The sequence below is a fragment of the Streptomyces sp. Inha503 genome, from assembly GCF_047215865.1.
In the GTDB taxonomy this organism is placed as follows: Bacteria; Actinomycetota; Actinomycetes; order Streptomycetales; family Streptomycetaceae; genus Streptomyces; species Streptomyces lycopersici.
Genome location: NZ_CP178360.1, coordinates 5148925 through 5206222 on the forward strand (window position 1 = coordinate 5148925; position 57298 = coordinate 5206222).

Below are 57298 nucleotides of genomic sequence, written 5' to 3' on the forward strand. Positions count from 1 at the left end.
CCCTGCGCCTTGGCCCACTCCGAGGCCCAGTAGGCGGCCTGGACGACCCGGGCGTCGGCGTCGGGGGCGTTGGTGAACTTCCACTGCTTGGCGTACGCGGCGTCGCCGGTGAACAGGTCCAGGTAGCCGTTCTTGCCGCCGTACTTGAAGCCGTCGCAGGTGGGCTGGGTCACGGTCTCCCAGACCGACTCCTGCGGGCCGCGCTGGAAGGTGTTGACGTAGGACGGGCCGGTGTCGGACGGCCCCGCCTCGCACTTGCCGGGCGCGTTGCCGTAGCCGTAGACGTTGTCGACGTCCTGGATCCAGTGCATGCCGTAGATGTCATCGGTGCCGTACGCGCTCTTCAGCTCGGCGGCGATGGGGTCGTTGCCGACCGGGACGTTGCCGTTGAGCTGCGAGGGGTACTGGGAGGGCTGGTCCCACTCGGGCGCGTAGGTGGCGGGCTTGGAGGCGTTGTAGAAGCTGTTGGTGGGCTGGTCGGCGTGGGTGGGGATCATGTACTTCTCCATGAGGTCCCACGCGTTGTTGAACTTGGACCAGTCGCCGGTGACCTTGCCGTACATCGCCTGGAGCCAGATCAAGTAGCTGTACGCCTCGGAGGTCGTCTCATGGCCGTGGTCGGGGGCCTCGACGATCAGGGTCTCCACCGAGTGGTACGGAACGCCTTCGGGCGAGAAATAGCCCGCCGAGGGTGCGGTGATCTTGCCGTAGAGGTCCAGGAAGCGGGCGTCGTAGACCTTCGCGGCGGCCAGCTGGGTGACGGTGACCTCGGCCTTGGTGTGGCCTGCGGCGGTCGCGGTGAAGGTCGCGGCGCCGGTGCCGGAGTTCGCGGCGGCGACGGTCACCTGCTGGGCGGTGTCCCAGTTGGCGGGGGTGAAGGTGAGGGCGGCGCCCGAGGAGACCGTCAGCCCGGTGTTGCCCGAGGTGCGGGCGACGGAGACGGTGACGTCTCCGGACGGCTTGGTGGACAGCTTCACGCCGAACGTCCCGGTCTTGCCCTGCTGCACCCCGAGCTGCCCGGGACTGGCCACCAGCGCGGGCCCGGCCGCCACATGGATGCCTACGGGGGTGGACTCGGCGGCGGCGCCCTGGCTGTCGTACGCCTTGGCGTAGAGCGAGTAGTCGCCGGCCGGGACGTCCGTGTAGTCGAAGGAGTACGGGGAGGTGGTGTCGGTGCCGAGGAGCTTGGTGTCGCTGTAGAACTCCACCTTGCTGATCGTCGCCCCGTCGGCCGCCGCGGCCGTGGCCGTCATCGGGACGGTGCCGCCGGAGGTGAAGACGGCGCCGGGTGACGGGCTGCTCAGCACCGCGATGGGCGGCTGATGGGCGCCCCGGCAGGCCACGCCGTTGACGGCGAAGGAGGTGGGGGCGGCGTTGGTGCCGCTGTAGGTGAACTGGGCGCCGGTGGTGACATTGCCCCCGGCCGCGATCTTCGCGTTGTGCCCGGCGTTGGTGACGGTGACGGTCTTGCCGGACTGCGACCAGCTGCCGTTCCAGCCGTTGGCGAGCTTCTGGTTGCCGGCGTAGTCGTACGTCAGGGTCCAGCCGTCGATGGCGTCGGTGCCGGGGTTGGTGATGGTGAGATCGGCGGTGAAGCCGGAGCCCCAGTCATTGGTCTTGTAGTCGACCCCGCACTGGACCGCCGCGGCGTGCGCGGGTGCCGCGCCGCCCGCCGCGGTCATGGCCACGGGGAGCGAGAGGGCGGCGGCGAAGGTGGTCACCAGCCGTCTCATTCGTCGTCGTGCCCCGGATAAGGGCGAGCCACGCTGTACGCGCATCGGGGGACCTCCTCGCGGTTCGTGCGGTGGTGGGGGAAGTGCGAACCAGTGGGAGCGCTCCCAAGGTTCGTGTCAGCCTGAAGGAGTGTCAAGTCTTTGAACAACAGCGGGTCGTCGAACAGCTTCGACCGATAATTCGTGAACGAGGTCTGTTGACATGCGCCCGTCGAGCGCTACCTTCACTTCAACCAGTGGGAGCGGTTCCAGCAGTCTGCGCCGTATCGAACGGCGCTTGGACCTCGAGGAGTCGCTCCATGCGAGCACCCCCGCGCCTTTATGCCTTGGTGGCCGCCGCGGTGTTATCCGTGGCGGGCACCGCCTTGGTGCCCGCGGCCACGGCCACCGCCGCCACCACCGCCACCGCCTCGGCGGCGGGCGGCCCGGCCGTGGCCGCTCCGGCCGCGAGCGCCCCAGCGGTGACCGCGCCCACCGCGGCACCGCCGAGGCTTCGCGCCTCAGGCAACAAGCTCGTCGACGAGAACGGCGCCACCCGGCGGCTGCTGGGCGTCAACCGCTCCGGCGGTGAGTTCATGTGCGTCCAGGGGCGTGGCATCTTCGACGGCCCCGTGGACGACGCGGCCGTCAAGGCCATCGCCGACTGGAAGGTCAACGCGGTCCGGATCCCGCTCAACGAGGAGTGCTGGCTCGGCCTTTCCCATATCAACGCGGCCTACGGAGGGGCCAACTACATCGCGGCCGTCAAGGCACTCGTCGCCCGGCTGGAGGCCCGTGGCATCACGCCCATAGTCGAACTCCACTGGAGCCACGGCAGATACACCGGCGGGGACAGCCACTGCGCCGACACCGAGTACGCCACCTGCCAGAAGCCGATGCCGGACGCGCAGTACACCCCGGCCTTCTGGACCTCGGTCGCCCAAACCTTCAAGGGCGACCAGGCCGTGGTCTTCGACCTGTTCAACGAGCCGTTCCCGGACCGCGCCACCTCCGACCTCACGGCGGCGTGGAAGTGCTGGCGCGACGGCGGCAGCTGCCCCGGGATCGACTTCCAGGTCGCCGGGATGCAGACGCTGCTGAACGCCGTACGGGCCACCGGCGCCAGGAACCTGGTGCTGATCCCCGGGGTCGCCTACTCCAACGATCTGCGCCAGTGGCTGACGCACAAGCCGAACGACCCGGCGGGCAACCTCGCCGCCGCCTGGCACACCTACAACTTCAACACCTGCGCCGGCGAGAGCTGTTTCAACGAACAGGTGGCCCCGGTCATCGCCCAAGTCCCGTTCGTGGCGGGCGAGATCGGCGAGAACACCTGCTCCCACGGCTATGTCGACCGGGTCATGGCCTGGCTGGACGCCAAGGGCGCCTCGTATCTGGGGTGGACCTGGAACACCTGGGACTGTTCCTCGGGCCCGTCCCTGATCAGCGATTACAACGGCACGCCGACCAACTACGGCGTGGGACTCCGCGATCATCTGAAGGGAATGCAATGAGCCGCAGAATCCGAATGGCGGGCACCCTGCTCGCCGCCTCCGCGCTGACCATGGGGGCGCTGACCGGTGTGGCGTCCGCCCAGGTGGACAGCGGCAGGGCGGCCGCCGCGAAGGTCGACAACCCGTACTCGGGCGCCAAGGTGTACGTGAACCCCGACTGGTCGGCGAAGGCCGCCGCCGAGCCCGGTGGCAGCAAGGTCTCCAACCAGCCGACCGGTATCTGGCTGGACCGGATCGCCGCGATCAACGGCACGGGCGGCGCGATGGGGCTGCGCGCCCACCTCGACGAGGCGCTGAAGCAGTCCGGCGGCAGCCCGACCGTCGTCCAGTTAGTGGTCTACGACCTCCCCGGCCGTGACTGCTCCGCGCTGGCGTCCAACGGCGAGCTCGGCCCGACCGAGATCGACAAGTACAAGACGCAGTTCATCGACCCGATCGCGGCGATCCTCTCCGAGTCCAAGTACGCCAACTCGAGTCTGCGGATCGTCAACACGATCGAGGTCGACTCGCTGCCCAACCTGGTCACCAACACCGGCGGCAAGCCCACCGCGACGCCCGAGTGCGACACGATGAAGGCGAACGGCAACTATGTGAAGGGCGTCGGCTACGCCCTGAACAAGCTGGGCTCGATCGGCAACGTCTACAACTACATCGACGCCGGGCACCACGGCTGGATCGGCTGGGACGACAACTTCAACCCCACCGCACAGGTGATCAAGCAGGCGGCGACGGCCGAGGGCAGCACGGTCGACAAGGTGGCCGGCATCATCGTCAACACGGCCAACTACAGCGCGCTCAAGGAGAACAACTTCACCATCAACGACTCGGTCAACGGCACCACCGTGCGCCAGTCGAAGTGGGTGGACTGGAACCGGTACGTGGACGAGCTCTCCTACGCCCAGGCGTTCCGCCAGGAGCTGGTCAGCGTCGGCTTCCCGAGCAACATCGGCGCGCTGATCGACACCTCCCGCAACGGCTGGGGCGGCTCGGCCCGGCCCAGCGGCCCCGGCGCGAAGACGGACGTGGACACGTACGTCAACGGCGGGCGCTACGACCGCCGGATCCACGTCGGCAACTGGTGCAACCAGTCCGGCGCCGGGCTCGGGGAGCGGCCCAAGGCGGCACCCGCTTCCGGGATCGACGCGTATGTGTGGATGAAGCCCCCGGGCGAGTCGGACGGCTCGAGCTCCTCGATCCCGAACGACGAGGGCAAGGGCTTCGACCGGATGTGCGACCCGACGTACACCGGCAACCCGCGCAACGGCAACAACATGTCGGGGGCGCTGCCGAACGCTCCGCTGTCGGGCCACTGGTTCTCGGCCCAGTTCCAGGAGCTGCTGAAGAACGCCTACCCGGCGCTGTAACCGCACGACCCGTCCCCTGAGAAGCGGGGCCGGTGGACGCGCACGCGCGCTCCACCGGCCCCGTCGGCGTATCAAGCCCGGGTCCGGAGGGGGAGCGCGGCCGATGCGCCACTTGGTGTAGACATGCCGATGTCGTTTGCCGGTAAGCCAAATCGCCCTCGGGGAACGGGAAATCGTGATCATGTTTTACATCGTCACCGCGGTCATAGCGGTAGTCACCGGCGCAGTGGTGTATCCACTTGTTCGGCGCGACCTCAGCCCGAGGGCGGCGCTGTTGGCCACCGGGTGTCTTGCCGTGGCCGTCTGCGCCGGGTGGGTGTTGGTGCTTTTCCATGTGCTGGTCGGTTGCGCGGTCGGGCTGGTGGTCTATCTGGTCATGCGCCGCCGCCTGACGGGCATCCAGGCGGTGGTGGTCGGTGGCGCCGGTTACGTCGTCGGCACGCTGCTGTCAGTCGTCGCTCTGGTGATCGCCCTCAGCGGTATGTAGATGGCCGCAGGCCACGCGAGCGCACCCGCACCCGCACCCGACGGGGCCGGTGGACAGCGTCCCCCGGCCCCGCACCCATTGCCGGCTCAGGAGGACTCCCTGCGCACCAGTTGCGTCGGCAGCACCATCTGCGGCCGCTTGGCCGTGCGGTCCGAGCGCCCCGCGATCTCCTCGAGCAGCACCCGCACCATCGCCCGGCCCATCTCCTCCGTGGCCTGCCGGACACTCGTGAGCGGAGGGTCCATATGGCGGGCGACGGCCGAGTCCTCGAAGCCGACCAGCGCCACATCGTCCGGGACGCGGCGGCCGTTCTCGCGCAGCACCTGACGGGCGCCCGCGGCCATCACGTCCGAGGCGGCGAAGACCCCGTCCAGGTCCGGGCGCTGGCTGAGCAGTTGCCGCATCGCCCGGCGGCCGCCCTCCTCGGTGAAGTCCGCGGAGGCCACCAGCTCCGCCTCCACCTCCCGGCCCGCCGCCCGGACCGCGGCGCGGTAGCCCTCCAGGCGGCACTGCGCGACATACATGTCCAGCGGGCCGGTGATGGTGGCGACCGTCTCGCGGCCGCGGCCGATGAGGTGCTCCACGGCGGACTGGGCGCCGCCGGTGTTGTCCGAGTCGACGTACGGGACCGATTCATGCGCCGAGCGGCGGCCGCTGAGCACCGCGGGCATCTCGATCCGCTCCAGCAGGTCCGGAAGCGGATCGTCCGCGTGGACGGAGACCAGCAGCACCCCGTCGACCCGGTGCGCGGAGAGGTAGTCCGCGAGCCGCTGCCGCTCCTTGGGCGTGCGGATGAGGGTGAGCAGCAGCTGGAGATCGGTGTCGGCGAGCTCGGCGCCGACACCGCGGATGATGTCGGAGAAGTACGGTTCGGCGAAGAGCCGGGTCTCGGGCTCGGGGATGACCAGGGCTACGGCGTCGGCGCGGTTGGCGGCGAGGGCGCGGGCCACCCGGTTCGGCACATAGCCGAGTTCGGCGACGGCCTGCTCCACGGCCGTACGGGTGCGGTCGCTGACCCGGGGTGAACCGTTGATCACCCGGGACACGGTGCCGCGGCCGACCCCGGCGCGGGCCGCCACCTCCTCGAGGGTCGGCCGTCCCCGTCCCGCGCCATGCCGCCGCGTTCCTGCCATATCGCGCCTCCAGCCGTCCATGCCCAGCAGCTCCAACCCCCCAAATGGGCGGCTGCGGGGACATTCAACAGCAGTGTGGTTTCGGGAAGTTGTTTCGCGCACTCCCTTGACACCCCAGCGGGGAGCCGCGACCCTTCAACACATCACAGCTGGGAGCGCTCCCACCGTACCCGAGCCATACACAACCCGCACGATGCCCACCCGACTCGATGCATCTCAAAGAGCCATGTATCACTACTTTTTGGCCGGAAGCCGTTGGGCCGGGCGCTAGGAGGACGGAATGCGCAGGAACACTGGTAGTCACCGCAGCACAGCCGTGGTCCTCGCGGCCGTCGCCGCTTTAGGAGCCGGGCTGCTCAGCGGCTGCGCCGATGACGGCGACGACGGATCGACCGGCTCGTCCGGCGGCGGCGACAGCAAGGGCAAGACGGTCGTGACCGTCGGCACATACGGCGTCATGGGTTTCAAACAGGCCGGGCTCTATGACGAGTACACAAAGCTGCACCCCGATATCAAGATCGAAGAGAATGTGATCGACCCGGCCTCGAACTACTACCCGCAGCTGCTCACCCACCTCGGCTCGGGCAGCGGGCTCGCCGACATCCAGGCGGTCGAGGTGGGCAACATCAATGAGGTCACCACCACCCAGGCCGACAAGTTCGTTGATCTTTCGAAGGCAGACGGCGTCAAAAAGGAAAACTTCCTCGACTGGAAGTGGGCGCAGGCCACCGCCAAGGGAAAGACGATCGGCCTCGGCACGGACGTGGGCCCGATGGCGATCTGCTACCGCAAGGACCTCTTCGAGCAGGCCGGGCTCCCGTCCGACCGTGACGCGGTCTCCAAGCTCTGGGCGGGCGACTGGCAGAAGTACCTCGACGCCGGCAAGGACTACGCGAAGAAGGCGCCGAGCGGAGCCGCGTTCCTGGACTCGGCCGGCGGACTGTTCAACGCGGCGGTCTCCGGCGGCTCGGAGGTCTACTACGACAAGAGCGGGAAGCCCATCTACAAGGACGGCCCGGCCGTCAAGAAGGCGTGGAAGCTGGCGACCGACGCGTCCGCGTCCAAGCTCTCCGCCAAGCTCCAGGAGTTCACCAAGCCCTGGCAGCAGGCGCTCGCCAACGGCAAGTTCGCCACCGTCTCCTGCCCGGCCTGGATGCTCGGCCAGATCAAGGAGTACGCCGGGGACAAGTACAAGGGCAAGTGGGACGTCGCGGCCGCCCCCCAGCCCGCCAACTGGGGCGGCTCCTTCCTCTCCGTGCCGCAGGCGGCGAAGAACAAGGACGAGGCGGTCAAGCTCGCCGCCTGGCTGACCGCGCCCGAGCAGCAGGCCAAGCTCTTCGAGAAGCAGGCGAGCTTCCCCAGCGCCCAGGCCGCGTACAGCCTTCCCCAGGTGGCCGACGCCAAGCTCCCCTACTTCAACAACGCGCCCATCGGCAAGATCTTCTCCCAGGCCGCGAAGGACAGTCCGACGCAGATCCTGGGCCCGAAGGACGCCGTCATCAAGCAGAACTTCACCGATGTCGGCCTGCTCCAGGTCGAGCAGCAGGGCAAGTCCGCCGACGAAGGCTGGAAGGCCGCGATCAAGACGAACGACAACGCGCTGGATCAGTGACCCGGACATGACCGCACCTTCCGGTTTTACCCCTGATACGGCCGCGCCCCCCGCAGGGCAGGGGGGCGCGGCCCCGCGCGCCGCGACCGCGCCGGCGCCCGACCCGGCCGAGCAGCGGCGCCGCGACCGGCGCAGCCGCCGCTACCGCTGGGATGTGCGATGGAGCCCGTACGCCTTCGTCGCCCCCTTCTTCATCTTCTTCGCCGCCTTCGGCCTCTTCCCGCTGCTCTACACGGGGTGGGCCTCGCTGCACCAAGTGGAGCTCACCAACCCCACCCATATGGAGTGGGCGGGGTGGCACAACTTCTCCCGGCTGTGGGAAGACGAGTTCTTCTGGAAAGCGCTGCGGAACACCTTCACCATCGGAGTGATCTCCACCGTTCCCCAGCTGCTGATGGCCCTCGGGATCGCGCATCTGCTCAACTACCGGCTGCGCGCCTCGATGTTCTTCCGGGTGGCGATCCTCACCCCGTACGCCACCTCCGTCGCCGCCGCCACGCTGGTGTTCGCGCTGCTCTTCGGGCGTGACTACGGCATGGTCAACTGGTCCCTGGGGCTGGTCGGGCTGGACGGCATCGACTGGCAGAACGGCACCTGGACCTCGCAGATCGCGGTCTCCACGATCGTCATCTGGCGGTGGACCGGTTACAACGCGCTGATCTACCTGGCCGCCATGCAGGCCGTGCCGAACGATCTGTACGAGTCAGCGGCGCTGGACGGGGCCTCGCGCTGGAAGCAGTTCCTGCATGTCACCATCCCGTCGCTGCGGCCCACCATCCTCTTCACGGTCGTCGTCTCCACGATCGGGGCCACCCAGCTCTTCGGTGAGCCACTGCTGTTCAACACCGCGGGGACGGCCACCGGCGGTGCCGACCACCAGTACCAGACGCTCGGCCTGTACATGTACGAGCAGGGCTGGGTGAACCTGCACCTCGGCCGGGCCTCCGCCATCGCCTGGACGATGTTCCTGATCCTGCTGCTGATCGCCGCGGCCAACGCGCTGTTCGCGCGACGGCTGCGAAAGAGCCAGTGAGGGAGACGAGGAGAACCATGAGCGTCACTGTCTCTTCCCGGCGGACTCTCGATCCGGCGGCTCCCGCGCACACCGCTCCGCGGGGCGGAAAGGGCCGCGGCCGAGCGGGCAGGCAGCTGCACGGGGGCAAGATCACCTACGCCGTGCTGATCCTGTTCACCATCGGCTCGCTCTTCCCGCTGGTGTGGACCGCCATCGCCGCCTCCCGCACCAACACCCGGCTGGCCCAGACACCCCCTCCCCTGTGGTTCGGCGGCAACCTCTTCAACAACCTGGACAAGGCGTGGAACGGCGCCAACATGGGCACCGCGCTGCTCAACACGACGGTGGTGGCGGGCACGGTCGCGGCGTCGACCGTGCTGTTCTCGACCGTCGCGGGCTTCGCCTTCGCCAAGCTGCGCTTCCGCTTCAAGAACATCCTGCTGATGCTCACCATCGGGACGATGATGGTGCCGCCCCAGCTCAGCGTCGTGCCGCTGTACATGATGGTGGCCAAGCTGGAGTGGACCGACCAGCTCCAGGCGGTCATCGTGCCGACGCTCGTCAGCGCCTTCGGGGTCTTCTTCATGCGGCAGTACCTCTCCCAGGCGCTGCCGACCGAGCTGATCGAGGCGGCGCGGATGGACGGCGCCAGCAGCCTGCGGATCATCTGGCATGTCGTCTTCCCGGCGGCGCGTCCGGCGATGGCGGTGCTGGGAATGCTCACCTTCGTCCAATCGTGGAACGACTTCTTCTGGCCGTTCATCGCGCTCACGCAGAACGGCAACCCGACCATGCAGGTGGCACTGACCGGTCTGAGCCGGGGATACACCCCGGATCAGTCACTGATCATGGCGGGGGCGCTGCTGGGCACCCTGCCGCTGCTGATCGCCTTCGTCCTCTTCGGCAAGCAGATTGTGGGGGGCATCATGCAGGGCGCGGTCAAGGGCTGAGCGCCCCGCGACCACCGCTCCGTCCTCCCTCCCCATTTCCTCCCCTCCCCACGACCTCGAATGGGAGCGCTTCCATGACTCTTACCTTCCCGCCCGGATTCCTGTGGGGCGCGGCCTCGGCCGCCTATCAGGTCGAGGGCGCCGCCCAGGAGGACGGCCGCACCCCCTCCATCTGGGACACCTTCAGCCACACCCCGGGCAAGGTGCTCGCCGGTGACACCGGTGATGTGGCGGTCGACCACTACCACCGCTTCCGCGAGGACGTCCGGCTGATGGCGGAGCTGAACCTGGGGGCGTACCGCTTCTCGGTGTCCTGGTCACGGGTGCAGCCGACCGGCCGGGGGCCGGCCGTGCAGCGCGGGCTCGACTTCTACCGCTCGCTGGTGGACGAGCTGCTGGGCGCGGGCATCCAGCCGGTGGTCACCCTCTACCACTGGGACCTGCCCCAGGAGCTGGAGAACGCGGGCGGGTGGCCGGAGCGCGAGACCGCCGAGCGGTTCGCCGAGTACGCGGGCATCGTGGCGGAGGCGCTGGGCGACCGCGTCGAGTTCTGGACCACCCTCAACGAGCCGTGGTGCAGCGCCTTCCTGGGCTATGGCTCGGGGGTGCACGCCCCGGGCCGCACCGAGCGGCTGGCCCCGCTGCGCGCCGCCCACCATCTGAACCTCGCCCATGGCCTCGGCGCCCAGGCGCTGCGCGCCGCGCTCCCCGCCCGCGCTCAGCTCGCCATCAGCCTCAACCCGGCCGTGGTCCGGCCGCTCACCGACAAACCCGAGGACCTGGACGCGGCGCGGCGTATCGACGCGCTGGCCAATCGCGTCTTCGCCGGGCCGCTGCTGCGCGGTGCGTACCCCAGCGACCTGATCAAGGACACCGCCTCGATCACCGACTGGTCGTTCGTCCGCGACGGCGATCTGGCCGTCATCAAGCACCCCCTGGACGCGCTGGGCATCAACTACTACACACCGTCATTGGTATCAGCCGCCACCGACAACGACGGCTCGCCCGCCCGTCACGACGGCCACGGCGCCAGTGACCACTCCCCGTGGCCGGGCTCGGAGGGGGTGGCGTTCCACCAGACCCCGGGCGAGCACACCGAGATGGGCTGGACGATCGACCCGACCGGGCTGCACGACCTGCTGATGCGCTACAGCCGTGAGGCGCCGGGCGTACCGCTGTACATCACCGAGAACGGGGCCGCGTTCGACGACAAGCCGGACGCGGAGGGCGCGGTCCACGACCCGCGGCGGATCGACTACCTCCAGGCCCATCTGGCCGTGGCCCACCAGGCCATCGCGGACGGCGCCGATCTGCGCGGCTATTTCCTGTGGTCGCTGATGGACAACTTCGAATGGGCGTACGGCTACAGCAAGCGCTTCGGCGCGGTCTATGTCGACTATCCGACGCAAGCGCGGGTGCCGAAGTCCAGCGCCCGCTGGTACGCCCGGGTGGCCCGCACCGGAGAGCTTCCGGCGGCCTGACCGGGGCCTCAAAGTCCACGGCGCCGCCCGCTGGGGGGCGGGCGGCGCCGCGGATCGCGGGAGAGGTGCGCATACGGGCGCAAGCGGGCCGGAGCGTTCTTCCTTCAATGGGGTTACGCCCTGATCCACCCGGCGGAAGGGCGCCGTCATCCGTGGAGTATGCCTGGTAAACCCATTGAGACATGAGAGCATTTCCGGAGCGCCGGCAGAGGTTCCGCGATGAGCCATCCGGTCGGCGCGCGCCCGCCGGAAAAGGCGAGGCCCTCGCCGACTGGTTCGACGGCCGGGTGGGCCTGTTCAAGATGGCCAAGGCCAATCTGCGCAAGGTCTTCCCCGACCACTGGTCGTTCCTGATCGGTGAGATCGCCCTCTATACGTTCATCATCATCATTCTGACCGGGGTCTATCTGACCCTGTTCTTCAAACCCGCGATGAACGAGGTGGTCTACGCCGGCCGGTGGACGCCGCTGAGCGGTATCCGCATGTCGCAGGCGTACGCGTCCACGCTGGACATCAGCTTCGATGTGCGCGGTGGACTGCTGATGCGGCAGGTCCACCACTGGGCGGCCATCGTCTTCATCGCCAGCATGATCGTCCATATGATGCGGACGTTCTTCAACGGCGTCTTCCGCAAACCGCGCGAGATCAACTGGCTGTCCGGCGCCGGTCTGCTGATTCTCGGGATGTTCGACGGCTTCATGGGTTATTCGCTGCCCGACGATCTGCTGTCGGGCACCGGTCTGCGCTTCATGGAGGGCGCGATCCTGTCGATCCCTATCGTCGGCACCTATCTGTCGTTCTTCTTCTTCGGCGGCCAATTCCCGGGGGATTCGATCGTGCCACGGCTGTTCACCGTGCACGTCCTGCTGATTCCGGGCATCATGCTCGGGCTGCTCGCGCTCCATATGATTCTGCTCGTCTACCACAAGCACACACATCACCCGGGGCCCGGCGCGAAGAACATGAATATCGTGGGGCCGCCCCTGTGGCCGATCTACGTGGCCAAGTCCGGCGGATTCTTCTTCCTGGTCTTCGGGGTCACCACCCTGATGTCGGCCATCGCCCAGATCAATCCGGTGTGGGCCTATGGCCCCTACCGGCCCGACCAGGTGTCCACCGATGCCCAGCCCGACTGGTATATGGGCTATTCCGAAGGGCTGATCCGGCTGATGCCGGGCTGGGAGATCAATCTCTGGGGCCACACCCTGGTGCTCGGGGTGCTGATCCCCTTCCTGGTCTTCCCCACGGTGCTGCTGGTCATCTGGCTCTATCCGTTCCTGGAGGCATGGATCACCGGGGACCGGCGCGAACACCATTTCAATGAGCGCCCACGCAACGCCCCGACCCGCAGCGCCTTCGGCGCCGCCTGGATCGCCCTCTACGCGGTGCTGCTGGCGGGCGGCGGCAATGACCTCATCGCCACCCATTTCCACCTGTCGATCAACGCGATCACCTGGACCTGCCGGATCGCCTTCTTCGTGGCACCGGTCGTGGTCTTCGTCATCACCAAGCGGATCTGTCTCGGCCTCCAGCACAAGGACCGGCAGAAACTGCTGCACGGCCGCGAGACCGGCATCATCCAGCGGCTGCCGCACGGTGAGTACGTCGAGGTGCACGAGCCGCTCTCGCCCGGGGAGAAGTACACGCTGACCGCGTACGAGCAGTACCTGCCGCTGGAGCCGCCGCCGACGGTCGACGAGGCCGGGGTCGCCCGGAAGCTCTCCTTCAAGGAGCGGCTGCGGGTTTCGCTGTCCCGGAGCTACTTCGGTCGCGACGGCCAGGTCGCCAAGGTCACGAAGGAGCAGGTGGCGGAGCATGAGGAGCACGAGGAGCGCGAGGAAGAGGTGCGGGCGGAGGAACCGCAGCGGCCCTAGGGGTTCTCCGACGGTACGCGTACGCCTGCGGCGGGCTGCTTTCCCCTCCCCGCCCCTTCCCGCAGCATCGATATGCGGCTCCACCGCGTGGAGGGGCTGCGCCCCTGGACCCCGGGGTCTGGAGGGCGGAGCCGCGGCACGGGGTCTGGGGCGGAGCCCCAATTGCGGGAAGGGGCGGGTAGGGGAAAGCATCGACATGCGGCTCCGCCGCGTGGCCCGCCGGACATCCCGTAGGGACGCCAGGACGACGGAAGCGGCGGGGCGCGGTGGGTGGGGGATCCGTCCGCGCCCCGCCATGTGGGGGGTTTCCGTGGGGGGGTGGTGAATACGGGGCTTATCCGGCTACGGCGTCAGCCGTTGAAGGCACCGAAGGCCTTGGTGAACGCGAGCTCTTCCTGGTCGATCGAGCTGCACGTCGGCGACGCGGTGTCCTGCGGGCTGGGGCACTGCTTGTCGCGGGTCGCGGACCACATCGACAGCCAGGCCAGCCCCTTGGACTTGGCGAACTCCACCACCTGGGAGGCGTCGTCGACCTTGAATATCTCGTTCTTGACGTCGTTCACGCCGATCATCGGGGTGACCGCGACGGCCTTCCACGCCTCGTCGTCGCTCAGCCCGAGCGCTTCCTTGATCTGGCCCTGCGTCGCGGTGGCGGCGTCGATCGCGTACTGGCCCATGTCGCCGTCGAAGGACGCGCCGTAGTCCATCGCCATGATGTTGACGGCGGAGACCTTCACACCGTTCTTCTTGGCGTCGGCGACCAGGTCGACACCGTCCTGGGTGAGGCCGGTCGGGAGCACCGGCAGGGTGAAGGAGACGTCCAGGTCCGAGTGCTGCTGCTGGAGCTTGGCTATCGCCTGGGCGCGGCGGGTGTTGGCCTCCTTGTTCGGGAGCGCGCTGCCCTCGATGTCGAAGTCGACCTTGGTGAGCTTGAGGGCGTCCACGACCTTGCCGTAGGCCGCGGCGAGCTCGTCCGCCGAGGTGCAGGCCAGGCCCAGCTCGGAGCCGGAGGCGCCGCCGAAGGAGACCCGGACGTCACCGCCCTTCGCGCGCAGCGCTTCGGTCTGCTTGGCCACCTCGTTGTCACCGACCTCGGTGACGCCGCCCCACTTGGGGGTACAGCCGCCACCGGAGGTGATGAAGGCGAGGTTGAACTCCTTGACGCCGGTCTTGTCGGCGGTGCCCACCATGTCGTAGGCGGGGTAGAGCGAGGTGTCGATGTACGGGGCGAAGCCGCCCGCCGCCGCGGCGGGCTTTTCGGAGGCGGAGGTCTTCTCGGAGACGGTTCCCGCGTTCGCCGCCCCGCTGAGCGCGAACGCCGTGCCACCGGCCACGACGGCGGCGGCGGTCGCGCCGATCACCTTGGTGGTCCGGCTCGCCTTGCGACGGTGCGTGCTGCTCATCAGGTGCCTGCCTTCGCTGTACGGATGTGGGGGGTTGGTGGTGCGGGCGACACGCTAGCGAGGGGAAGTCGGACAAACGGCAGGATCCGTGCACGGGCCACGGATCTTATGGCTGTCTTAAGGAACCCATCGGCGGCGATTAATGCTCCGCGGGCTCCTTGGCCCTGCCGCGGCCCCGGGTCCCCTTCTTACGGCCGCGCCGCCGCTGCCCCGGGTCGGCGGACCCTGCGCCGTTCAGCGAGAGCCACACCCGTACCTCGGTGCCGCCCAGCACGGACCGCCCGATCCGCAGATCGCCGCCCGTGGACTCCGCGACCCGGCGCACGATGTCCAGGCCGAGGCCGGTCGAGCCGGGGCCGCCGTCGCCGTGGCCCCGGCGGAGCGCCGCGTCGGGATCGGCGATGCCGGGGCCCGCGTCCGAGACCAGGATGATCACGCTGTCCTCGCCGTTGTGGACGTCCACCGCGAGCGCCGTGCCCTCGGGCGTGTGCCGGAAGACATTGCCGAGCAGGGCGTCCAGCGCGGCGCCCAGTTCGGGGCGGGCGACCGGCACCCTTACGGTGCGGTCGACCCCGGCCAGTCGTACCGTACGGTCCTCGTCCTCGGCGAGCGCGGACCAGAACTCCATCCGGTCCCGGATCACCTCGGAGGCGTCACAGCCGGAGGGGGTGTGGGTCTTCTGCTGGCGCGCGGTGCGGATGATCTGGTCGACCTCGCCCTCCAACTGGGCGACGGCGGCGCGGGTCTGATCGGCCGCCGGTCCCTCGCCCAGCGAGGCGGCGTTGAGGCGCAGCACGGTGAGCGGGGTGCGGAGCCGGTGGGAGAGGTCGGCGGCCAGCTCGCGCTCGCCGGCCAGGAGCTGGACCACCTGGTCGGCCATGGAGTTGAACGCGGCGGCTGCCGCCCGCAGTTCGGCCGGGCCGTCCTCCGGGACGCGCACCCCGAGCTCGCCCCGGCCCAGTTCGTGGGCTGCCTCGGCGAGCCGTCCCGCGGGGCGCACCAGCCGGGTGCCGAGCCGGTCGGCGATGGCCACCGCGCCGACGATCAGCGCGAGGCCGACGCCCGCGAGCACCAGCCACGACGTGGTCACCCCGCTGGTGACCACGCCACGCGGGACATACACCTCCACCACCGCGACCTGACCGCTGCTCAGCGCGGTCGGCTGGAGCAGTGCGTAGCCCCCGGGGGCGCCGGACACCGAGGCGCGGCCGAGCCGCCGCGCGGTGGCCAGTTCGCCCTTGGGCGCACGGCTCTTGCCCAGGTCGTAGCCGCTCCCCCGCTCCCCCGGCTCATCGGGGACGTGCACCGCCATCCGACCGTCCCCGCCCGCCTGGGTGCTGGCGACCGCGCGCTGGAGCCGCGTCCGCTCGGTGGTGATGGCGAGCGCCGGGCCGATGGTGGCGGCCTGCCGCTCCGCGTCGGCGAACGCCCGGTCCCGGGCCAGCTCCTTGACGACGAGTCCGAGCGGTACGGCGAAGGCGACCACGACCATCGCCGTGACCGCCAGACAGACCTTGACCAGGGCCCATCTCACGTGTGCTCCGCGGGAGGCTCCAGTTTGACGCCGACCCCGCGCAGGGTGTGGAGATAGCGCGGCCGGGCGGCGGTCTCCCCCAGCTTGCGGCGCAGCCAGGAGAGATGGACGTCTATGGTCTGGTCGTCCCCGTACGCCTGCCGCCAGACCTCGGCGAGGAGCTCCCGGCGCGGCACCACGACGCCGGGCCGCCCGGCGAGATAGGCCAGCAGGTCGAATTCCCGCCGGGTCAGATCGAGCGTCATCCCGTCCAACTGGGCCTGGCGGCGCAGCGGATCGACGGCCAGCCCGCCGACCCGGAGCACCGCGGGGGGCGCCGCCGCACCGCCGGACTCCCCTGCCCCGCCCCCGCGCGTACGGCGCAGCACTGCGGTCATCCGGGCGGAGAGATGGGCCACGGAGAACGGTTTGACCAGGTAGTCGTCGGCGCCGTCGTTGAGTAACCGGACGATCTCACCCTCGTCGTCACGGGCGGTGGCCACGATGACCGGCACATCGGTGATGCCGCGCAGCATCTTGAGCGCCTCCGCCCCGTCCAGATCGGGCAGTCCGAGGTCCAGGATGACGACGTCGAATCCGATCTGCGCCACCTCGCGCAACGCCTCCAGGGCGGTGCCGACGCTGCGCACGGTATGGGACGCCTCGGTCAACTGCCGTATGAGGGCTGAGCGCACGAACTGGTCGTCCTCGACCACAAGCACACTTGCCATGAGCGGCACCGTACGCCATTCGGGTGAGGCAAGATGAGGAAGATGCAAAGAGGTCTGGTCCAATGTCTGGCCTGGGTGCTGGCGACCGGCGCCGCGGTCACGCTGTCGTGGTACGGCGTGCGGACGGTGCTGACCGGTACGGCCTACGACCCGCCGCGCGCGCTGCCGATCACGGAAGGCTCCGGGTCGGCGAACGGGGCCTTGTCCTCCTCCACGCATCGTCCCAAACCGCCGTCGCCGTCGGCCACTTCACCGTCCTCGTCGTCCTCGCGGTCCTCGCCCTCGCCGCCCGGGACGGACGCGGGGTCCGGCGGGGACAAGGCCGACGAGTCCGGTTCGGCCGGGCGCACCCGGAAGCCGACGCAGACGCCGTCCCGGCGGGAGCCGGCGCGGCCGGAGGAGAGCGGGGAAGTGCGCAGCTATCCGGCCAAGGGCGGCCGGGCGGTCTTCGACATCCGCGCGGCGTCGGCGGATCTGGTCTCGGCGACGCCGGACGGCGGATGGCAGATGCAGGTGTGGAAGCAGAGCGAGTGGATCCGGGTGGACTTCGTCTCCGGGGCGGACACCACCACGATCTTCTGCACTTGGCACGACGGCCCGCCCCAGGTCCGCATCGACGAGCACTAGGGCGGTCCGAGGAACCTTGGCGCCTGCGGCGGGCTGCTCCCCTACCCGCCCCTTCCACAGCATCGATATGCGGCTCCGCCGCGTGGCTGGGGCGGAGCCCCGGCGGGGTCGGGGGCGCAGCCCCCGGTTCGGGAAGGGGCGGGGAGGGGAAAAACCCGCCGGGACGGTCAGGTGAAGACGGCGGGCGGCGGGGCCGGGGAGGGGGCGGCGGTCGTGTCGGTGACCGGGGCCGCGCCACCGGTGAAGTCCGCGAGCGCGCGGCCGTGTTCGACCCGGGCCGGATGCGGATCGCTCGCGGCGCGGCGGGTGAGCTCGGCCAGCGGCAGCTCTCGGTCGGCGGCCAGCAGCACGGCGTTTCCGAAGCGGCGGCCGCGCAGCAGGGCGGGGTCGGCGGTCAGACACACCTCGGCGAACGCCGCGCGGGCGGTGGCGATCTGGGCCTTCAGATGGGCCAGCGGCGGGCCGTCGGCGAGATTCGCGGCGTACCACCCATCGGGGCGCAGGGCGCGGCGCACCTCGGCGAGGAACTCCGCGCTGGTGAGATGGGCGGGCGTACGGGCCCCGCTGAAGACATCCGCGATGATCAGATCCGCCCAGCCGTCGGGCACCTTGGCGAGCCCGGCCCGGGCGTCGGCGCCGCGCACCCGTATCCGGTCACCGGGGTCCAGCGGCAGCTCACGCCGGACGAACTGGACGAGCGGGGCGTCGATCTCGATGATCTGCTGGGTGGAGCGGGGGCGGGTGGCCGCTATATAGCGGGCGAGAGTGAAGGCGCCGCCGCCCAGGTGGACCGCGCGCAGCGGGCGGCCGGGAGGGGCTGCGAGATCGGCGACATGGCCGAATCGGCGCTGGTACTCGAAGTCCAGATACACGGGGTCGTCGAGGTCCACATGCGACTGCGGCTTGCCGTCGAGCAGCAGCGTCCAGCCGCGCGGCCGGTCCCGGTCCGGCACGAGCTCGGCGAGCCCCCCGTCGACGGATGCGGTGACCGGCTCGGGGCTGCGTCCCCGCGCCGCTCCGCGCCCGCGCGCGGCTCGCCTGTTCGTGCCTTTCGCCATGTGTCCCAGTATGGGGCCGACCACTGACAGCCCCCGGGACTCACTGGCAGCGGTCGACGGCCTCGATCGTGCGGGCCGCCTCACCGAGCGCGGCCCGGAGCTCGGCGGGGTCGGTGGCGACCGTGTACGCCGCGTCGGGCGGCACCAGCCAGCCGGTGCCGACGCCCGGCGGGGCCTCGTTCCCGGCCGCGTTCCCGGCCTCGTCTCCGGCCTCGTTCCCGGCCGCGCCGGATGCCGTGTCTCCGGGTTCGCTGTCTCCGGACGGGGTGTCCCCGGATTCACTGTCTCCGGATGAGGGATCTGCGGTTCGGGTGTCTCCGGCCTCGGCGGGGATGCCGGTGCCGGAGCCGATATTTATCCGGATCCCGCGTCCGGATGTCTGGGTGCACGCCGAGCCCGGCAGATCCCAGCCGTCCGCCGTGCCGGGCGGGACCAGGAAGCCGAGGGTGTCGCAGGCGTTGTCGTGCAGGACGGGTCCGAGGCCGTCGCACGCACGACGCAGGATGTCCACCGCCTCCAGCCCCTGGCGGGCGGGCACGGTGACGAGATCGCAGTCCTGGCGCTGGAGGTACTGGTGGTGCTGGGCAGTCGTCCGTGAGCGGCTGGTATCCACTCCGGCCTCCCTCTTCATCGGGTAGCACCTGGTTCAACGCGCGGCGGTGTCAACGGCTACGGCCGAATGCCGCCGTAAAGGATGGCAGTTCATGGCAGATCGTGGGCGAGACATCGCATTTGCCGGAAATCTCCGAGTGTCGTGGATCTCACAGCCGGTACGGTTCTCCCCCCGCCCACCTGGCATCACCAAGGGAGAGGCTCAGATGACGCCGCTTCCAGAGCCCCCGCCACCCCGGCCGAACACCGCGTTCCGCCGACTGCGCGGACAGCTCTCGCCCTCCGAGTTCGCGGCGTCCGTGCGCCGCGCCGCCCGTGAGATCGGCGAGCAGGTCTCCTGCGACGCCCGCTATATCGGCCGTGTCGAGTCGGGGGCGATCCGCTGCCCCAACTACGCGTACGAACGGGTCTTCCGCCATATGTTCCCCGGCCGCACCCTTACGGATCTCGGCTTCGCCTCCCGTGAGTCGGTGCGCGGCCACCAGGCGCGCGGCCCCGTGGGCCCTCCCGTGTCCGTACCCGCACCCGTCCCCCTCCCCGGCCCGCGCCCCGGGCCCTGCGAGCCCCACGGCAAGGGGCCCGTCGACGTCTTCGAGGAGAGCGAACTGCTGCGCCGCTCGTTCATGGCCGGTGGGGCGGCAGCCGCCGCCGTGGCCGCCGCCCCCCGGGCCGGGACGCCGCCCCGGCGGGCCGGGCGGCGGGTGGGCGAGGCCGAGGCCGCCGCCGTGGAGGAGGCCGTACGCCGGATCCGGGTGCTGGACGACCGGCACGGCGCCGACCCCCTCTACGCGCACACCGCCAAACCGCTGAGCGCCGCCTACGCGCTGCTCGACGCGGGCGGGTACAGCCGCTCGATCGCCGAGCGGCTCTTCGCGGGCGCGGGCGAACTGGCCATCTCGGTGGGCTGGCTGGCCCATGACTCCGGGCGGCTGTCCGACGCGCGGTCCCACTACGCCGAGGCCCTGGCCACCGCGCGGGTCTCCGGCGACGCCGCCCTGGAGGCGCACGCCTTCTGCAACACCGCCTTCCTCGCCCGCGACGCCGGACACCCCCGTGAGGCCGTAAGGGCGGCGCAGGCGGCCCAGCGGGTCGCCGAGCGGCTCGCCTCGCCACGGCTGCTGTCGCTGCTCGCGCTGCGCGAGGCCGGGGGGCTCGCCTGGCTGACCGACCGAGGCGGCTGTGAGCGGGCGCTGCTGCGCGCCCGGACGCTGTTCGAGCGCGGGCCCTGCGACGCCGACCCCGAGTGGATGAGCTTCTTCGGGGAGGCCGAGCTGGAGGGGCTGGAGGCACAGTGCTGGTCGGCGCTCGGCGACTGGAAGCGCGCCGTGGAGCACGCGCGGCGCGCGGTCGCCCTCCAGAACCCCCACTTCACCCGCAACATCGCGCTGTTCACCACGGAGCTGGCGAGCGATCTGGTGGCGGGCGGCGCGCCGGACGCGGCCGCCGCCTCGGCCGGCCGGGCGCTCGGCCTGCTGGACCAGGTGAAGTCGTCGCGGATCCGCCGGATGCTCGACGACACGGCCCGGATACTTCGTCCTTACGGTCGCGACGCGGCGGTCGCGGACTTCCTCGCCCGCTATGAGACGGCCGCCGCCCGCCCCGATCCGGCCACCCGCCCCGATCCGGTCGGCCTCACCGGCCCGGTCTGACGCCGGTCCGGCTCCTCGATCGGGATGGCTGGTGCAATGGCCGGTTCAGTGGCCGGTTCAGTGGCCGGTTCAGTGGCCGGTTCAGTCAAGGTGACCGGTGTCGTTCCAGCGCTCGATGGCGGGCTCGCCGTACGCCCAGCCGAGCACCGACAGGGACGTGGGATCGAGCCGGATACGGGCGGCGAAGGAGGCGTCATGGCCGAGCCAACGGGCACCCAGGGTCCGCAGGATGTGGCCGTGCGCGAAGACCAGCACATCGCGGTCGGCCGAGCGCGCCCACTCCACGACCTCGTCGGCCCGCGCCGCGATCGAGGCGATCGACTCCCCCTCAGCCACCCCGTCGCGCCAGATGAGCCAGTCCGGCCGGATGGCCTTGATCTCGGCGGGGGTCATCCCCTCGTACGCGCCGTAGTCCCACTCCAGGAGCGCGTCCCACTCCCGCGCCCGGTCGCCGAAGCCCGCCAGCGCGCAGGTCTCCTTCGCCCGCGCCAGCGGGCTGGTGCGCACCTCGACGTCCGGGAGGCCCGCCCAGGGGCCGTGGCGCAGCCGCTCGCCGAGCAGTTCGGCGCCGCGCCGCCCCTCGTCCAGCAGCGGGATGTCCGTACGGCCGGTGTGCTTCCCGGTCAGCGACCACCGCGTCTGTCCGTGCCGGGCCAGGAGGATGCGTGGGGCCATGGGGTAGTGCCTTCTTTCACCGGATCCGCACCGCCGCGCCGCCGTGCGCCGTTACACGTCGCTGCCTGCGGTTTCGTGCACATCACGGGACCGGCACATGGCCGATCACCATCCCTCCATCATCGCGCACGTGATCGGCAGGCAACCTCCGGGTCGCTCCTGGCGTCTTCCAGGCTGCGCGCGAGTCCGCCAGGGGGTCCCGACAGTGGGCGCGCTCGCGGATGGGGGCGGTGTGTAGGTCGCTTCGCCTGCACCGTACGGTTGACCGCGCGCCTTTTCCTGGCCGGCTGAATTTTGGAGAGCGTCCGAATGCCCTTTACCGTGCCCCGTGCCGGAGCAGCACAGGGCAGTCGGCCCCGATGGTGGACCGAACTGCCGCTCATAGCGGTGGTGTACGCCGCGTACTCGGCCGGTCGGCTCCTGGCCCGCGGCGATGTGTCCACCGCCGTCGATCACGGTCTGGCGATCCTCCATTTCGAACAGCGTCTGAACATCGACTTCGAGTCGCCGCTGAACGACCTCTTCACGAACAACGCCCTCATAGGCATACCGGCAGACTTCGCCTACGCCTCGCTGCACTACGTCCTCACCCCGGCCATCCTGATGTGGCTGTGGAAGCGCCGTAAGGCGTCGGACTACCGCTTTCTGCGCACCTGGCTGCTGGTCTCCACGGTCATCGGGCTCATCGGCTTCACACTGCTGCCGACGTGCCCGCCGCGGCTCCTGGACGCGAGCCACGGCTTCGTGGACACCATGGCGCAGTACGGCTCGTACGGCTGGTGGGGTGGCGACGCCAGCGCACCGCGCGGGCTCGGCGGGCTGACCAACCAGTACGCGGCGATGCCCAGCCTCCATGTGGGATGGGCGCTGTGGTGCGGCGTCGCCCTGTGGCGGCACGGGCGCTCGGTGTGGACCAAGGTCGGCGCGGTCGGCTATCCGCTGGTGATCACGCTCGTGGTGATGGGCACCGCCAACCACTACTTCCTGGACGCGGCCGCCGGCGTCGCCACCATGGGGCTCGGGGCGCTGCTGGCGGGCCCGGCGCTGCGGCTCACGGAGGCCCTGCGCAGCCGCCTCCGCCCGGCCGAGGAGGCCCCCGTCGAGGCCCCCGTCGGCTCCCGAAACGCGGGTGTGCCCGCGAATGTCGGTGACAAGTGCGAGACTTCGGCGCGTGAACGGGAACGGATCCCCCGACAGCAGGGCAGGGGCGCGGACAGGCAACGCACCGACGGTGCCGCGGACGACGGCGGCCGGGGAGCCGGTGCCGGTACCGGCGGCCGGGGCGCCACGGCCACGGACGGCGCGGCCTCCACGGCAGGCGACGGGGCTCCGGCAGCGGCTCGCTGAGCTGCGCGGCCCGGCCACCGCTCCCCGTCCGATGGACGCCCGAGCGCTGGCGGCGCTGGCCGCCAACCCGGGCTGCCGCCGCCGCGCGCTGCTGGACGGGGCCGGGGTCGACAAGGGCGCGCTGGCGCAGGCCCTGGGGGCTCCCGCGAACTTCGGGCAGTCGCAGTTCGCGCATCAGCGCGGCAACTCCTTCGAGGCCCGGGTCAAGGCCGACGGCGGCGCGGATCTGGTCCGGCTGCTGCACGAGCGGCTGCGCGACGGCTCGGAGCCGCCCGGCCCCGGCGCCGTCGCGACCCCTGATCTGACCGCGCCCGGGCCGCAGGGCCGCACCGCCCGTACGGCGCTCGCGCTGCGGGAGGCCACGGAGGCGGGGCGCTGGGCGCTGCTGGACCATCCGATGGTGAGCCTGGACGTCGCGGGCTCGCCCGCCTTCCTGGAGCCGGACGCGGTCGTGGTCCACCCCGACGGGTCGTGGACGGTCATCGAGATCAAGTCCTTCCCCATGGTGGACGGCTCCGCCGACCCGGCCAAGGTGGGCGCGGCCGCCCGGCAGTCGGCGGTCTACACGCTGGCGCTGGAGCGGGTGGCGTCGATGATCGGCGAGCCGGAGGAGGGCGGCGGAGCGGCGAACAGCGCGAACAGCGCGGACCGCGCTCCCGCGCGGGCCCGGGTGCGGCATCAGGTGCTGCTCGTCTGTCCCAAGGACTTCTCCAACCTGCCGACCGCCGAACTGGTCGACGTGCGCAAGCAGCTGGCGGTCACCCGGCGGCAGCTGGACCGGCTGACCCGGATCGAGGAGATCGCCGCCGCCCTCCCCGAGGGCACCACCTTCGACCTCCGGCTCACCGACGACGGCCGGATCCCGACCCGGCCGGTCGAGGAGCTGACGGCCGCCGTGGACGCGGTCGACGCGGCGTACGCGCCGGAGTGCCTGTCCACCTGTGAGCTGGCCGCCCACTGCCGGACGCGGTCCCGCGCGGCGGGACAGGTCGAGGCGCTGGGCCGTGGCGTCCGGGGCGAGCTGGGCGGGCTCACCACCGTGGACGCCGTCCTTACGGCCGCCATGAACGGCCCCGCCGACGAAGCGCCCACCGGTGACCCCGCCGTGGACGCCCTGCGCCGCGCGGCGGCCCTGCGCGCCGAGGCGCTCGCGTCCCGCCCCGAGCTCACGTCCCGCCCCGAGGCGGTGGCATGTCGCTGATCACCACCCTGGCCCGGATGGAGGCGGTCCGGGAGGGGCGGGCCCAGCCCCTGACCACCGTGCGCCACCGCCATCTGTCGGAGCGTCCACTGGCGTTCGTCCCGCTCACCACCGCCGGTGAGGCGGGGGCGCCGCTCGGGGCGCTGGTGGGCACCGACCGGGACGCGCCGCGGCTGCTGATCGTGGCCCAGCCGCGCGACCGCGACCTGAGGTTCGCGTTCCTCGCCGAGCTCGCCGAGGAGATCCAGCCGTATCTGGACTCGTACGCGGACGAGGTCGAACTGGAGGAGCGCAAGGAGACCGATCCGGAGACCGGTAAGAAGGTGCCGGTCCAGGTCGAGCTCTGTGCGGACGCGCCGCAGCTGCTGGTGCCCAGCGCGGCGGGCGTGGCGTTCGTCCGGCTGCTGGGCCGGTCGATGCGGTTCCGGCGGACCGCCGAGCAGGACCCGGAGACGCCCTTCCCGGCGCCCGCGCGGGTACCGCTGCTGGGGCGGTGGCTGACCCACTACGGGGAGCGGGCGCGGGTGCCCGGCTCCTGTCTGCTGCTGTCGCTCACCGAGCTGCTGAGCCGTCACTGGGCGACCGGACAGAGCAACCTGGAGGATCAGCACCTGGGCTCGCTGCTGGCCTGGATCGACCCCCCGGAGGGCGTACCGGGCGCGGAGGCGGCGCTGCGGGCGGAGTCGGAGCGGGACGAGGGCGGACAGCTGCGCTGCCCGCCCGCCGGCCCGGCCACCGACCCCGCCTTCGACAACAAGCTGCTGGCCCCGGCGATGTCCCGCTACGACGCGGCCCGTGCCGAGGCGTCACAGGGCGTGGCCGGGGGCGCGGCGCGGCTGCGGCTCGCCGAGGCGGAGCTGCGCGGGCTGATCGAGTCACAGCTGCGGCCCACCTGGGACGCGCTGTGGCGCGGGGTTGACCTGCTGCGCGCCCTCCCGGAGGGTGCGCGGGTGGCCGACCGCTGGAAGCGGGACCGCTGGTCCTACACCGGCCACCGGGACCGGGTCCGGGCCGGGGAACCGCCGCAGCCCAAGCTGGACGACGCGGTGACGGCGGCGCAGAAGCTCGCCGCGCGCGAGACCGCGCAGGCCCAGCTGGACGCCCATGAGGCGCTGGACGATCCGCTGGTCATGGCGGGGCGGCGGCTGGCCGGTGAGGCGTTCGCGGGCGAGGTGATCGATGTGGAGATGGCCTGGTCGGACGCCAAGGTGCCGCGCCCGCGCCCGCTGGTCACGATCCGCACCGAGGACCGTCCGCACCTGGCCGAGCGGGTCAAGCTGCACCGGGTCACGGCCGACGGCAGGGCCCAGAGCGGGGAGTTCGCCGGTCTCGCGGACCTGGACGGCGGCGAAGGGCCCGACGGGGCCGACGATGCCCACGAGGCCGACGGTGCCCACGAGGCCGACGATGCCCACGAGGCCGACGATGCCCACGGGGCCGATGTCGTGGACGGCCCGGGCGATACGGGCGGCCTGGACGATACGGATGCCCTGGGCGGTACGGACGGCCAGCGCGACACCGACGGCCCCGGCCGTGCGCTGGTGGTGCGGCTGACCGGCGGCATGGGCCGGGGCAAGCAGCCCGAGCCGGGCACGGTGCCCGAGAAGGGCGACCGGGTGTGCTGGACGCTGTTCGAGCACGCCCCGCGCGGCGGCCCCGAGCTGCCCGACGCGGAGAGCACCCCATGGACCCACGGCGGCCCGCCGGACGCCGCCGCCCCGGCCCAGGGCCCCCAGCCCGACCCGATGACCGAGGAGGACTATCTGTGATCGGCGCGGACCCGGCCGCCGCCGCGGCCCACCCGGGCCGTGCCCGCGCGGGCGAGCCGTTCGACCCATCGGCCGCCGCGGCGCGCGCCACCGAGGCGATCCTGCACGACACGCTGCACGGAGCGGACCGCGGCGTCGTCGTGGACTCCCCGCCCGGTGCGGGCAAGTCGACGCTGGTGGTGCGGGCGGCGCGGGAACTGGCCGCCGCCGGGCGGCCGCTGATGGTCGTCGCACAGACCAACGCCCAGGTGGACGACCTGGTGGACCGGCTGGCCACGGCGGACCCCGACCTTCCGGTGGGGCGGCTGCACAGCAGCGATCCGCATCCGTACGACCCGGTGCTCGACGGTCATGAGTCGGTCCGCGCCTCCGCGAAGATCGCCGACCTCGCCGGGCTCGACATCGTGGTCTCCACGGCCGCGAAGTGGGCGCACATCAAACACGTCGAGCCGTGGCGGCACGCGATCGTGGACGAGGCGTACCAGATGCGCTCCGACGCGCTGCTGGCGGTCGCCGGGCTGTTCGAGCGGGCGCTGTTCGTGGGCGACCCCGGCCAGCTGGACCCGTTCAGCGTGGTGGGTGCCGACCAGTGGGCGGGGCTTTCGTACGACCCGTCGGCGAGCGCGGTCACCACCCTGCTCGCCCACAATCCGCGGCTTCCGCAGCACCGGCTGCCGGTCTCCTGGCGGCTCCCGGCCTCGGCCGCGCCGCTGGTCTCGCACGCGTTCTACCCGTACACCCCCTTCCGCAGCGGCACCGGCCACGGCGAGCGGCGGCTGAGCTTCGGGGTGGCCTCCGACGGCTCGGGGCCCGACCGGGTGCTGGACGAGGCCGCCGCGTCCGGCTGGGGGCTGCTGGAGCTGCCCGCCCGGCGCACCCCGCGTACCGACCCGGAGGCGGTGGCGGCCGTGGCCCAGGTGGTGCGGCGGCTGCTGGACCGGGGCGCGGTGGCGGTCAGCGAGCGGTCCGACGAGCCGCAGCCGGTCGCGGCGGACCGGATCGCGGTGGGCACGGCGCACCGGGACCAGGCGGCGGCGGTCCGGGCGGCGCTGGCGGGACTCGGGGTCTCCGGCGTCACCGTCGACACCGCCAATCGCCTCCAAGGGCGTGAGTTCGACGTCACGGTCGTGCTCCACCCGCTGTCGGGGCGGCCGGACGCCACGGCCTTCCACCTGGAGACGGGGCGGCTGTGCGTGCTGGCGTCGCGGCACCGGCAGGCGTGCGTGGTGGTGTGCCGGGCGGGGGTGGCCGAGCTGCTGGACGAGCACCCGTCCACGGAGCCGGTGCAGCTGGGCGTCACGGTGAAGTTCCCGGACGGCTGGGAGGCCAATCACGCGGTGCTGGCGCACCTGTCGGAGCACCGGGTGGCATGGCGACCGTAAGAGCGTGAGAGCGTGACTCGGGCGACCGTAAGGGCGTGTCGCCGAGGGCCGTAAGGGCGGCGCGCTCCCGGTGGCCGCACGGTGCGTCACTGGGGCGAGAGGTGCGGCCATGGTTCAGGGGGCGGTGGGGTGGGGAGAGACCCCAGGTCGGCGGCGTACGGCGGGGGCGCCCTTGCCCTACGCGCGACAATGGAGACAACAAGACCCGCGAACTGTACGTGTCTCACGAGCCAGGAGGAGAGATCACATGCCCGAGCCGGATTCGGCTCACGGCCGGCACGGCTCCGCGCCCCGGCGGCTGAAGCCCGCGCCCCTGCTCTTCGAACCGGCCGCCGCCGCGTCGGACGAGGCGCACTTCTTCGACCTGGAGTCGATCGAAGACCCGCGTGAGCTGCTGTCCCGCTCGACGGAGCTGGTGCTGGCGTTCCGCGCGGCGACGGACCGGGCCATGGAGTTCCAGGCGATGGCGGCCGCGCAGCTCGCCGACCCGAGGCGGTTCGATCGGCTGACCCCCGCCGTGATCGCCGAGCGTGCCGAGTGGACCGAGGACTACGCCAAGAAGATGGTCGAATTCGGTCGTGAGCTGATGCGGGGCGGCGAGGTGCTGGACTGACGGCAGGCGTGAGCCCGGGGCATATGCGGGCGGAAGGTACCCGATACCGCCGTCCGATGTCCCGGTTTCGTCTCATCTCTCTACACCGTCATCGCTGACGGTAAAGGTGGAAACATGAGCAGATCGCCGCAGGACTCACTTCACACCGCCGCCTTCGTCACCCCGGCAGGCGCGGACTGGCTCGCCTCGGCCAGCGCCTCCCCGCGCGGTGTGCAGGCCCTGTGGGCCACTGCCCCGACCGCCCCGGTGACGCTGCCGTGCGGCACGGCGTTCGACGTGATCAGCATGGACGCGCTCTTCGGCCGCCGGGTGGTCGGCCGGTTATGGACCGACGGCCCCGGCACCGGACCGGTCGCGGCCCAGGGCGGCCGGGTCATGCTCTTCGCCACCCCGGGGACCGCCCAGCGGCTGCCCGCGCTGCTCGGCTGGGAGGAGTGGGGCGCGGCCGCTCCCCCGCTGCTCTGCTACGGCCGGGGCGACGCGGTGACCGTGCCGCCACTGTTCCCGCCGGACCCCGGGCCACAGGAGGCGGCGCCCCTTGAGGGCGATCCCCTGGAGGGCGATCCCCGTCTGGAGTGCGATCCCCCGGAGGCCGACGCCGGGAAGCCCGGTGCCCCGGAGTCCCGGGGCCCGGAGTCCGGAACCCGGGAGTCCGCCCCGATGCCGTCGCCGCGCTGGCTGGTCGCGCCCGATGTCCGCAGCCCCTGGCTGCCCGGCCCCGAGGTGCTGCTGTGGGCCTGTGTGAGGGCCGCCCGCACCGCCGGTGGTGATCTTGCCAGCACGGCTGTGACCAGCGCGCCCGCCGCCTTTCCGGGCTGAAACTTATCGATTTTCACTCCGTGGCGTCCGGGTGCTAAGGTCTCCTACGTCAGCAGGCGCCGCTAGCTCAGTTGGTTAGAGCAGCTGACTCTTAATCAGCGGGTCCGGGGTTCGAGTCCCTGGCGGCGCACAGACAGCGAAAGGCCTCTCACTTCGGTGGGGGGCCTTTCGCGTGGTCCTACGACACGGCTCGCGCGTGACGGCGAACTCACACCGCCGGGCCAGCGAGCCGGGTGACCGCCCGCACCGCCTTGTCCGGGCCGGGCATCGCGAGCGCCTCCCGGCGCAGGGCGTGCGCCGCCGCGGCGTACGAGGGCTGCTCCAGCAGCGCGAACAGATCCAGGGCCAGCCGGGCGCCCGCCGCCCGCGCCCCGGGCCGGGCGGCGTCGAGGGCGTCGGCGGGCAGATACATCCCGGCGCCCGCCCGGGCCAGCCGCGCCCCGTTCAGCTGGTGCTCCAGGCGGGGCGCGACGACCAGCTGCGGCACCCCGGCCATGGCTGCGGCCAGCACCGCCGCGCCTCCGCCCTGGTGGAGCAGCGCCCGGCAGCCCGGCAGCACCCGGTGCAGCGGTCCGGCGGGCGGCCGTCCCTCGGCGGCGCTTCCGACCCGGACGACCTCCACACCCCGCGCCTCGGCGGCCCACAGCGCGGCCCGTACGGCGTCCGGCGGGCCACCGGCGTCATCCCACGCCGCGCACACCCGCACCGGCCCGGAACGCCCGGGGCCGCCGCCCGGGCCGCGCCGCCCGTTCGACGCGGCGGTGTGGCGCCCGGGATGCCCGGGATGCCCGGGGTGTCCGGGGCGCACGGAGTGCCCGGGATGTTCGTGGCGCACGGGGTGCGTCCCGGCCCGGCGGGCCTCGTACGGCGACGGCGTCTCATCGGGCGACGTCCCGTCGTACGGCACGAAGCGCACCGGCAGCCGCCGCGCCCGTGAGGGCAGCGCGAGGCTCGGCGGGCAGGGGTCGAGCCACAGGTCGGGCTCGCGCGCCGGATCGGCGCCGTAACGCCGCATCAGCCGGGCGTAGCCGGGCAGCGGCGGGCCTTCGAGCCGCTGCCGGTCCAGCCGCAGGACGGCCGCGCTCCCCCACAGCTGGCCGACCGCGGGCACGCCCAGCGCCCCCGCGGCCACCGTGCCCGCGTACGCGCCCGCGTCGTGCACCACCAGCTCCGGCTGCCAGCAGCGGGCGAAGGCCACCAGGCCCTGGGCCATCGCCTCGGCGATGCGCACCTGCCGGTCGCCGCACGCGCGCAGCGCGCCGTGCTGCTCCGGGGTGAGCGCGGCGGGCCGCACCGGCCAGTCCGTGGGCCAGATCCCGCGCGGGCGGCGCACCACGTCCGGCGCTCTGACCACCGCCAGGGGCAGGGCGCCGATCTGCACCGGCACCAGGCCGGTGCGGGCGACGGCCGCCGCGCATTCGGACGGCACCGCGACCCGGACCTGGTGCCCGGCCTCGAGCAGGGCGCGGGCCAGCGGCACCAGGGGGACGAGATGGGCGCCCGAGGCCCAGGTCGTGAACAGGACGCGCACGGTCACCTCCCGCAGAGGTCGAGACGACCGGACCGACCCGTCCGGCCGATGGACATGACACCGGGCCGACCCCTCGCGCCCCCGGCGGGCTCAGCGGCGCCCCGCGAGCGTCAGCGTCTCGCCGGTGATCGCGCCGTTTGCCGCCGAGCACAGGAAGACGAGAGCGCGGGCGATGTCCTCGGGGGTGGCCGTGGGGCCCTCAGGGACGGTGCGGCTCTCGGGCGTCGTGGGGCCCTCGGACGTGCTGGGGTCCTCAGGGACGGTGCGCCCCTCGGAGGTCCTGGAGCCCTGGGACGCGGTGGGGCCCTCGGGCGCGATAGGGCCCTCGCAGGTGGTGAAACTCGCGGTAGCGGTGGGCGGCCGGTCGGGCGGGGTCCATGGCCGGTCGGGCGGGGCGGGCCCGGGGCATACGGCGTTGATCAGCACGCCATCCCCGCCCACCTCGCCCACCAGTCCGCGGACCAGACCTCGCAGCCCGGCCCGCGCCACCTCGTGGAACTCCCCGCCCGGGTCGCCCTCCGGCGCATGCGGCGGGGCCACCAGCGCGATCCGGCCCCAGCCGCGCTTGCGCATCCCGGCGACGGCCCACTGGACGGTGCGGATCGCGGGCGGGAACGCGTCGGCGACGAGCGGCCGCCAGTGCTCCTCCGGGACGTCCTCGAACCGGGCGTGCGGCTCACGCCGCGCGCCCCTGCGCCGGGCGGCCGCCACCAGTACGTCGAGCCCGCCCCAGTGCTCCTCCACGGCGGCCACGACCCAGCGCGGCGACGCGGCGTCGTCCAGGGCGTACGGCACGGCGAAGGCCCTGCCCCGGTCCGGTCCGGACAGCTCGACGGCCAGCGCCTCGGCGGTCTCGCGGCGGTGCCGGAAGGCGAGCGCGACCCGGGCGCCCTGCGCCGCGAAGGCGCGTGCGGCGGCGCTGCCGATGGCCCCGGTGGCCCCGGTGACCAGGACCGTGCGCCCCTCCAGGCCGAGGTCCAACATGGGCGCTCCTCGCGGTCGTTCCCACTGAGAAGGCCATGGTCGCCGCCGTGACTCGAGCCTGCCTCGACCCGCGCCCGACCCCGTACGGGGCCTCGCTCGGCGGCTATCCGGCGTTCCGCTGGAAGGCGGAGCGATAGCTGTGCGGGCTGGTGCCGACGACGCGCTTGAAGCGGTCCCGGAAGGAGGTGGGCGAGCCGAACCCCACCTGGGAGGCGATGCGCTCGACGGGGTGGGTGGTGGCCTCCAGCAGATACTGCGCCTGGCGGATCCGGGCGCGGTGCAGCCACTGCAACGGGGTGGTCCCGGTGTGCTCACGGAACCGGCGGTTGAGGGTGCGGGTGCTCATGCCGACATGGGCGGCGATCTCATTGAGGGTGAGATCCCGTCCGGCGTTGTCCTCCATCCACCGCAGCAGGGGTTCGAACAGCGATCCGCGCGGCACGGGTGGCTGGTCATGGACGATGAACTGGGCCTGCCCGCCCTCCCGTTCCAGGGGCATCACGGACAGCCGGGCGGCGTCGGCGGCCACGGCGGAGCCATGGTCGCGCCGGATGATGTGCAGACACAGATCGAGCCCGGCCGCGGCGCCCGCCGAGGTGAGGAACTGGCCGTTGTCCACATAGAGCACATCCGGGTCGACCTGGATCTTCGGATGGAGCTCGGCGAGCAGCGCGCCGCCGAGCCAGTGGGTGGTGGCGCGCAGCCCGTCGAGCAGCCCGGTGGCGGCGAGGATGAAGGCCCCGGAGCAGATCGAGGCGATACGGGTGCCCCGCCCAGCCGCATCCCGCAGCGCCTCGATCACCTCGTCGGGGAGCGGGAGCAGGGGGTCGGCGCGGCCGGGCACGACGATGGTGTCGGCCTCGGCGAGCGCCTCGAGCCCGTACGGGGCCTGGAGGGCGAATACCCCGGCGTCGATGGCGGGGGCGGGGGCACAGACCCGGACCCGGTAGGGCTCACGGCCGTCCGGCAGCCGGGTGCGGGTGAACACCTCGATCGGCGTGGCCAGATCGAATGCGATGACCTGGTCCAGCGCCAGGATCACGACAGTGTGCATGGCCTCAACCTAGGCCGTACGGGGTATGGCGCCAATGCCGGGGTGGCGAGAAGCCGGTGCGGAGATGGTTTCCAGCCATCGCGCTCGGAGTGTCATATGCGGCCGCACACCCCGGCGTCGGCGATACGGATCGAGGGGTTGCCGTAGGCCATGCGCTGGAGGATCTTGCGATAGAGCGGCGTACGACGCAGCGCCCGCGCAAGGCGGGGGCGCACCCGGGTGGTGAACGCGCCCTGCGAGAGGATCGCCCGGCTCTGGAGGGTCCGCATCCGCGTCACCGCCGCGATATCGGGCCCGCGCCGCCGCTCGAACTCCGCCAGCCGCTCGGCGCTGGTGTCGCCCTCGGCCAGGGCACGGGCCAACAGGGGGTGCAGCACCACCGCGTCCTGCACGGCGAGGTTGATGCCCTGGGCGCCGATCGGGCTGTGGGTGTGGGCGGCGTCGCCGATCAGCACCAGCCCGTCGGCCACCCAGCGCTCGGCGCGTGCGGAGAAGACATCGAGCACACCGAGGTCGGCGGGGCCGCGGATCTGATCGCGGATCAGCGTGGCGTACCGCGGCACGGCACGCACCAGCCGCTCCTTGACGTGATCGAGGCCGAGGGCGGCGATATGGCCGTAGCGCCGGTGCGGCAGGGTCCAGCCGATCTGGATCCGGTTCGGCCAGGAGCCGTAGACCAGCACCGGGCCGCCGCCGGTGCGGTACACCCGCACATCGCGGACCGGCGGCTCTTCCGGGGGCGTGATGAGGCTGCACCACAGCACATCCTGGGCGAACGCGTCGGCGCGGCCCGCCCCGATGCCCGCCAGCCGCCGGACCCGCGAGAACCGGCCGTCCGCGCCGACCACGACCCGGGCCCGTACGGCACAGCGGCCCGGCGGGCCCTCGGCGACGACCCCGGCGATCCGCCCCTCCCGCCGCAGCAGCGCCCCGGCCCGCCGTCCGGGCAGATAGCGGAAGCCGGACGAGCGGCGGCAGCGGGCGAGGAGCTCGTCCAGCAGATGAGGGCGCGGCACGCTCAACAGATGGTCGTACGGGACCGGAAGCAGCCGGTAGTCGGCCTCCAGCAGCACCCGCTCGCCCTCGATCACCAGAAACCGGTGGTGCTCATGGGCGCCGCGGGCACGGGCGCCGGCGAGCACATCGAGCGCGTCCAACAGCTCCATCGCGCCGGGCTGGAGTATTTCGCCGCGGACCACGCGCTGATGCGCGCGGGCGCACTCCACCACGGTCACCCGAGCCCCCGACCGCAGCATCAACAGCGCCAGCACCAGACCGGCCGGGCCGCCCCCGACCACGCACACATCGGTGTCGATCTCGCGCATCATCGCGCCTCCTGCTGGTCGGGCTCAGGGTCCAGGGCTTCAGGCCATGGGCATCGGGCATCGGGCGCCTGTGACAGCCCCTGGACGCGCTACGGCTCCGCTTGCCCGCGCGGGGGGATCGGGCAGCGGAGCCGTAGCAGGCCCGGCTGAAGGGCGGCGCCGGGCGTATTTGGGGGGGATGGTTCGCCGGACGGGGACGGCTGGTACGGGACCTACGGGACTCCGGACGAGGACGGGGCGGTAACGGGGTCTCGGGGAGCTCGGGGATCTGCTCTGCGGGGGCTATGGGCGGGGGCTGTCGGCTGTCGGCTGGGGGCTGGGGGCCGGGGGTCGGGGCTATGCGGCGAACAGATCGAGCACCGGGCGGCGCCAGTGGCCGTCCAGGTCCAGATCGAGCGCCGGGTCGGAGGCGAGCACCGCCTGCTGGAGCTTCTGAAGCCGCGGCGACGGCTCCAGCCCGAGGTCCTCGACCAGTCTGGCGCGCAGCCCCTGGTAGACCTCCAGCGCCTGCCAGGGGCGGCCCGCGCGGTAGAGCGCGGCCATGCACTGGGCGTGCAGCCCCTCGTGCAGCGGATGACGGGCGGTCAGCTCGGTGAGCTCCGTGAGCAACTCGGCATGGCGCCCCAGCCGCAGATCGGCCTCGATACGGCGCTCCAGGACGCCGAGCCGGCTCTCCTCCAGACGGGCCAGCTCGATCTCCAGGACCGGCCCGACCTTCACATCCACCAGCGCGGGGCCGCGCCAGACGGCCAGCGCCTCGCGCAGCAGCAGGGACGCCTGCACATCGTCCCCGGCGTCCAGCGCGTCCCGCCCCGCTGCCACCAGCCGGTCGTACTCATGGATGTCCACCGCGCCCGGCTGGGCCTCCAGCACATATCCGCCGTACCGCGTGGCGAGCACGTCCTTGGAAGCCTGCGGGGCCTGTGGGCCATAGGCCGCGGCCAGCCTGCGGCGCAGCTGAAGGATGTAGGTCTGCAAAGTGGTGAGCGCGCTGCGCGGCATCTGCGTGCCCCAGATTTCCTCCATAAGAGTGGGCACCGGGAGCATCTGGTTGGCGTAGACGGAAAGCAGTGCAAGGATCTGGCGCGGCTTGCCCGCGCTGGGCACGATCGACTGACCGCACGCCTCGACGCTCAGCGGCCCCAACACCTTGATGTCCATGGTCGTGTACCTCCGTCAACGGTCCGTCAAGTGCCTCCTGGCCGCGCGGCCCTGCCACCGAGGCATCTAAGAGCCTCGCTTGTGGGCGGCCTGTGCGGCCAGTGCCGGAGTAACGAGCTCGATATGAGTTCCAGAGCCTCGCACCATGACAAATTCACACCCTCGGCGATGAGAGAGTCCGCGATGACCGATACGCCCGTCCCACATGAGCCCACGAGCCCCGCCGCCCTGGCTCATCCCGCCGAGAACACCGAGGTCACCGGGGGCGCCAGGACCGCCGAGGACGACGACCTGGTCATCGAGGACCTCTCCGACACCGCCTGGCCCATCCCCGCGCCCGGCATCTGCATCTGCACCGTCGGCGCCGAATGACCGGGCCATGACCGGCGAACTGGGCTTCACACCACATCTGCGGGTCGAGCCGGTGCCCGGCGAGGCCGTCTACCTCGTCTCCGAGCACGGGGTCACGGCGCTGCACGGGCGGGCGATCGCCGCGCTGGCGCCGCTGCTCGACGGGTCGCGGGACCTCGCCCACATCCTCACCGAGGCCGCAGCGCCCGGCCGCGCCGCAGGACCGCCCGGCGCGGTTCCGGCCGGGCAGGCCGAGCGCGTCATCGCCCGTCTCCGCGCGGCCGGGCTGGTCTCCGAGCGGGAGCGCGCCTGGAGCCCCGAGGAGGCGTACTGGGAGCTGGCGGGGCTGGGCACGGGCGGCTCCACCCCGGCCCCCACGCCCGCGTCCGCCCGCCCCGCCGTGGCCCCGCTGGCGCTCGGCTCGACCGACCCGGACGAGGTGGTCCGGGCGCTGCGCGTCGCGGGGCTGAGGACCGTGGACGGCGAGACCGCGTACCCGAGGTCCGTGAACGCGGAGGCGGCGGAAGGCGATCCGACGGCCCCGGGAGCCAATAGCCCTCGGCGGGAGATATGTCAAATCGCCTTCCGTCAACATGACGCCGCAGAACTCACCCTTGTGGCGTGCGATGACTACCTCGATCCCCGGCTCGCCGCCGTGGACGCCGCGCACCGCGCCGCCGGCCGTCGCTGGCTGCCCGTCAAACCGGTGGGCACTCAGGCGTGGCTGGGCCCGTTCCTCGGCGCCCCCGACGATCCGTGCTGGGTCTGTCTGGCCGACCGGCTGTGGCGCGGACGGCAGGCCGAGGCGTATCTCCAGCGCCGCCTCGGCCGCCCCGGACCGGTGCCGCGGCCGCCCGCCGCCCTGCCCGCGAGCCGCGCCGCCGCGCTCCAGCTCGCCGCCCTGGAGGCCGCCAAGTGGCTGGCCGGGTACCGGCACCCGGGCCAGCGGGAGCTGCGCACCCTGGACAGCCTCACCGCCACCGTGGACCGCCATCCGCTCTCCCGACGCCCGCAGTGCGCCGGCTGCGGCGATCCGGCGCTTGTCGCGGCCCGGATACGGGCGCCCCTGTCGCTGCCCTCACCACGGGAGTCACGGGAGTCACGGGAGTCACGAGAGCCGCAGGAGCCGCAGGAGTCACAGGAGCCGCTGACCGAGACCGGTACCGCCACCGACACCGCCGACACCTCCCCGCGCGGGATCATGGAGCGCTACGGACATCTGGTGGACCCCGTCACCGGGCTGGTCACCGAGATCCGGCGCGACCCCCGCGGCCCCGCCGTCCTCAACTGCTTCCACGCCCGCCACCCTTCGTACGCCGGGGCGGGCCCCCACAGCGGCCTGGACGCCGTAAGGGCCGGCCTGCGGGCCGCCGCCCACGGTAAGGGCCGCACGGCCGAACAGGCGCGGGCGAGCGCGCTGTGCGAGGCCCTGGAGCACTACAGCGGCCACTTCCAGGGGGACGAACCGCGTCAGCGCGCCCGCTACCGCGATCTGCGCCCTGAGGACGCGGTGCACCCGGACACCGTCCAGCTCTTCGACCCGCGCCAGTTCCGGGACGACGCCCTCCCCGCGCGCCACCGCGTCCAGGATCCGTTCGACGAGGGCGCGGAGCTGGACTGGACCCCGGTGTGGTCGCTCACCGCCGAGCGCCACCGGCTGCTGCCCACCGCGCTGCTGTACTACGGCGCCCCGCAGCCCCCGGGCCACCGCTGCTGCCGGGCGGACTCCAACGGCGCGGCGGCGGGCGGCACCCTGGCCGACGCCGTCGTACGGGGCTTCCTGGAGCTCGTGGAGCGGGACGCGGTCGCCCTGTGGTGGTACAACCGCACCCGGCAGCCCGCCGTGGCCCTGGACGCCTACGACGACCCCTGGCTGGCCGAAGTGCGCGCCGCCCACCGGGGCGTGCGGCGCGAGGTGTGGGCCCTGGACCTCACCACGGACTTCGGCATCCCGGTGGTCGCCGCGCTCTCCCGGCGCCTCGACAAGCCCGCGGAGGACATCACCTTCGGCTTCGGCGCCCACTTCGACCGGCACACCGCGCTGTGCCACGCCTTCGCCGAGCTGAACCAGATGCTTCCGGCGGTGGTCGAGGCCCGTGCCGACGGCGGGGGTTACGGCGCCACCGAGCCCGAGGCGCTGCGCTGGTTCCGTACCGCGGTCCTCGCAGACCACCCGTATCTGACCCCCGATCCGGCCGCCCTGCCGCCCCCGGGGACAGCCGGCCTCCCGGAGGGCGGTGCGCTGGCCGCCGTAAGGGAGTTGGTGCGCGGGCGCGGGATGGAACTGCTGGTGCTGGACCAGACCCGGCCGGATGTGGGGCTGCCGGTGGCCAAGGTGCTGGTGCCCGGAATGCGCCCGCACTGGGCCCGGTTCGCGCCCGGCCGGCTCTTCGACGCCCCCGTGGCGCTCGGCCGGCTGCCGGGGCCCACGCCCTACGCGGACCTCAACCCGATTCCGTTTTTCCTGTGATCCCCCGTGATATCCGGTAACTCTGCGTACACCATGAGCCTTCCACAGGGCCTCTCCACCCCGGGTGAAGATCGGATACTCTCGGGCAAGCCACCCAATCCGGCCCGACCATCCGGAGGACGAGTGCAGGGGAGCCTCTTGCCCGACGATGCCGGGAACCATCCACCGCGCCACCAGGACGGTCTGGCGCCGCGTCTGGCCGTGGTCATCACGGTCCTCGTGCTCGTGGGGTACTTCGCCGTGGCCGTCACCTATGTGGTCGACGGCAATCGTTCGGGCAGGTCGGTCGACGCGGCGATGCTCGGTCTCGCCCTGCTGCCGATGACGATGCTGCTCTGTCTCCAGATGCTGCACTCCTTCCCCGGCCTCGCGCCCCGGCTCAGCGGTGCGCGGCGCTGGACGCTGGCGCTCCAGATGGTGCTGACCTTCGCCCCCTTCGCCGTCTTCAAGCACGCCTGGCTGGGCATGCCGGGCTTCCTGGCCGGCTCCTCGCTGCTGGTGCTGATCCCGGCGCTGGCGTGGCCCGCGTTCGCGGCCATCCTGCTGTGCACGGACGTCCTGCTGTTCCAGGTGGGCTTCGGCTGGGGTCAGGTCGCTTACACCACGGTCTCCACCGCGCTGACCGGGCTGGTGGTCTTCGGGCTCTCGCGGCTGTCCGGGCTGGTCGCCGAGGTGTCCCGGTCGCGGGCCGAGCTGGCCCGGCTGGCGGTCGCCCAGGAGCGACTGCGGTTCTCCCGGGACGTGCACGATCTGCTGGGCTACAGCCTGTCCACGATCACCCTCAAATGCGAGCTGGTGCACCGGCTGGTGCCCCGGCAGAACTCCCGCGCCCAGCAGGAGCTCTCGGAGATCCTTCAGACCTCCCGTCAGGCCCTGGCCGACGTACGGGCGGTGGCCAGCGGCTATCGCAAGATGTCGCTGTCGGCGGAGGCGGCGACGGCCCGCTCGATGCTGGCCGCGGCGGGCATCAGCGCCACGGCCGAGATCGACTGCGGACCGCTGCCGGAGCTGGTGGACACGGTGCTGGCGAGCGTGTTGCGCGAGGGGCTGACCAATGTGCTGCGCCACAGCAAGGCCGACCACTGCGCGGTCGAGGCGCGGCGCAGCGGGCGCCGGGTGTCGCTGACCCTCGTCAACGACGGGGTGGGCCGGCCGTCCACGATCCTGCGCGCCGACAGCTCGGACGGCGGCAGCGGCATCGGCAACCTCCGGGTGCGGGTGGAGAACCTCGGGGGGCGGCTGTGCGCGGGCGTACGGTCGGACGGCTGGTTCGAGTTACGGGCGGAGCTGGACGTGTCCGTGGAGGCGCCGCGGAGCGGCCGGGAGTACGGCCCGGGGCCGACGGTTACGGCGTGACGGGCCCGATGGCGAACGGGCCCTGACGGCGTAACGGAACCCCTGACGGCCCGACCGGCGCACGGGAACGCAGTACGCCGCCGTACGCCGCCGTACGCCGCCGTACGCCGCCTCAGAGCCAGCCCGCCTCGCGGGCGATCCGGATGGCGTCCACCCGGTTGCGGGCGTCCAGCTTGGCCACGGCGGACGTCAGATAGTTGCGCACCGTGCCCACCGACAGGAACAGCTTGGCCGCGATCTGCCCGGAGTCCTCGCCCTTCGCGGCGAACCGCAGAACCTCCAGCTCCCGTGGGGTCAGCGGCTGTGGACCGTCGTCCAGGGCGGCCAGCGCGAGCTGGGGATCGATCACCCGCTCGCCCTTGGCGACGGCCCGGATGGCGTCGCTCAGCTTCTCCGGGCTGCTGTCCTTCAGCAGAAAGCCGGAGACATGTGCGGCCAGCGCCCGGCGCAGATTTCCGGGGCGACCGAGGCTGGTGAGCATCATGGTGCGGCATTCGGGGACGGCGGTGCTCAGCTCGGCGGCGGCGGTGAGCCCGTCCACGCCCGGCAGATCGATGTCGAGCACCGCGACGTCCGGGCGGAGTTCACGGGCGCGCGGCAGGATTTCGGCGCCGTCGGAGAATTCGGCCACCACATCGATGTCCGGTTCGAATTCCAGCAGGGCGACCAGTGCCTTGCGCAACATGTGCATGTCTTCCGCGATCAGCACCCTGACCATGCCGCCCCCTGCTTTCCCCGCCCGGCCGCACCCCGCATGGCGATTATTCCCCCGCTCTCTCGGCCATTCCATCGATTCGCGGGCAAATACGCCCGTCGAACGCCCATCCCGTAGCGCGCATGCGACCGTGCGCCCCCTTTTCACGCCACACCACCCCGGCAGGGCTCACCGACCCCCGGCCCGAACTCGGCGTGCAGCGCGCGCACTTCACCCCGCAGATAGCGCTCGCGCAGCAGGGCGCGCCGTACCTTGGCGGTGCCCGCCCCGCGCACGGTGCCGGGGCGCACCAGCAGCAGCGCGCCGGTCTCGACCCCGAACTCCTCCGCGATCAGGGCGCGGATCCGGGCCGCCAGCCGGGGCAGCCCGGTGCGCGCCCCGCCCGCCGTACGGACGACCTCCTGGACGACCACCAGCGCCCCCGCGCCCGGCCCCGCGCAGAACACCCGGGCCGATCCCAGCGCCTTCGCGCAGCCCAGCAGTTCGCGCTCCACGTCCTGGGGGTGCAGGGTGTGGCCGTCCACCAGGAGGGCGTCACGGACCCGGCCGGTCATCCGGAGCTGGCCGTTGACCGTAAGGCCGAGATCGCCGGTGCGCAGGAAGCCGCCGGGCCCCTCGGCGACGCGGGCGGCGAACAGCAGCGCGGTGTCCGACGGACCGCCCCAGTGGCCGGTGGCGACGGCGGGGCCGCGCACCCAGATCTCCCCGGGCGCCCCATCGGGCAGCCGGCGCCCGGTCAGCGGGTCCACGACGGCGAAGTCCGCGCCCGGCACCGGTGCGCGCCCCGCGGCCAGCGGCACCGGCGCTCCCTCGGCCGGGACGTAACCGGCCACCAGGGTGCCCGGGCGCAGCCCCAGCGGGGCGCAGCGGTGGGGGAAGGCGGCCATGGTCCCGGCCGAGACGGGCTCACCGGCGTTCAGCGCGGTCCGCCAGCGGGAGAGGTCGAGCCCGGCCGGTGGCTCCTCGCCGAGGAGCGCGGCGCAGCGGGCGTGGAGGATGTCGGGCGCGAGGGTTTCGGTGATGCCGTGGCGGCTGATGGCGCGCAGCCAGCCGAGCGGATCGGTGCGGTACGGCTCCGCCGGAAGTGTCACGGCGGTGGCGCCGAGCCATAAGGGGTGCAGCACCTGCCCGATCAGCCCGGAGGTGTGGCGGCGGGGCAGCCAGCCGCCGATCCGGGAGCGGCGGTCGGTGCCGAGCGTCCGCCGCAGCCCGGCCATGGCCGCCGTAAGGTTGCCATGCGTCAGCAGGGCGCCGCGGGGGGCGGTGGCGGGCCCGGAGTCGTAGGCGAGCAGCGCGAGGCTGTCGGCGGTGGTGCGGAGGGGTTGCCGGGGTGTGTCGGCGCCCGTGTCGGGGCGGAGTCCGTCGACGGCGAGGCAGGTCAGACCGGCGCGGCCGATCCGGGAGAGCCGGCGGGAGATCTCGGTGGCGTGGGCGGTCTCGGTGAGGACGAGGTCCACGGCGGCGTCCCGGGCGATCGAGGCGGTGCGCTCGGCATCGGTCCGGGAGGCGGACGGCGCGGGCACGGGCACCGCGACGGCCCCCGCGTACAGACAGCCGAGCAGCGCCACCGCGGCGCACGGACCGGGGTCCATGGCGAGCAGCACCCGGCGGCCGGCGGCGTCCCGGGCGCGCAGCCAGGCGGCCACGGCGTCGGCGCGGGCGTCGAGCGCGGCGTAGGACACGCGGTGTTCGGTGCCGTCGGCGGCGGGGTGGGCGAGCGCCGTGCCGTCGGGGCGCCGGAGGGCCCGTTCCTTCAGGGCCTCGGACAGATTCGCGTATCGCGGCATTCTCAACTCCCGGGCGCCCGACGTCGAAAAGGGGCCCACAGTCTCGAAGCGCCACCTCGAAGCCGACTTGATCAACGGTGAGGAGCGCGCCCCGGTACTCGGCGGGGGTGTCCCGGTGCTCGGCGGGGGTGCCCCGGTGCTCGGCGGGGGTCCGTCAGCGGCCCGACCTGCCGCGGCGGCGCGGGTCCGGCAGCGGCACGCGGGGCCGTCGCGGCCCGCTCATCAGCCGGCCCGTCATCAGCCGTCATCAGCGCGCCCTGCGGTTGACCCGGACGGTCCAGCCCCCGTCGGCGGCGCGGCCCGCCACCGTGATCCGTACGGCGTCCTCCTTGACCGACATGGTGTCCCCGACGCCGAGCGGGGCGTCGGCGAGTTCGGGGTAGACCGACTCGTTCCAGCAGGCGGAGGTGGCGGGGTGGCCGTCCAGCACCTGGACGGGGCCGTCGCCCGACGCCTTGTCGTTGTGGACGCGGTAGACCAGCACGCCCTCGGTGCAGGTGCCCGCGTCGTTGCCGCCGCCACCGCGTGCCTCGATGGCCAGTGCGGTGGTGGGCCCGGTGCGGACCACGACCAGCCGGGTGCGGGGGTCGGGGCCGGACCCGCCGCGCGCCATGGGGGCGGCGAGGGGCCGGAGGGTGTACCGGCGCGGTCCGGTGGCACGGTCGCAGGCCACCTGGCGCGCGCCGAGCCAGCCGAGCTTCCACTTGTGCCAGCCGAACGGATCGGGTGCCATGCCGAACTGGCTTCCCATCAGGTCCCAGTCGCCGACGTAGGTGTCCCATTCGGCGTTGCCGTCGGTGTCCTTCGGCCGGTGATAGAGGTCGGGCAGGTCGAAGACGTGCCCGGTCTCATGGGCCAGCACATTGCGGTCCGGCGGATGGTGCTCGAAAACGGTGACCAGGCGGCGCAGCTCGACACCGTCCGCGCGCAGTGGCTTTTCGAAGTTGACCACTTTCGTCGCGTCGGCGTCCACACCGGGGGCGTCGGGGTCGGCGACCAGATAGACGAGGTCGTAGCGGGCGAAGTCCAGGTGCGGATCGGCGGCCGCGATGGCGTCGCTCAGATAGGCCGCGCGGCGCTGGGTGTTCCAGTCGCGCTGTATGGCGTACGCGGTGGAGCGCTGGGGCATGGTGATCCAGCGCCGCAGCGGATGCACCCGTAGGCCGAACTTCCCGTAGGAGGCCCGTTTGAAGAAATTGGGGGTCGCGGGGATGTGGTCGGCGGCCAGTTGGTTGGGGGTCACCCGGGGCCGGGCGTCCGGGAAGGACAGGAAGACCATCGCCGCGTCCAGGCGGCGTACCGGGCGCGGATAGCGGGAGTTCCAGCTGTCCACGCCCTCCGAGTGGTGGGCGTCGGTGCGTTCCAGGTCACAGGGGCCGCCGGGGCCGGCCGCGACGGCGGGGCCCGCCACCACGGTGGTCGCGATGAGCGCGCTCAGCGAGGTGAGCAGGGCTCCGGTCCGACGCAGCCGAGGCTGCCGGTGCACCCCCTCGGGTACCTGAGGACGCACCATGTCGACCTCCCGGGCGTAGTCGGAACACCCACTCCACCCTGAGGTGAATTGGCGGGGTACGCCCTGTTGAGTTGGGCTGGTCGAGTGAAGAGGCCGCGATCCGGGTACGTAACAGACGGTCACATTCGGTCAGAGCGGCCGTTGGCCCGCGCAGAGTCGAACAGATACGACCAAACACATTGTCAAGGCGGCGGTGAGCGCGATGACATCGATGGAACGCCCGGAGTACGAGCCCCTATGATCGGCACATTTCCAACGGGGAATCCCCCTTCAGGCAGGCACTTACGGTCGGCCCGGCACCCGGTGTGAGACATGCACAAGATGTGTACGAACAACCTGGACACAACAAACGCCACGCGGGAGCGAGCGGTGAGCGGAACCCCCGACGGGCAGGGACGCGCCCCGGGCGCGACACTGCCGACGATCACAGAGCGTGATGCTATGCCGAGCGTCCTTCCAGTCGCGGAGGACTCCGGCGCACCCCGTACGGCCCCCGGCGCGCCGTCGGTCCTGGGCACGCCCCCGGCCCCCGGCGCGCCCCCGGGCGCGGGGCACCCAACGGGGCATACCACCGGGCCCGCGGCGGGGCATACCGCCGGGCCCGCCACCGGGCATACCGCCGGTCCCACGACCGGCCCCGCGCCCGGTGACTACCGCGCCGCCTTCAATGTGGCGCGCCTCGCCATGGCCGTCGTCGACCGCGAGGGCAGGGTGCTCGACGCCAACCCCGCACTCGGCGCCCTGCTCGGCACCGATCCGGCCCTGCTGATCACCCGCAGCGCGGCGGACCTGGCCGATCTGCGCGAGGATCCGCGCACCTGGCGGGAGTACCGGGACGTCCTCGGCGGCCGTGCCGCGCGGCTGCGCCGCACCCGGCGGCTGCGGCGCGCCGACGGCCATGCCCTGTGGGCCGAGATCACCGTCGAGCCCGCGCCGGACAGCTGCGGTCTGCTGCTGTCGATGGCCGACATCAGCGACCAGCGGGACCTCCAGGGGCGGCTGCGCCATTTGCAGATGCACGACCCGGTGACCCGGCTGCCCAACCGCAGCCTGTTCTTCGAGCGGATGACCAGGGCGCTGGAGGCGGCCACCTACGACCACGGGGGCACCGGCCGGATCGGGCTCTGCTATCTCGACCTGGACGGCTTCAAGGCGGTCAACGACACCCTCGGCCACCGGGTCGGCGACCGGCTGCTCGGCGCGGTCGCCCAGCGGCTCACCGACTGTGCGGCGCCCGACGGCCATCTGGTGGCGCGGCTCGGCGGGGACGAGTTCGCCCTGCTGGTCCGCAACTCCACCGGCACCGAGCAGCTGTGCGACCTCGCCCGGACGGTGCTGGCCGCCCTTCAGGAGCCGTTCGACGTGGGCGGGCAGCGGCTGTCGGTGTCGGCGAGCATCGGCGTGGTGGAGCGGCCCGCGGCCGGCACCCACACCACCTGGCTGATGCAGGCCGCGGACACCACGCTGTACTGGGCGAAGGAGGACGGCAAGGCGCGCTGGACCCTCTTCGACCCGGAGCGCAACGCCCATCGGATGACCCGGCAGGCGCTGTCCAGCACCCTGCGCCCGGCGGTCGAGCGGGACGAGTTCGTACTCGACTACCAGCCGCTGGTGGGGCTGGGCGACGGGGTGGTCCGGGGGGTGGAGGCGCTGGTGCGCTGGGACCATCCGCAGTTCGGGCGGCTGTCGCCGAACCGCTTCATCCCGCTGGCCGAGGAGAACGGCGCGATCGTGCCGCTGGGCCGGTGGGTGCTGCGCACCGCCTGCCGCCAGGCCCGTGCCTGGCAGCTGACCGAACCGCCGCATCCGCTGGTGGTCAGCGTGAATGTGGCGGTCCGCCAGGTGTGGGACTCCGATCTGGTGGCCGATGTCGGCGCGATCCTGGCCGAGACCGGGCTGCCGCCGCATCTGCTCCAGCTGGAGCTGACCGAGTCGGCCGTGATGGGGTCCACGGGGCGGCCGCTCCAGGCGCTTCAGGCGCTCAGCGACATGGGGGTGGCCATCGCGATCGACGACTTCGGGACGGGCTACTCCAACCTCGCCTACCTCAGCCGGCTGCCGGTCTCCACGCTCAAGCTGGACGGCTCGTTCGTCCAGGGGTTCCGGGCGGAGGAGCATCCGAATCCGGCCGACGAGACCATCGTCGAGGCGCTGGTGCAGCTCGCGCACCGGCTGGGCCTCACGGTGACGGCCGAATGCGTGGAGAGCGCCGAGCAGGCGGAGCGGCTGAGGCGGATCGGCTGCGATACGGGACAGGGGTGGTTCTACTCCCGTCCGGTGCCGCCGGACCGCATCCAGGCGATGATCAACTGCCCGGCGCCGGGTTAGTCCGGCGGTACGCGTACGCCTGCGGCGGGCCACGCGGCGGAGCCGCACATCGGCGCTTCCCCCTACCCGCCCCTTCCCATGACTGGGGCTCCGCCCCAGGCCCCGCTCCTCAAACGCCGGAGGGGCTGATTTCAGCCCGTCCGGCGTTTGAGGACACGCCCGAAGGGCGTCCGGGGCCCAGGGGCGAAGCCCCTGCCACGCGGCGGACACCCTGTAGGGCTACGCCTCCGTGTGCGCCGTCGGCAGATCGTAGGCGTCGGCGATCAGCTCGTACGAGCGCAGCCGGGCGGCACGGCCGTGGGCATTGGCCGTGATCTTGACCTCGTCCGCTCCGGTGCGCTTGATCAGCCCGTCGAGCCCCTCGCGGACCTGGTCCGGGCTGCCGTACTCGACATTGGCGAGCCAGCTGTTGATGAAGTCGCGCTCGATCTCGTTGAACTCGTACCGCTCGGCCTCCTCGGGCGTCGGCACCAGGCCGGGGCGTCCGGTGCGCAGCCGGACCATGGCCAGGGCGCCGGTGAGCACCTGGCGGTGGGCCTCCTTCTCGTCCTCGGCGGCGAAGGCCGAGACGCCGATCGAGGCGTACGGCTCGTCCAGCACGGGGGACGGCCGGAAGGTCTCGCGGTAGAGGTCGAGCGCGGGGACGGTGTTGGCCGCGGAGAAGTGGTGGGCGAAGGAGAACGGCAGGCCGAGCATCCCGGCGAGCCGGGCGCTGAACCCGCTCGAGCCCAGCAGCCAGATCGACGGCCGGTCGGCGGACTGGACCCCGCCGGGCACGGTGCCCTGCACCGGCCCCGGCACCGCGTGGATACGGGCGTAGCGGTGGCCGTCGGGGAAGTCGTCGTCGAGGAAGCGGGTCAGCTCGGCGAGCTGCTGGGGGAAGTCGTCGGCGCCCTCGCGCAGCCGCTCGGTGCGGCGCAGCGCGGCGGCCGTGGCCCCGTCGGTGCCGGGGGCGCGGCCGAGGCCGAGGTCCACCCGGCCGGGGGCGAGCGCCTCGAGGGTGCCGAACTGCTCGGCGATGACCAGGGGGGCGTGGTTGGGGAGCATCACCCCGCCGGAGCCCAGCCGGATCCGCTCGGTGTGCGCGGCGAGATGGGCGAGGATCACGGCCGGGGAGGAACTGGCGACCCCGGGCATGGAGTGGTGCTCGGCGACCCAGAAGCGCTGGAAGCCCCGGCGCTCGGCGAGCCGGGCGAGCTCGGTGGTGGTCCGCAGCGCCTCGGCGGCCGTCACCCCGCTGCCGACGGTCGCGAGGTCCAGCACCGACAGGGGCACCGGTGCGCTGCCGAGGGGCCGGGCCCGGATGGGGTCGCGCTGGTCGTCTCGCCGGTCCTGCTCATCGGCCACGGTGGCCCGCCTCCCTGGTCGCACCGCATGGTGCGCGTATGTCGTATGCGTATGCGGCGCCGCGCCGCCACGCCTCCACGTCTACCGGCGACATTCAACCGGAGAAAGGCTCCGCTTTATTCCCGGCCCCTGTTCCCCGGCCTCCGGTGAACGGCCGGGTCCGCCGTCACCTGGGGAGGAGGTGTGGCGGCGGACCCGACGACAGTGTGCCGCGCGCTCGCGCGGAACGGGCCTAGCCCGCGGCCCGTGCGGTGCGGCGGCGGTGGAGGGCCAGCGCCGTACCGGCGCCGCCGAGCACCAGCGCACCCGCCGTGAGGCCGATGGGCGGGGCGGCGGAGACGCCCTTGTCGTCGGCGAGCCGCCGGGCGGTCGGGGCGTCGGCGGCCGCGGCGTTCACGATCGGGGCGTCGGCGGCCAGGGCGGAGGTCGTGTAGTGACCGGACTTGTGGACCGACGCGACCGAGCCATCGGACTTCAGCAGCACCTGGGTGTCGTTGGGGTGACGGAAGTCGAAGAGCCCGGAGAGGGTGTTCGCCCGGCGGTCGAAGGAGGCGTCACCGATCCGGCCGGTGTGCCAGTTGTCCTCGATGAAGCGGGTGATCGAGGTCTGCTCGGTCTGGGTGTGGTCGACCTTGTTGGACTTGCTGAAGGGCGAGATCACCAGCAGCGGCTGCCGGGGGCCGGGGCCACAGCGGTCCTGGTAGCCGCCCGCGGGCTTCGGAGCGGACTGGCAGGCGGGGCTGTCGGTGGCCTTGCCGCCCGAACCCGGGGTCTTGTCGGTCGACCCGTTGAGGGGCTTGGCGTAGGCGTGGTCGTACCAGCCGTCGCTGTCGTCGTACGCGACGACGATCGCGGTGTCCTTCCACTGCGGCGACTTCTGGATCGCGTTGATCTGCTTGACCAGGAAGTGCTGCTCGTCGACCGGGTCGGAGTAACCGGCGTGGCCGTCCTGGTACTCGGCGGCCTTCAGGAAGCTGACGGACGGCAGACGGCCCGTCTTGAGCGCCGCGTCGAAGTCGGTGAGGTCGTAGTTGTGGTTGGCCCGGCCGCTGTGCCCGATCTCCTGGACGTTCTTCGGCGGGAGGTGATGCGGGTTGGCCGTGGACTTGTAGTACTGGAACGGCGCATGGTGCGGGCTGTAGTCCACCGAGGCCGCGCCGCCGACGTTCTTGTGGGTGGTGCCGGAGCACTTGGCGTAGTGGTCCCGCTCACCGTCCCAGGCGGTGCTGGGGCGGAAGCCGCCCTGGAACCAGCCCCAGCTCACACCCTTGGCGTTGAGCAGATCGCCGATGTTCCGGCCCTTCATCCGGGCCAGGGCGTTGCCGCTGGTGTGGTCCTTGTTGGAGCAGTCGTCGAAGGCCGGGTCCGGGTCGTTGATCATCGTGCCGACGCCCTTGGCGTCCGGCGAGGCCACCGCGTACGCGTCCGGCTTGTCGGTCTGGACCGGGTCCTCGGTGGAGGACTTGGGGTCGGTGGAGATCACCCCATGGGTCTGGCCCGAGACCAGCTCCAGCGCTCCGGGGGTGGAGGGACCGTAGGCCGAGCTGAAGGAGCGGTCGCTCATCGCGTAGTGCTGGGCGTAGTTCCACAGGCCGGTGACGGTGTTTCCGTCGTAGTAGTCCATCACCAGACCCGGCTCGCCGAACAGCCCGGTGCACTTGCTGACCTCGGTGTTCTCCACGAACTTATCGGCCTTGCCGCCATTGGCGGCGTACTGCTCGGGGCCGTAGGAGTGGTTCTGGTCGCAGGTCATGGCCTGGTCGCCGCGCAGCCGCTTGGGCTTGTAGAGATTGGGGTTCTTCTCCAGCAGCCCCGCGTTCGCCAGGGTGTCGATGTCCTTGGGGGTGTCCTTGGCCGGCGTGAACCTGGTGCCGTCCGTGTTCGCCGCCTTGGGGTAGGTGCCGAAGTAGTGGTCGAACGAGATGTTCTCGTCGAAGACCACCACCACATGCTTCACCGGGGTCGCGGTGTGGCCGCCCTTCGCGGGCGCGGCCCATGCGGGGGCCACCCCGCCCACGGTCGCCAGGGCCGCGGCGCCGGCCAGGGCACCCCAGCGCGCGGCCCGGCCACGCCGTCGGCCGCCTTCGGATCCTGCCGTGCCGCCCATGCCATGCCTCCACATGATTCGCGTTTCACGCCTGCGCCTGATCCTGTGCCGCGGGCAGGACTCTCCGATGGAATCCATGGAGGCGGCCGAGTGAATAGAGGGTCAGAAGAATCCAAGGAACTCTTGAGGTGTTCTTGACCGGATGGTGGGGCGACGATCAGGACAGAAGGGTCCGTCCCAGCCAGTCGGAGCGGTCCCTCACCCCAGGGAGGGCGAAGAAATAGCCGCCGCCGAAGGGGGTGATGTAGTCCACCAGCGGCTCCCCCGCCAGCCGCTTCTGCACGGTCTCGAACTGCCGCTCGAGATCCTGCTGGTAGCAGCAGAACAGCAGCCCCATGTCCAAGTTGCCATTACCGTCCATGCCCCGGTCGTAGTTGTAGGCACGGCGGAGGATGCGCTGGTCCTCGGTCCGGGCGGTGCGCGGATTGGCCATCCGTATATGGCTGTCCAGCGGAATGACGTCGCCCTTGGGGTCCTGTGCGAAGCGCGGAGTGTCGAACTCATGCTGGCCGTCCAGCGGGGCGCCCGAGTCCCGGCTGCGGCCGAACATGCGCTCCTGCTCGCTGATCGACACCCGGTCCCAGAACTCCACCAGCATCCGGATCAGCCGGATCACCTGATAGCTGCCGCCGGTGGCCCAGGCGGGCTCCCCGGAGTGGGCGCCCACCCACACCAGACGGTCCATCGCCCTGGCGTCCCCGGTGTCCGGGTTGGCGGTGCCGTCCTTGAACCCCATGTGGTTGCGCGGGGTGCCGGACGGACGCGGCGGGCTGACGAAGCCGTCGATACGCCAGCGGATCTGTAGCGCGCCGCGGGTGTGGCGGGCGATGTCACGCAGCGCGTGCAGCACCGTGTCCGTGCTGTCGGCGCACAGTTGGACGCTCAGATCGCCATGGCACCAGCCGGGGTCGAGATCGTCGTCGGGGAAGGACCGCATCGCGTGCAGCCGCCGGGGCTTGCGGTCCCGCAGTCCGTAGCGCTCGTCGAAGAGCGAGGCGCCCACGCCGACGGTCGCGGTCAGCCGGTCGGCGGCCACCTCCGGGCCCAGGGTGCCGGAGTCGGCGGGCGGCGCGGTGATCCCGACCGGATCGGGGGCGCCTCCGGCGGTGAGGAAGCGGCACCGGTCGGTGAGCGTACGGAAGGCGTCGGTCAGCTCCTTGCGGCCCTCGGCCACGGTGTCGAAGGCGATGATCGCGGTGGCCCGCTGGGGCGGGGTGAGGATCCCGGCCTGATGGGTGCCGTGGAAGGGGACGCGGGTGGGCTTCTCCTCCGGCCCGTCCTCCTTCGCGGCCGCCGTGCCCGCGGCCGTGCCGGTCACCGCGCCGACCGTGCCCGCGGCGGCGCCCAGCAGAAAGCCCCTGCGCAGCACCTCGCTCACCGGGTCCTCCGCACATCCATCAGCGCCGCCACCCGGGCCAGCCGCTCCACCAGCGCGCCGGTGTCCGCGTTGAGCCGCTGGCGCCCGGTGCGGCTCAGCCGGTCCAGCGGGGTCCAGCGGTCGCCGTGGTGCGAGCGCTCCAGGGTCCGCTGGGCACGGTCCAGATCGCTCTCCAGCTCGGGCAGCCACGGGGCACGGGGCTTCAGCAGCGGCTCCAGCCGGCGCAGCACGGCCCGGGTGCCGTCCAGGTTGGCCCGCGCGGTGGCCAGATTGGTGCCGCTGCCGTAGTCGGTGCGGCCGGTCAGCTCGAACTGCACGGTGTTCTCCATGATCTCGTGCGCTCGCAGGCCCAGGTCGGCCGGGTCCATCCGCTCCTGCGGCCAATCGTCCCGCAGGTCCCGGACGTCCTTGACGAGCCGGTCGGCGACCGGGCGCAGCGAGCTCGCGGACTCGCCGTGCCACAGGCCGTACTCGAGGCGGTGGAAGCCGGTGAAGTCCGGGTCGTGGACCCCGTCGGACAGCCCCGCCGTGGTGCCGTTGATCGCCCCGTCGGCGTCGCCGAAGGTGCCATAGGCGGCGCCCATCCGCTCGTACACCAGATGGGCGGGCAGCCACGCCGCACGGGCCGTGGCCAGGTCACCGCAGTGGATGGCCGAGCGCAGCGCGTCCGTGCGCCGCACCAGCTCGTCCATCCGGCCCGCCACCCACTTCTGGTAAGCGATGGTGGGCGGGATCAGATCCTGCTGGCTGACCGGGACCGCGGCCGGTCCACCGCCCCGCGCCGGTCCGGACACGGTGACGGTGGGCCCGGTGACCGCGTCCGCGTCCTCGGGCAGGCAGACGAAGGCGTAGGAGCCCCCGCCGAGCGTGACGCTCAGCGGTCTGCTGGTGCCGGGGCCCAGTCCCTCCACCTCTCCGTAGACGGCGCCGTTCGCCGGATTGGTGAGATAGACCTCGGCCGGTCTGCTGGAGGTGTTCCGCAGATCGAAGACCTGCTTGCCATGGGTGGCATCGGTCCAGCCACGGCCACAGCCGCCCTCGGACACCTCGACGGAGGTGTGCCGCAGCCCGTCCGATGACTTCGTGGACGCGCTTCCGCTCGCGGAGGGGTGCGCACGAGAGCCGTCCGAGGAGCCTCCGCCGACCGCCAGCGCGCCGATTCCGACGGCCGTGGCCACCGTCACCGCACCGGCGACCAGCAGATGACGTGCCGGCGGGACCGGGGAGAGATGTTGGCGACGCACGGCTGCATGCTAGGCGCAGTCCGATAAGCGGAATGCCCTGATGGCAAAAGAGCGCCATGGAATTTCGCCGGGATTCAGCTCCCGGTCACCGGCTCCTCGGGCCCTTCGGCACACCCACCCGCGGCCGCGCCACCCGCCGCGCTATCCGCCGCTCCGGGCGAAGAGCGTGCCCAGCCGGTCATGGACCGGATCGCGGCCCAGCAGCCGCAGCCCCTCCCAGACCGTGACCTGGTTGGCCGTGAGCACCGGCTTGCCCAGCTCCGCCTCCAGATCCGGAATCCAGGCGGCGGTGTGCAGGGCGGTGTCCGGCAGGAGCACCGCCTGGGCCTCGGGGTGGTCCCCGGCGCGGCCCAGCTCCAGCACCTCCTCCCGGCCCCAGGTGCCGACCTCCGCGGCCGTGATGATTCCGCTGCCGCGCATCGAGACCACCTCGGCGCCGGCCGCCTTCAAAAATGCCCGGAAGTAGTCGGCGACGTCCTCCGGATAGGTGGCGGCGATGGCCACCCGGTCGGCGCCGAGCGCCTGCACCGCGTGGGCGAAGGCGAAGGAGGTGCTGGAGGCGGGCATCCCCGCCGTCTCGCCCAGCTCGCGCACCTGCTCCTTGGCGCCCTCCCAGCCGAAGACGAAGCTGGCGCTGGTGCACGCCCAGACCACGGCCCGGGCGCCGCGCTCGGCGAGCTCGGCGACCCCGGCCGCGAGGCGGGCCGCCGATCCCATCTCCAGCAGGGCGTCCACCCGATGGGCGTCCTCACCGATGTCGGTGTGGACCAGTGGAAGCCGGATGTCGCCGCTGTCGCCGCCGAGCATGCCCTCCAGGCGCGGGTATTCGTCCTCGGCGGAGTATCCGGGGTAGAGAAAGCCCACCGTGTCCGGGGCCGGGTGCGTCGAGTCCACCATGACTGCCTCCTTGACTGGCGGCCCCCGCGAGCGCCGCCCCTGCACTGCTGTCACTTCTCCTACACCGCGGAAGCCCGGCGGGTTCCCACCCGCCGGGCACCCCGGGCCGCCGTCTCACCCCGCGGCCGGGCCTCCGGAATCGTCCAGGTAGGGGCCCTCGCCGAGGCCGGTGCCGAAGCCGGGGTCGAGCCCGTCGGCCGGGTCGCCGTCCGGCCCCGGCGAGGCCGCCCCGGCCAGCGCCGCCTCCGGCTCGTCCACCACGGACTCGACCGCCTCCACGGCCCCGAGCATCGACTCGACGACTGGGTCCGTCACCGGGAACGGGCCGCTCGGCGACACCGACATCCCCGCCGGACCGGACCGGGCCACCGGGTCCAGCAGCGCCTGGTACGGCCCCACGGCCTGGGCGCCGATCGCCCGCAGCGCCGCCCACATGGTGACCTGGTTCGCGGACAGCACGGGCATCCGCAGCTCCGCCTCCAGCTGCGGGATCACGTCGTAGGTCGGCAGATTGGTGCAGCTGATGAAGAGCGCGTCGGTGGCCCCGACCACCGCCTGCCGGGCCATGTCGACCACATCGCGGTACGGCACCTTCCAGATGTGCCGGGTCAGTCCGAGGTACGCCCGTCCGGTGACGGTCATCCCGCCCTCGGCCAGATACTCCTCCAGCGAGTCAGTGACGGACTGGGTGTACGGCGTCACCACCGCGATCCGCCGGGCGCCGATCTCCCGCAGCGCCTCCAGCAGCGCGCCCGAGGTGGTCAGCGACGGGATCTCACCCGTCTGGGACATGGCCGCGCACATCGCGCGCTCCCCGGCCACACCGCCGACGAAACTGCCCGAGGTGCACGCGTACGCCACCACTTCCGGTGCGACGGCCGCCAGCGCCTGCACCGCGTCGTGCAAGGTCTCGTGCTCACTCACAAGTCGTGCCAGGTCGAGGCTCACCTCGACGGGTACGAACGGGGTACGGGTGAGGTGGAGGGATACCTCGTCCGGCACCCAGCGCCACAGCTCACGGTCGAGTGCGAAGTCGAACGGTGCCACCACACCCACGCCGCGCTGCGGCTGTGGGCCACCCAGAAAAGAGACGTCCAAAGCGAGCCCCAATACGGAACGGAGGGACTGGACCATTGGCCAGAGATTTGGATGGAGAGAGCCGGCCTGATGCCGGGGACGCCGAGACAGATGCCGTTGTTGACGACGGTAGTTTCCGCTGCCTAGCGTGGTCAATCCTCAAACTGAGGCGCCTGCCCGCTCCTTCTTCAGGCAAACCCATCCACGTTTCGAAACGGTTTCCCGCCTATGTCCGAAAGCACAGTTGTCGTCTTCGGCGACCAGCCGCCGGTCCACCTGGACCGGGTGGCCGGCCGGGCCAAGGTGCTCGTCTGTGACGAGAACTCGCTGCCCCAGGCGCTCCCCACCGCGGATGTGCTCCTGGTCTGGGACTTCACCTCCGACGCGGTCCGCGACGCCTGGCCCGGCGAGGGTCCCCGGCCGGCGTGGGTCCATACCGCGAGCGCGGGGGTGGACCGGCTGCTCTGCCCCGAACTCGTCGCGTCCGAGACAGTATTGACCAATGCTCGAGGGGTCTTCGAGCAGCCGATCGCGGAGTATGTGGCCGGTCTGGTGATCGCCATGGCCAAGGATTTCCACGGAAGCTGGGAGCTACAGCGGCAGCGCCGCTGGCAGCACCGCGAGACGATGCGGCTGGCCGGAACGCGCGCCGTGGTGGTGGGCGCGGGTCCCATCGGCCGGGCCATCGGCTCCACCCTGGCCGCGCTCGGCGTGGTGGTCGACCTGGTGGGCCGCACCGCTCGGCAGGGCGTGCGCGGCGGCGACGAGCTGCCCGAGCTGCTTCCGTCGGCCGACTGGGTGGTGAGCGCGGCGCCGCTCACCGACGCCAACCGCGGCATGTTCGACCGCACCGTCTTCGACCGGATGAAGTCCTCCGCCCGGTTCATCAACGTCGGCCGCGGCCCCCTGGTCGTCGAGAAGGACCTCACGGCGGCCCTGGTCGCCCGGCGGATCGCCGGCGCGGCCCTGGACGTCTTCGAACACGAGCCGCTGGCCTCGGACGATCCCCTGTGGGACGTACCCGGGCTGTTCGTCTCGCCCCATATGAGCGGCGACACGGTCGGGTGGCGCGACCATCTGGCCGACCAGTTCCAGGACAACTACGAGCGCTGGTGCGCGGGCGAACCACTGCTCAACATCGTCGACAAACGCCTCGGGTACGTACCGGTGGACTGATCGCAGGACCTGAACGGAGAGCCGGATGACCGACATTCACGACCTGACAGCCGTTCAACTCGTCGAGCGCTATGCCTCCGGCGAGCTCTCCCCCGTCGAGGCGACCCGTGCGGTCCTCCACCGGATCGAGCAGATTCAGCCGGAGGTGAACGCCTTCACCCGGGTGGACGCCGAGGGCGCGCTGCGGCAGGCGGAGGAGTCCGCCGAGCGGTGGCGGCGCGGGGCCCCGGTGGGCCTGGTGGACGGCGTCCCGGTGTCGGTGAAGGACATCCTGTTGCAGCGCGGCGCCCCCACCCTGCGCGGTTCGCGGACCGTACGGCCCGAGGCGGGGGCATGGGACGAGGACGCGCCCTCGGTGGCGCGGCTGCGCGAGCACGGCGCGGTGTTCGTGGGGAAGACCACAACCCCGGAGTTCGGCTGGAAGGGCGTCACCGACAGCCCGGTCCACGGGGTCACCGGCAATCCGTACGACCCCCAGCGGACCGCGGGCGGCTCCAGTGGCGGCAGCGCGGCCGCGGTCGCGCTGGGCGCGGGTCCGCTGAGCCTGGGGACGGACGGCGGGGGCTCGGTCCGCATCCCGGCGGCCTTCTGCGGCATCTTCGCGCTGAAACCCACCTATGGGAGGGTTCCGCTCTATCCGGCGAGCGCGTTCGGCACCCTGGCCCATGTGGGGCCGATGACCCGGGACGCGGCGGACGCGGCGCTGCTGATGGATGTGATCTCCGGTCCGGACTGGCGCGACTGGTCCCAGCTGGGACCGGTCGAGGGCGGCTTCCGGGAGGCGCTCACCGCCGGCGGGGGCGGGGTGGACGGCCTGCGGGTCGCCTACAGCCCCGCGCTCGGCGGCGCGGCCGTGGTCGACCCGGAGGTGGCCGCGTCGGTGCGGCGGGCGGTGGACCTGCTGGCGGAGCTGGGCGCGGTGGTCGAGGAGATCGACCCGGGGTTCGAGGACCCGGTGGAGGCGTTCCACACGCTGTGGTTCAGCGGCGCGGCCCGGGTGGTGCAGCCGCTGGGGCAGGAGGACTGGGAGCTGCTGGACCCGGGGCTGCGCGAGATCTGCGCCCAGGGGGCGTCGTACAGCGCGCTGGACTATCTGGCGGCCGTGGATGTGCGGATGGCCCTCGGCCACGCCATGGGGCGGTTCCACTCCGCGTACGACCTGCTGGTCACCCCCGCGCTGCCGATCACCGCGTTCGAGGCGGGGGTGGAGGTGCCCAAGGGGTCGGAACACACCCGGTGGACCGGCTGGACCCCGTTCACCTACCCGTTCAACCTGACCCAGCAGCCCGCGGCCTCGGTGCCGTGCGGCCTCAGCGGCGCGGGCCTGCCGATCGGGGTGCAGCTGGTGGGCGCGCGCCACGCGGACGCGCTTGTGCTGCGCGCGGCGCACGCGCTGTTCGAGGCGGGGCTGGCGGACGGGGTGCGCCCCCCGGCGACGTAAGGCCCATTGGCCCGGGACAGGGCCAGGGACAGGGCCAGGGGCAGCTCCGCCCCGGCCCATGGGCCGCGCCGGGCACAAGCCGAGGGCCTGTGCCCGGCGCGAGGCCCGTACCCGGCGCGAGGCCCGTACCCGGCGCGAGGCCCGTACCCGGCGCGAGGCCCGTACCCGGCGCGAGCCGAGGTCTACGCCCGGCGGAAGTTCAGGGTCTCCCCCAGCGCCCCCGCGCGCCACAGGTCCTGGCAGGCGTCGGCCATACGGTCGAGGCCGTCCACGATCGTGCCCCAGACGATCCCGGGCACCCAGCCCGCGTCGCCGTTGATCAGCAGGTTGTTCCGCTCGTAGAAGAGTGCCAGGTCGATCACCTGCCGCCGCCCCTGGTGCTTGGCCTCGGTCTCGTATCCGTACGACTTGGTCCCGAGCTGGGTGTCCGTGAAGGTGAAGTAGCACAGGTCCCCGGGGATCGGGGTGATCGTCGGGTTCTCAAGGGGCGGCTCCTCGGGCGCGAAGGGGGGCAGCAGCGTGTAGATCTCGTTGCGTGCGTACTTCGCGTGATACACGTCACCCCCGAGCGGCAGGGCGTTCCACACCGCGTCGCAGGTGATCGGCGCGAGATCGTCAAGCAGCTTGGCCGTGCAGCTCACCCCGCGCTTGTCGAGCGAGACCTCGATGAACCGGTCGGCTCGGTCAACCATCGACTTTCCTCCAGGTCGCTTCGGAACCAGTCCTGTCCCAGGGGACTACCCAGGCATCGGCTGTATCAAGGGCCGGAAACGACCCGCATACATTTGGCGGAGTCGGGTAGCCGCGCGCCCATGGCTCCACCACGTGGGAAAGACACCGATAGCAGAGAAATAGCCAAAATGGGCCCAAGCCGCCGTGCGCTTCTCGCCGGCGGTGCGGCCCTGGGTCTGCTGGGCGCGGCCGGCTGTAGCCGGGTGTCCGGCTCGGGCGCCAAGGACGGGGGGAATCTGCTGGAGCGGCTGCGGTCGCAAGGGACGGTCCGGCTGGGAATTGCGGGGGAGATCCCATTCGGTTATATCGACGAGAACGGCGAGTTCACCGGCGAGGCGCCGGAGATCGCGAAAGTCATCTTCAAGCGGCTGGGCGTGCCCAAGGTCCAGCCGGTGCCGACCGAGTTCGGCTCGCTCATCCCGGGTCTTCGGTCGCAGCAGTTCGACGTGGTCTCGGCGGGGATGTACATCAACCCCGAGCGCTGCGCCCAGGTGATCTTCTCGGACCCGGACTACCGCATGCGTGACGCGTTCATCGTGCGCAAGGGGAACCCCAAGGGCCTGCACAATTACGAAGACATCTTCAAGAAGAAGGCCAAAATGGCCACCGGCACCGCCTACGCCGAGATCGGCTATGCGGAGGACGCCGGGATCAAGCAGAGCGACATGCTGATCCTCCCCGACCAGCTGGCCGGGCTGCTGGCCGTGGAACAGGGCCGGGCCGATGTCTTCGCGGGCACGACCGTGACCGTCCACAACGTGGTGAAGCAGCGGAACAGCCAGC

45 protein-coding genes, 1 tRNA gene and 1 pseudogene (2 of these 47 running past the window's edge) are annotated in these 57298 nt (G+C 72.1%); 24 read left to right on the forward strand and 23 right to left on the reverse strand.

All coding sequences use genetic code 11. The features are described 5' to 3' along the window. A protein-coding gene (locus tag ACJX2R_RS21020; RefSeq protein ID WP_413101392.1) for a glycoside hydrolase family 48 protein crosses the window boundary here: on the reverse strand, positions 1–1733 show its 5' portion. 1159 nt of this gene lie to the left of the window's left edge; only the first 1733 of its 2892 coding nucleotides appear in the window; its start codon is at positions 1731–1733; its stop codon lies off the left edge, out of view. A 299-nt stretch (positions 1734–2032) separates the two neighbouring features. On the opposite strand from ACJX2R_RS21020, the gene ACJX2R_RS21025 reads away from it, so the two are divergent. From ACJX2R_RS21025 to ACJX2R_RS21035, 3 genes are all read left to right on the forward strand, one after another. Then, a complete protein-coding gene (locus ACJX2R_RS21025) occupies positions 2033–3226 on the forward strand; it encodes a glycoside hydrolase family 5 protein (protein WP_413101393.1) in 1194 nt (397 codons plus the stop codon). Next, the gene (locus ACJX2R_RS21030; protein ID WP_413101394.1) at positions 3223–4590 is read left to right on the forward strand and encodes a glycoside hydrolase family 6 protein; all 1368 of its coding nucleotides are present in this window, start codon (positions 3223–3225) and stop codon (positions 4588–4590) included. The genes ACJX2R_RS21025 and ACJX2R_RS21030 overlap by 4 nt, the downstream gene beginning before the upstream one ends. A 181-nt stretch (positions 4591–4771) precedes the next feature. After that, positions 4772–5077, forward strand: a complete 306-nt coding sequence (locus ACJX2R_RS21035; protein WP_413101395.1) for a hypothetical protein — start codon at positions 4772–4774, stop codon at positions 5075–5077. An 86-nt stretch (positions 5078–5163) separates the two neighbouring features. On the opposite strand, the gene ACJX2R_RS21040 is transcribed toward ACJX2R_RS21035, so the two are convergent. Continuing rightward, the gene (locus tag ACJX2R_RS21040; protein ID WP_413101396.1) at positions 5164–6210 is read right to left on the reverse strand and encodes a LacI family DNA-binding transcriptional regulator; all 1047 of its coding nucleotides are present in this window, start codon (positions 6208–6210) and stop codon (positions 5164–5166) included. Positions 6211–6490: 280 nt separating this feature from the next. On the opposite strand from ACJX2R_RS21040, the gene ACJX2R_RS21045 reads away from it, so the two are divergent. From ACJX2R_RS21045 to ACJX2R_RS21065, 5 genes are all read left to right on the forward strand, one after another. Continuing rightward, a complete protein-coding gene (locus tag ACJX2R_RS21045) occupies positions 6491–7822 on the forward strand; it encodes an ABC transporter substrate-binding protein (protein ID WP_413101397.1) in 1332 nt (443 codons plus the stop codon). Positions 7823–7829: 7 nt separating this feature from the next. Further along, the gene (locus ACJX2R_RS21050) at positions 7830–8855 is read left to right on the forward strand and encodes a carbohydrate ABC transporter permease (RefSeq protein ID WP_413101398.1); all 1026 of its coding nucleotides are present in this window, start codon (positions 7830–7832) and stop codon (positions 8853–8855) included. 17 nt (positions 8856–8872) lie between these two features. Further along, complete coding sequence (locus ACJX2R_RS21055) at positions 8873–9787, forward strand: carbohydrate ABC transporter permease (RefSeq protein WP_413101399.1); 915 nt, start codon at positions 8873–8875, stop codon at positions 9785–9787. Positions 9788–9861: 74 nt separating this feature from the next. Beyond that, a complete protein-coding gene (locus ACJX2R_RS21060) occupies positions 9862–11268 on the forward strand; it encodes a GH1 family beta-glucosidase (RefSeq protein ID WP_413101400.1) in 1407 nt (468 codons plus the stop codon). A gap of 182 nt (positions 11269–11450) precedes the next feature. Further along, complete coding sequence (locus ACJX2R_RS21065; RefSeq protein WP_413101401.1) at positions 11451–13142, forward strand: cytochrome b; 1692 nt, start codon at positions 11451–11453, stop codon at positions 13140–13142. A 350-nt stretch (positions 13143–13492) separates the two neighbouring features. Here ACJX2R_RS21065 and ACJX2R_RS21070 read toward each other — a convergent pair. From ACJX2R_RS21070 to ACJX2R_RS21080, 3 genes and pseudogenes are all read right to left on the reverse strand, one after another. Further along, a pseudogene (locus tag ACJX2R_RS21070) lies at positions 13493–14383 on the reverse strand (chitinase); the annotation flags it as partial. Positions 14384–14684: 301 nt separating this feature from the next. Then, positions 14685–16079: a sensor histidine kinase gene (locus ACJX2R_RS21075; RefSeq protein ID WP_413101402.1), complete on the reverse strand. Its 1395-nt coding sequence runs from the start codon at positions 16077–16079 to the stop codon at positions 14685–14687. Beyond that, a complete protein-coding gene (locus tag ACJX2R_RS21080) occupies positions 16076–16789 on the reverse strand; it encodes a response regulator transcription factor (protein ID WP_413101403.1) in 714 nt (237 codons plus the stop codon). Before ACJX2R_RS21080 ends, ACJX2R_RS21075 begins: the two co-directional genes overlap by 4 nt. Positions 16790–16831: 42 nt before the next feature. Between ACJX2R_RS21080 and ACJX2R_RS21085 the strand changes: the two genes are divergently transcribed. Next, positions 16832–17416 carry a hypothetical protein gene (locus ACJX2R_RS21085; RefSeq protein ID WP_413101404.1) on the forward strand — a complete coding sequence of 195 codons (585 nt, stop codon included), beginning with the start codon at positions 16832–16834 and terminating at the stop codon, positions 17414–17416. Between the two features lie 167 nt (positions 17417–17583). Here the strand turns inward: ACJX2R_RS21085 and ACJX2R_RS21090 are convergent, their stop codons facing one another. Both ACJX2R_RS21090 and ACJX2R_RS21095 read right to left on the reverse strand, forming a co-directional pair. Next, positions 17584–18474: a spermidine synthase gene (locus ACJX2R_RS21090; RefSeq protein ID WP_413101405.1), complete on the reverse strand. Its 891-nt coding sequence runs from the start codon at positions 18472–18474 to the stop codon at positions 17584–17586. A 40-nt stretch (positions 18475–18514) separates the two neighbouring features. Continuing rightward, entirely contained in the window at positions 18515–19087 is a 573-nt protein-coding gene (locus ACJX2R_RS21095; RefSeq protein ID WP_413101406.1) for a hypothetical protein, read from the reverse strand. Positions 19088–19292: 205 nt separating this feature from the next. Between ACJX2R_RS21095 and ACJX2R_RS21100 the strand changes: the two genes are divergently transcribed. Continuing rightward, positions 19293–20735 (forward strand): tetratricopeptide repeat protein, encoded by a 1443-nt coding sequence (locus tag ACJX2R_RS21100; protein WP_413101407.1) that lies wholly within the window; start codon positions 19293–19295, stop codon positions 20733–20735. A gap of 81 nt (positions 20736–20816) precedes the next feature. Here the strand turns inward: ACJX2R_RS21100 and ACJX2R_RS21105 are convergent, their stop codons facing one another. Beyond that, a complete protein-coding gene (locus ACJX2R_RS21105) occupies positions 20817–21410 on the reverse strand; it encodes a histidine phosphatase family protein (protein WP_262699743.1) in 594 nt (197 codons plus the stop codon). A 309-nt stretch (positions 21411–21719) separates the two neighbouring features. Here ACJX2R_RS21105 and ACJX2R_RS21110 point away from each other — a divergent pair, with 309 nt between their 5' ends. The 7 genes from ACJX2R_RS21110 to ACJX2R_RS21140 all read left to right on the forward strand — a co-directional run bounded on the left by ACJX2R_RS21110 (position 21720) and on the right by ACJX2R_RS21140 (position 28671). Further along, positions 21720–22757, forward strand: coding sequence for a phosphatase PAP2 family protein (locus tag ACJX2R_RS21110; RefSeq protein WP_262699744.1), 1038 nt, complete (start codon positions 21720–21722; stop codon positions 22755–22757). A 31-nt stretch (positions 22758–22788) separates the two neighbouring features. Continuing rightward, a complete protein-coding gene (locus tag ACJX2R_RS21115) occupies positions 22789–23958 on the forward strand; it encodes a hypothetical protein (RefSeq protein WP_413101408.1) in 1170 nt (389 codons plus the stop codon). Further along, positions 23949–25727 (forward strand): hypothetical protein, encoded by a 1779-nt coding sequence (locus tag ACJX2R_RS21120; RefSeq protein WP_413101409.1) that lies wholly within the window; start codon positions 23949–23951, stop codon positions 25725–25727. Before ACJX2R_RS21115 ends, ACJX2R_RS21120 begins: the two co-directional genes overlap by 10 nt. After that, positions 25727–27109 (forward strand): AAA family ATPase, encoded by a 1383-nt coding sequence (locus tag ACJX2R_RS21125; RefSeq protein ID WP_413105920.1) that lies wholly within the window; start codon positions 25727–25729, stop codon positions 27107–27109. Before ACJX2R_RS21120 ends, ACJX2R_RS21125 begins: the two co-directional genes overlap by 1 nt. A 247-nt stretch (positions 27110–27356) precedes the next feature. Continuing rightward, positions 27357–27722 carry a hypothetical protein gene (locus ACJX2R_RS21130; RefSeq protein ID WP_020871076.1) on the forward strand — a complete coding sequence of 122 codons (366 nt, stop codon included), beginning with the start codon at positions 27357–27359 and terminating at the stop codon, positions 27720–27722. A gap of 114 nt (positions 27723–27836) precedes the next feature. Further along, entirely contained in the window at positions 27837–28541 is a 705-nt protein-coding gene (locus tag ACJX2R_RS21135) for a bifunctional DNA primase/polymerase (protein WP_413101410.1), read from the forward strand. Between the two features lie 56 nt (positions 28542–28597). Further along, positions 28598–28671, forward strand: a tRNA-Lys gene (locus ACJX2R_RS21140). Positions 28672–28749: 78 nt separating this feature from the next. Here the strand turns inward: ACJX2R_RS21140 and ACJX2R_RS21145 are convergent. The 5 genes from ACJX2R_RS21145 to ACJX2R_RS21165 all read right to left on the reverse strand — a co-directional run bounded on the left by ACJX2R_RS21145 (position 28750) and on the right by ACJX2R_RS21165 (position 34596). Then, a complete protein-coding gene (locus tag ACJX2R_RS21145; protein WP_413101411.1) occupies positions 28750–30072 on the reverse strand; it encodes a nucleotide disphospho-sugar-binding domain-containing protein in 1323 nt (440 codons plus the stop codon). Positions 30073–30162: 90 nt separating this feature from the next. Beyond that, complete coding sequence (locus ACJX2R_RS21150) at positions 30163–31056, reverse strand: SDR family NAD(P)-dependent oxidoreductase (protein WP_413101412.1); 894 nt, start codon at positions 31054–31056, stop codon at positions 30163–30165. Between the two features lie 103 nt (positions 31057–31159). Beyond that, positions 31160–32110 carry a GlxA family transcriptional regulator gene (locus tag ACJX2R_RS21155; RefSeq protein WP_413101413.1) on the reverse strand — a complete coding sequence of 317 codons (951 nt, stop codon included), beginning with the start codon at positions 32108–32110 and terminating at the stop codon, positions 31160–31162. Positions 32111–32202: 92 nt separating this feature from the next. Continuing rightward, positions 32203–33438 carry an FAD-dependent monooxygenase gene (locus ACJX2R_RS21160; protein WP_413101414.1) on the reverse strand — a complete coding sequence of 412 codons (1236 nt, stop codon included), beginning with the start codon at positions 33436–33438 and terminating at the stop codon, positions 32203–32205. Between the two features lie 333 nt (positions 33439–33771). Continuing rightward, positions 33772–34596, reverse strand: coding sequence for an AfsR/SARP family transcriptional regulator (locus tag ACJX2R_RS21165; RefSeq protein WP_037953152.1), 825 nt, complete (start codon positions 34594–34596; stop codon positions 33772–33774). A 183-nt stretch (positions 34597–34779) separates the two neighbouring features. Here ACJX2R_RS21165 and ACJX2R_RS21170 point away from each other — a divergent pair, with 183 nt between their 5' ends. The 3 genes from ACJX2R_RS21170 (at position 34780) to ACJX2R_RS21180 (ending at position 38773) form a co-directional block, all read left to right on the forward strand. Then, positions 34780–34968, forward strand: coding sequence for a hypothetical protein (locus tag ACJX2R_RS21170; protein ID WP_413101415.1), 189 nt, complete (start codon positions 34780–34782; stop codon positions 34966–34968). A 7-nt stretch (positions 34969–34975) separates the two neighbouring features. Continuing rightward, positions 34976–37417, forward strand: coding sequence for a TOMM precursor leader peptide-binding protein (locus ACJX2R_RS21175; RefSeq protein WP_413101416.1), 2442 nt, complete (start codon positions 34976–34978; stop codon positions 37415–37417). 138 nt (positions 37418–37555) lie between these two features. Next, positions 37556–38773 carry a sensor histidine kinase gene (locus ACJX2R_RS21180; RefSeq protein ID WP_413101417.1) on the forward strand — a complete coding sequence of 406 codons (1218 nt, stop codon included), beginning with the start codon at positions 37556–37558 and terminating at the stop codon, positions 38771–38773. Between the two features lie 112 nt (positions 38774–38885). On the opposite strand, the gene ACJX2R_RS21185 is transcribed toward ACJX2R_RS21180, so the two are convergent. From ACJX2R_RS21185 to ACJX2R_RS21195, 3 genes are all read right to left on the reverse strand, one after another. Next, entirely contained in the window at positions 38886–39491 is a 606-nt protein-coding gene (locus ACJX2R_RS21185; protein ID WP_413101418.1) for a response regulator transcription factor, read from the reverse strand. Between the two features lie 140 nt (positions 39492–39631). Continuing rightward, positions 39632–41275 (reverse strand): AMP-binding protein, encoded by a 1644-nt coding sequence (locus ACJX2R_RS21190; protein WP_413101419.1) that lies wholly within the window; start codon positions 41273–41275, stop codon positions 39632–39634. Positions 41276–41522: 247 nt separating this feature from the next. Further along, positions 41523–42788, reverse strand: a complete 1266-nt coding sequence (locus ACJX2R_RS21195) for a M6 family metalloprotease domain-containing protein (RefSeq protein WP_413101420.1) — start codon at positions 42786–42788, stop codon at positions 41523–41525. 321 nt (positions 42789–43109) lie between these two features. On the opposite strand from ACJX2R_RS21195, the gene ACJX2R_RS21200 reads away from it, so the two are divergent. Beyond that, positions 43110–45116 carry a putative bifunctional diguanylate cyclase/phosphodiesterase gene (locus ACJX2R_RS21200; RefSeq protein WP_413105921.1) on the forward strand — a complete coding sequence of 669 codons (2007 nt, stop codon included), beginning with the start codon at positions 43110–43112 and terminating at the stop codon, positions 45114–45116. A gap of 219 nt (positions 45117–45335) precedes the next feature. On the opposite strand, the gene ACJX2R_RS21205 is transcribed toward ACJX2R_RS21200, so the two are convergent. The 6 genes from ACJX2R_RS21205 to ACJX2R_RS21230 all read right to left on the reverse strand — a co-directional run bounded on the left by ACJX2R_RS21205 (position 45336) and on the right by ACJX2R_RS21230 (position 53187). Continuing rightward, complete coding sequence (locus tag ACJX2R_RS21205) at positions 45336–46463, reverse strand: LLM class flavin-dependent oxidoreductase (protein WP_413101421.1); 1128 nt, start codon at positions 46461–46463, stop codon at positions 45336–45338. Between the two features lie 232 nt (positions 46464–46695). After that, the gene (locus ACJX2R_RS21210) at positions 46696–48570 is read right to left on the reverse strand and encodes a phospholipase C (protein ID WP_413101422.1); all 1875 of its coding nucleotides are present in this window, start codon (positions 48568–48570) and stop codon (positions 46696–46698) included. Between the two features lie 157 nt (positions 48571–48727). Next, entirely contained in the window at positions 48728–49948 is a 1221-nt protein-coding gene (gene efeB, locus ACJX2R_RS21215) for an iron uptake transporter deferrochelatase/peroxidase subunit (protein WP_413101423.1), read from the reverse strand. Then, a complete protein-coding gene (locus tag ACJX2R_RS21220; RefSeq protein ID WP_413101424.1) occupies positions 49945–51192 on the reverse strand; it encodes an EfeM/EfeO family lipoprotein in 1248 nt (415 codons plus the stop codon). The genes efeB and ACJX2R_RS21220 overlap by 4 nt, the downstream gene beginning before the upstream one ends. A gap of 141 nt (positions 51193–51333) precedes the next feature. After that, the gene (locus ACJX2R_RS21225) at positions 51334–52089 is read right to left on the reverse strand and encodes a decarboxylase (RefSeq protein ID WP_413101425.1); all 756 of its coding nucleotides are present in this window, start codon (positions 52087–52089) and stop codon (positions 51334–51336) included. A gap of 114 nt (positions 52090–52203) precedes the next feature. Further along, the gene (locus ACJX2R_RS21230; RefSeq protein ID WP_413101426.1) at positions 52204–53187 is read right to left on the reverse strand and encodes a decarboxylase; all 984 of its coding nucleotides are present in this window, start codon (positions 53185–53187) and stop codon (positions 52204–52206) included. Between the two features lie 207 nt (positions 53188–53394). Here ACJX2R_RS21230 and ACJX2R_RS21235 point away from each other — a divergent pair, with 207 nt between their 5' ends. Both ACJX2R_RS21235 and ACJX2R_RS21240 read left to right on the forward strand, forming a co-directional pair. After that, the gene (locus tag ACJX2R_RS21235) at positions 53395–54342 is read left to right on the forward strand and encodes a D-2-hydroxyacid dehydrogenase (protein WP_262699763.1); all 948 of its coding nucleotides are present in this window, start codon (positions 53395–53397) and stop codon (positions 54340–54342) included. Positions 54343–54367: 25 nt separating this feature from the next. Next, positions 54368–55783, forward strand: coding sequence for an amidase (locus ACJX2R_RS21240; RefSeq protein ID WP_413101427.1), 1416 nt, complete (start codon positions 54368–54370; stop codon positions 55781–55783). A 182-nt stretch (positions 55784–55965) separates the two neighbouring features. Here ACJX2R_RS21240 and ACJX2R_RS21245 read toward each other — a convergent pair whose 3' ends face one another. Next, the gene (locus ACJX2R_RS21245; protein WP_210948097.1) at positions 55966–56475 is read right to left on the reverse strand and encodes a DUF3830 family protein; all 510 of its coding nucleotides are present in this window, start codon (positions 56473–56475) and stop codon (positions 55966–55968) included. Positions 56476–56595: 120 nt separating this feature from the next. Here ACJX2R_RS21245 and ehuB point away from each other — a divergent pair, with 120 nt between their 5' ends. Continuing rightward, a protein-coding gene (ehuB, locus tag ACJX2R_RS21250) for an ectoine/hydroxyectoine ABC transporter substrate-binding protein EhuB (protein ID WP_371105991.1) crosses the window boundary here: on the forward strand, positions 56596–57298 show its 5' portion. Its footprint extends 221 nt past the window's final position; 703 of the gene's 924 nt are visible here — the first part of the coding sequence; the start codon lies at positions 56596–56598; its stop codon lies off the right edge, out of view.

Coding starts and splice junctions, on each gene's coding strand:
- ACJX2R_RS21025 (WP_413101393.1), top strand. CDS start 2,033: ATGCGAGCACCCCCGCGCCTTTATGCCTTGGTGGCCGCCGCGGTGTTA.
- ACJX2R_RS21030 (WP_413101394.1), top strand. CDS start 3,223: ATGAGCCGCAGAATCCGAATGGCGGGCACCCTGCTCGCCGCCTCCGCG.
- ACJX2R_RS21035 (WP_413101395.1), top strand. CDS start 4,772: ATGTTTTACATCGTCACCGCGGTCATAGCGGTAGTCACCGGCGCAGTG.
- ACJX2R_RS21040 (WP_413101396.1), bottom strand. CDS start 6,210: ATGGCAGGAACGCGGCGGCATGGCGCGGGACGGGGACGGCCGACCCTC.
- ACJX2R_RS21045 (WP_413101397.1), top strand. CDS start 6,491: ATGCGCAGGAACACTGGTAGTCACCGCAGCACAGCCGTGGTCCTCGCG.
- ACJX2R_RS21050 (WP_413101398.1), top strand. CDS start 7,830: ATGACCGCACCTTCCGGTTTTACCCCTGATACGGCCGCGCCCCCCGCA.
- ACJX2R_RS21055 (WP_413101399.1), top strand. CDS start 8,873: ATGAGCGTCACTGTCTCTTCCCGGCGGACTCTCGATCCGGCGGCTCCC.
- ACJX2R_RS21060 (WP_413101400.1), top strand. CDS start 9,862: ATGACTCTTACCTTCCCGCCCGGATTCCTGTGGGGCGCGGCCTCGGCC.
- ACJX2R_RS21065 (WP_413101401.1), top strand. CDS start 11,451: ATGAGAGCATTTCCGGAGCGCCGGCAGAGGTTCCGCGATGAGCCATCC.
- ACJX2R_RS21080 (WP_413101403.1), bottom strand. CDS start 16,789: ATGGCAAGTGTGCTTGTGGTCGAGGACGACCAGTTCGTGCGCTCAGCC.
- ACJX2R_RS21085 (WP_413101404.1), top strand. CDS start 16,832: ATGCAAAGAGGTCTGGTCCAATGTCTGGCCTGGGTGCTGGCGACCGGC.
- ACJX2R_RS21090 (WP_413101405.1), bottom strand. CDS start 18,474: ATGGCGAAAGGCACGAACAGGCGAGCCGCGCGCGGGCGCGGAGCGGCG.
- ACJX2R_RS21100 (WP_413101407.1), top strand. CDS start 19,293: ATGACGCCGCTTCCAGAGCCCCCGCCACCCCGGCCGAACACCGCGTTC.
- ACJX2R_RS21105 (WP_262699743.1), bottom strand. CDS start 21,410: ATGGCCCCACGCATCCTCCTGGCCCGGCACGGACAGACGCGGTGGTCG.
- ACJX2R_RS21110 (WP_262699744.1), top strand. CDS start 21,720: ATGCCCTTTACCGTGCCCCGTGCCGGAGCAGCACAGGGCAGTCGGCCC.
- ACJX2R_RS21115 (WP_413101408.1), top strand. CDS start 22,789: ATGGACGCCCGAGCGCTGGCGGCGCTGGCCGCCAACCCGGGCTGCCGC.
- ACJX2R_RS21120 (WP_413101409.1), top strand. CDS start 23,949: ATGTCGCTGATCACCACCCTGGCCCGGATGGAGGCGGTCCGGGAGGGG.
- ACJX2R_RS21130 (WP_020871076.1), top strand. CDS start 27,357: ATGCCCGAGCCGGATTCGGCTCACGGCCGGCACGGCTCCGCGCCCCGG.
- ACJX2R_RS21135 (WP_413101410.1), top strand. CDS start 27,837: ATGAGCAGATCGCCGCAGGACTCACTTCACACCGCCGCCTTCGTCACC.
- ACJX2R_RS21150 (WP_413101412.1), bottom strand. CDS start 31,056: ATGTTGGACCTCGGCCTGGAGGGGCGCACGGTCCTGGTCACCGGGGCC.
- ACJX2R_RS21155 (WP_413101413.1), bottom strand. CDS start 32,110: ATGCACACTGTCGTGATCCTGGCGCTGGACCAGGTCATCGCATTCGAT.
- ACJX2R_RS21160 (WP_413101414.1), bottom strand. CDS start 33,438: ATGATGCGCGAGATCGACACCGATGTGTGCGTGGTCGGGGGCGGCCCG.
- ACJX2R_RS21165 (WP_037953152.1), bottom strand. CDS start 34,596: ATGGACATCAAGGTGTTGGGGCCGCTGAGCGTCGAGGCGTGCGGTCAG.
- ACJX2R_RS21170 (WP_413101415.1), top strand. CDS start 34,780: ATGACCGATACGCCCGTCCCACATGAGCCCACGAGCCCCGCCGCCCTG.
- ACJX2R_RS21175 (WP_413101416.1), top strand. CDS start 34,976: ATGACCGGCGAACTGGGCTTCACACCACATCTGCGGGTCGAGCCGGTG.
- ACJX2R_RS21185 (WP_413101418.1), bottom strand. CDS start 39,491: ATGGTCAGGGTGCTGATCGCGGAAGACATGCACATGTTGCGCAAGGCA.
- ACJX2R_RS21190 (WP_413101419.1), bottom strand. CDS start 41,275: ATGCCGCGATACGCGAATCTGTCCGAGGCCCTGAAGGAACGGGCCCTC.
- ACJX2R_RS21195 (WP_413101420.1), bottom strand. CDS start 42,788: ATGGTGCGTCCTCAGGTACCCGAGGGGGTGCACCGGCAGCCTCGGCTG.
- ACJX2R_RS21200 (WP_413105921.1), top strand. CDS start 43,110: ATGTGTACGAACAACCTGGACACAACAAACGCCACGCGGGAGCGAGCG.
- ACJX2R_RS21210 (WP_413101422.1), bottom strand. CDS start 48,570: ATGGGCGGCACGGCAGGATCCGAAGGCGGCCGACGGCGTGGCCGGGCC.
- ACJX2R_RS21225 (WP_413101425.1), bottom strand. CDS start 52,089: ATGGTGGACTCGACGCACCCGGCCCCGGACACGGTGGGCTTTCTCTAC.
- ACJX2R_RS21235 (WP_262699763.1), top strand. CDS start 53,395: ATGTCCGAAAGCACAGTTGTCGTCTTCGGCGACCAGCCGCCGGTCCAC.
- ACJX2R_RS21240 (WP_413101427.1), top strand. CDS start 54,368: ATGACCGACATTCACGACCTGACAGCCGTTCAACTCGTCGAGCGCTAT.
- ACJX2R_RS21245 (WP_210948097.1), bottom strand. CDS start 56,475: ATGGTTGACCGAGCCGACCGGTTCATCGAGGTCTCGCTCGACAAGCGC.